At 49.9% G+C, this 53,358-nt stretch carries 48 protein-coding genes and 2 pseudogenes; 30 read left to right on the top strand and 20 right to left on the bottom strand.

Translation table 11 applies throughout. The features are described from left to right. Positions 1-1,113: 1,113 nt before the first annotated feature. Positions 1,114-2,490 carry a trigger factor gene (tig, locus tag HQ50_RS10235; RefSeq protein WP_039430287.1) on the top strand — a complete coding sequence of 459 codons (1,377 nt, stop codon included), beginning with the start codon at positions 1,114-1,116 and terminating at the stop codon, positions 2,488-2,490. Between the two features lie 152 nt (positions 2,491-2,642). Here the strand turns inward: tig and HQ50_RS10230 are convergent, their stop codons facing one another. Beyond that, positions 2,643-3,227 carry a DUF3109 family protein gene (locus tag HQ50_RS10230; protein WP_039430277.1) on the bottom strand — a complete coding sequence of 195 codons (585 nt, stop codon included), beginning with the start codon at positions 3,225-3,227 and terminating at the stop codon, positions 2,643-2,645. 249 nt (positions 3,228-3,476) lie between these two features. Here HQ50_RS10230 and queC point away from each other — a divergent pair, with 249 nt between their 5' ends. The 3 genes from queC to HQ50_RS10215 are packed head-to-tail and all read left to right on the top strand — an operon-like array spanning position 3,477 to position 5,809. Beyond that, positions 3,477-4,139 carry a 7-cyano-7-deazaguanine synthase QueC gene (queC, locus tag HQ50_RS10225; RefSeq protein WP_039421454.1) on the top strand — a complete coding sequence of 221 codons (663 nt, stop codon included), beginning with the start codon at positions 3,477-3,479 and terminating at the stop codon, positions 4,137-4,139. 34 nt (positions 4,140-4,173) lie between these two features. Beyond that, positions 4,174-4,668: a metallophosphoesterase gene (locus HQ50_RS10220; RefSeq protein WP_039430274.1), complete on the top strand. Its 495-nt coding sequence runs from the start codon at positions 4,174-4,176 to the stop codon at positions 4,666-4,668. A 10-nt stretch (positions 4,669-4,678) separates the two neighbouring features. Then, positions 4,679-5,809 (top strand): CapA family protein, encoded by a 1,131-nt coding sequence (locus HQ50_RS10215; RefSeq protein ID WP_039430272.1) that lies wholly within the window; start codon positions 4,679-4,681, stop codon positions 5,807-5,809. A 50-nt stretch (positions 5,810-5,859) separates the two neighbouring features. Here the strand turns inward: HQ50_RS10215 and HQ50_RS10210 are convergent, their stop codons facing one another. The 7 genes from HQ50_RS10210 to HQ50_RS10180 all read right to left on the bottom strand — a co-directional run bounded on the left by HQ50_RS10210 (position 5,860) and on the right by HQ50_RS10180 (position 11,183). After that, positions 5,860-6,570 carry a precorrin-2 C(20)-methyltransferase gene (locus HQ50_RS10210; protein ID WP_039430269.1) on the bottom strand — a complete coding sequence of 237 codons (711 nt, stop codon included), beginning with the start codon at positions 6,568-6,570 and terminating at the stop codon, positions 5,860-5,862. Positions 6,571-6,687: 117 nt separating this feature from the next. Then, complete coding sequence (gene kbl, locus HQ50_RS10205) at positions 6,688-7,878, bottom strand: glycine C-acetyltransferase (RefSeq protein ID WP_039430266.1); 1,191 nt, start codon at positions 7,876-7,878, stop codon at positions 6,688-6,690. Positions 7,879-7,960: 82 nt separating this feature from the next. Next, the gene (locus tag HQ50_RS10200) at positions 7,961-8,386 is read right to left on the bottom strand and encodes a DUF5606 domain-containing protein (RefSeq protein WP_039421448.1); all 426 of its coding nucleotides are present in this window, start codon (positions 8,384-8,386) and stop codon (positions 7,961-7,963) included. 107 nt (positions 8,387-8,493) lie between these two features. Then, on the bottom strand, positions 8,494-9,102 hold the full coding sequence (gene coaE / locus HQ50_RS10195; protein ID WP_039430264.1) for a dephospho-CoA kinase: 609 nt from the start codon (positions 9,100-9,102) through the stop codon (positions 8,494-8,496). Between the two features lie 6 nt (positions 9,103-9,108). Further along, positions 9,109-10,116 carry a CdaR family protein gene (locus HQ50_RS10190; RefSeq protein WP_018965413.1) on the bottom strand — a complete coding sequence of 336 codons (1,008 nt, stop codon included), beginning with the start codon at positions 10,114-10,116 and terminating at the stop codon, positions 9,109-9,111. A 133-nt stretch (positions 10,117-10,249) separates the two neighbouring features. Then, the gene (gene yajC / locus HQ50_RS10185; RefSeq protein WP_018965414.1) at positions 10,250-10,588 is read right to left on the bottom strand and encodes a preprotein translocase subunit YajC; all 339 of its coding nucleotides are present in this window, start codon (positions 10,586-10,588) and stop codon (positions 10,250-10,252) included. Positions 10,589-10,670: 82 nt separating this feature from the next. After that, positions 10,671-11,183 carry a methylated-DNA--[protein]-cysteine S-methyltransferase gene (locus tag HQ50_RS10180; RefSeq protein ID WP_018965415.1) on the bottom strand — a complete coding sequence of 171 codons (513 nt, stop codon included), beginning with the start codon at positions 11,181-11,183 and terminating at the stop codon, positions 10,671-10,673. On the opposite strand from HQ50_RS10180, the gene HQ50_RS12750 reads away from it, so the two are divergent. Then, the gene (locus HQ50_RS12750) at positions 11,147-11,443 is read left to right on the top strand and encodes a DUF1661 domain-containing protein (protein WP_316930681.1); all 297 of its coding nucleotides are present in this window, start codon (positions 11,147-11,149) and stop codon (positions 11,441-11,443) included. The genes HQ50_RS10180 and HQ50_RS12750 overlap by 37 nt on opposite strands. On the opposite strand, the pseudogene HQ50_RS12745 reads toward HQ50_RS12750, so the two are convergent. Beyond that, positions 11,362-11,700 (bottom strand): annotated as a pseudogene (locus HQ50_RS12745) (hypothetical protein); the annotation flags it as partial. The gene HQ50_RS12750 and the pseudogene HQ50_RS12745 overlap by 82 nt on opposite strands. Between HQ50_RS12745 and ruvB the strand changes: the two are divergent. The 4 genes from ruvB to HQ50_RS10160 are packed head-to-tail and all read left to right on the top strand — an operon-like array spanning position 11,681 to position 17,837. After that, complete coding sequence (gene ruvB / locus HQ50_RS10175; protein WP_018965416.1) at positions 11,681-12,712, top strand: Holliday junction branch migration DNA helicase RuvB; 1,032 nt, start codon at positions 11,681-11,683, stop codon at positions 12,710-12,712. The pseudogene HQ50_RS12745 and the gene ruvB overlap by 20 nt on opposite strands. 22 nt (positions 12,713-12,734) lie before the next feature. Further along, positions 12,735-14,240, top strand: a complete 1,506-nt coding sequence (locus tag HQ50_RS10170; protein ID WP_039430262.1) for a lipopolysaccharide biosynthesis protein — start codon at positions 12,735-12,737, stop codon at positions 14,238-14,240. Positions 14,241-14,261: 21 nt separating this feature from the next. Next, positions 14,262-15,683 (top strand): DUF389 domain-containing protein, encoded by a 1,422-nt coding sequence (locus HQ50_RS10165; protein WP_018965418.1) that lies wholly within the window; start codon positions 14,262-14,264, stop codon positions 15,681-15,683. Between the two features lie 21 nt (positions 15,684-15,704). Beyond that, a complete protein-coding gene (locus HQ50_RS10160) occupies positions 15,705-17,837 on the top strand; it encodes a S46 family peptidase (protein ID WP_039430285.1) in 2,133 nt (710 codons plus the stop codon). 98 nt (positions 17,838-17,935) lie between these two features. Here HQ50_RS10160 and HQ50_RS10155 read toward each other — a convergent pair whose 3' ends face one another. The 5 genes from HQ50_RS10155 to HQ50_RS10135 form a co-directional block, all read right to left on the bottom strand. Next, the gene (locus HQ50_RS10155; RefSeq protein ID WP_039430260.1) at positions 17,936-19,051 is read right to left on the bottom strand and encodes a TlpA disulfide reductase family protein; all 1,116 of its coding nucleotides are present in this window, start codon (positions 19,049-19,051) and stop codon (positions 17,936-17,938) included. Between the two features lie 155 nt (positions 19,052-19,206). Beyond that, entirely contained in the window at positions 19,207-20,541 is a 1,335-nt protein-coding gene (locus HQ50_RS10150; RefSeq protein WP_039419658.1) for an MATE family efflux transporter, read from the bottom strand. Next, entirely contained in the window at positions 20,532-21,035 is a 504-nt protein-coding gene (locus HQ50_RS10145; RefSeq protein WP_018965422.1) for a low molecular weight protein-tyrosine-phosphatase, read from the bottom strand. Before HQ50_RS10145 ends, HQ50_RS10150 begins: the two co-directional genes overlap by 10 nt. Then, positions 21,032-23,251: a cation-translocating P-type ATPase gene (locus tag HQ50_RS10140; protein ID WP_039430258.1), complete on the bottom strand. Its 2,220-nt coding sequence runs from the start codon at positions 23,249-23,251 to the stop codon at positions 21,032-21,034. Before HQ50_RS10140 ends, HQ50_RS10145 begins: the two co-directional genes overlap by 4 nt. Before the next feature lie 33 nt (positions 23,252-23,284). Beyond that, positions 23,285-23,494 (bottom strand): heavy-metal-associated domain-containing protein, encoded by a 210-nt coding sequence (locus HQ50_RS10135; protein WP_026292265.1) that lies wholly within the window; start codon positions 23,492-23,494, stop codon positions 23,285-23,287. Between the two features lie 173 nt (positions 23,495-23,667). Here HQ50_RS10135 and HQ50_RS12740 point away from each other — a divergent pair, with 173 nt between their 5' ends. The 11 genes from HQ50_RS12740 to HQ50_RS10080 all read left to right on the top strand — a co-directional run bounded on the left by HQ50_RS12740 (position 23,668) and on the right by HQ50_RS10080 (position 35,468). Next, positions 23,668-23,850: a DUF1661 domain-containing protein gene (locus HQ50_RS12740; RefSeq protein WP_039443131.1), complete on the top strand. Its 183-nt coding sequence runs from the start codon at positions 23,668-23,670 to the stop codon at positions 23,848-23,850. 429 nt (positions 23,851-24,279) lie between these two features. Further along, the gene (locus tag HQ50_RS10125) at positions 24,280-24,972 is read left to right on the top strand and encodes a fumarate reductase (RefSeq protein ID WP_039419660.1); all 693 of its coding nucleotides are present in this window, start codon (positions 24,280-24,282) and stop codon (positions 24,970-24,972) included. Between the two features lie 30 nt (positions 24,973-25,002). Beyond that, positions 25,003-26,946, top strand: coding sequence for a fumarate reductase/succinate dehydrogenase flavoprotein subunit (locus tag HQ50_RS10120; RefSeq protein ID WP_018965428.1), 1,944 nt, complete (start codon positions 25,003-25,005; stop codon positions 26,944-26,946). A gap of 28 nt (positions 26,947-26,974) precedes the next feature. Then, positions 26,975-27,730, top strand: coding sequence for a succinate dehydrogenase/fumarate reductase iron-sulfur subunit (locus tag HQ50_RS10115; protein ID WP_004584033.1), 756 nt, complete (start codon positions 26,975-26,977; stop codon positions 27,728-27,730). A 234-nt stretch (positions 27,731-27,964) separates the two neighbouring features. Next, a complete protein-coding gene (mce, locus tag HQ50_RS10110; RefSeq protein WP_004584034.1) occupies positions 27,965-28,369 on the top strand; it encodes a methylmalonyl-CoA epimerase in 405 nt (134 codons plus the stop codon). 99 nt (positions 28,370-28,468) lie between these two features. Next, complete coding sequence (locus HQ50_RS10105; RefSeq protein ID WP_039419661.1) at positions 28,469-30,022, top strand: acyl-CoA carboxylase subunit beta; 1,554 nt, start codon at positions 28,469-28,471, stop codon at positions 30,020-30,022. A gap of 35 nt (positions 30,023-30,057) precedes the next feature. Then, entirely contained in the window at positions 30,058-30,999 is a 942-nt protein-coding gene (locus tag HQ50_RS10100; RefSeq protein ID WP_026292267.1) for an OadG family transporter subunit, read from the top strand. Then, positions 30,996-31,232: a hypothetical protein gene (locus HQ50_RS10095; protein WP_018965431.1), complete on the top strand. Its 237-nt coding sequence runs from the start codon at positions 30,996-30,998 to the stop codon at positions 31,230-31,232. The genes HQ50_RS10100 and HQ50_RS10095 overlap by 4 nt, the downstream gene beginning before the upstream one ends. 37 nt (positions 31,233-31,269) lie before the next feature. Further along, positions 31,270-31,704 (top strand): biotin/lipoyl-containing protein, encoded by a 435-nt coding sequence (locus HQ50_RS10090; RefSeq protein ID WP_018965432.1) that lies wholly within the window; start codon positions 31,270-31,272, stop codon positions 31,702-31,704. Positions 31,705-31,708: 4 nt separating this feature from the next. Next, the gene (locus HQ50_RS10085) at positions 31,709-32,860 is read left to right on the top strand and encodes a sodium ion-translocating decarboxylase subunit beta (RefSeq protein WP_018965433.1); all 1,152 of its coding nucleotides are present in this window, start codon (positions 31,709-31,711) and stop codon (positions 32,858-32,860) included. Positions 32,861-33,170: 310 nt separating this feature from the next. Beyond that, entirely contained in the window at positions 33,171-35,468 is a 2,298-nt protein-coding gene (locus tag HQ50_RS10080) for an outer membrane beta-barrel protein (RefSeq protein WP_039430255.1), read from the top strand. Positions 35,469-36,177: 709 nt separating this feature from the next. On the opposite strand, the pseudogene HQ50_RS10075 reads toward HQ50_RS10080, so the two are convergent. Continuing rightward, positions 36,178-36,675: pseudogene (locus HQ50_RS10075) on the bottom strand (transposase); the annotation flags it as partial. Between the two features lie 469 nt (positions 36,676-37,144). Here HQ50_RS10075 and HQ50_RS10070 point away from each other — a divergent pair. From HQ50_RS10070 to HQ50_RS10030, 9 genes are all read left to right on the top strand, one after another. Continuing rightward, positions 37,145-38,566: a tetratricopeptide repeat protein gene (locus HQ50_RS10070; protein WP_039430251.1), complete on the top strand. Its 1,422-nt coding sequence runs from the start codon at positions 37,145-37,147 to the stop codon at positions 38,564-38,566. A gap of 66 nt (positions 38,567-38,632) precedes the next feature. Further along, positions 38,633-39,511, top strand: coding sequence for a nucleoside phosphorylase (locus HQ50_RS10065; RefSeq protein ID WP_018965438.1), 879 nt, complete (start codon positions 38,633-38,635; stop codon positions 39,509-39,511). Positions 39,512-39,628: 117 nt separating this feature from the next. Beyond that, complete coding sequence (gene lysS, locus HQ50_RS10060; RefSeq protein ID WP_039430249.1) at positions 39,629-41,365, top strand: lysine--tRNA ligase; 1,737 nt, start codon at positions 39,629-39,631, stop codon at positions 41,363-41,365. An 85-nt stretch (positions 41,366-41,450) separates the two neighbouring features. After that, a complete protein-coding gene (locus HQ50_RS10055) occupies positions 41,451-42,455 on the top strand; it encodes an NAD(P)H-dependent glycerol-3-phosphate dehydrogenase (protein WP_018965440.1) in 1,005 nt (334 codons plus the stop codon). A 31-nt stretch (positions 42,456-42,486) separates the two neighbouring features. After that, the gene (locus tag HQ50_RS10050; RefSeq protein ID WP_039430246.1) at positions 42,487-43,824 is read left to right on the top strand and encodes a glucose-6-phosphate isomerase; all 1,338 of its coding nucleotides are present in this window, start codon (positions 42,487-42,489) and stop codon (positions 43,822-43,824) included. Positions 43,825-43,843: 19 nt separating this feature from the next. Next, positions 43,844-44,446, top strand: coding sequence for a DUF4290 domain-containing protein (locus tag HQ50_RS10045; protein WP_026292270.1), 603 nt, complete (start codon positions 43,844-43,846; stop codon positions 44,444-44,446). A gap of 33 nt (positions 44,447-44,479) precedes the next feature. Continuing rightward, a complete protein-coding gene (murA, locus tag HQ50_RS10040; protein WP_039419667.1) occupies positions 44,480-45,784 on the top strand; it encodes a UDP-N-acetylglucosamine 1-carboxyvinyltransferase in 1,305 nt (434 codons plus the stop codon). Between the two features lie 6 nt (positions 45,785-45,790). Then, positions 45,791-46,318, top strand: a complete 528-nt coding sequence (gene rimM / locus HQ50_RS10035) for a ribosome maturation factor RimM (protein ID WP_018965444.1) — start codon at positions 45,791-45,793, stop codon at positions 46,316-46,318. Continuing rightward, positions 46,315-47,472: a 1-deoxy-D-xylulose-5-phosphate reductoisomerase gene (locus tag HQ50_RS10030; protein ID WP_039430244.1), complete on the top strand. Its 1,158-nt coding sequence runs from the start codon at positions 46,315-46,317 to the stop codon at positions 47,470-47,472. The genes rimM and HQ50_RS10030 overlap by 4 nt, the downstream gene beginning before the upstream one ends. A gap of 72 nt (positions 47,473-47,544) precedes the next feature. Here the strand turns inward: HQ50_RS10030 and ruvC are convergent, their stop codons facing one another. The 5 genes from ruvC to HQ50_RS12735 all read right to left on the bottom strand — a co-directional run bounded on the left by ruvC (position 47,545) and on the right by HQ50_RS12735 (position 52,515). Further along, on the bottom strand, positions 47,545-48,117 hold the full coding sequence (gene ruvC, locus HQ50_RS10025; RefSeq protein WP_039423861.1) for a crossover junction endodeoxyribonuclease RuvC: 573 nt from the start codon (positions 48,115-48,117) through the stop codon (positions 47,545-47,547). A 7-nt stretch (positions 48,118-48,124) separates the two neighbouring features. Beyond that, a complete protein-coding gene (locus HQ50_RS10020) occupies positions 48,125-48,436 on the bottom strand; it encodes a DUF4286 family protein (RefSeq protein ID WP_018965447.1) in 312 nt (103 codons plus the stop codon). 232 nt (positions 48,437-48,668) lie between these two features. After that, positions 48,669-49,979, bottom strand: a complete 1,311-nt coding sequence (locus HQ50_RS10015) for a pyridoxal phosphate-dependent aminotransferase (RefSeq protein WP_039419670.1) — start codon at positions 49,977-49,979, stop codon at positions 48,669-48,671. A 42-nt stretch (positions 49,980-50,021) separates the two neighbouring features. Then, complete coding sequence (locus tag HQ50_RS10010) at positions 50,022-52,079, bottom strand: acetate--CoA ligase family protein (protein WP_039423857.1); 2,058 nt, start codon at positions 52,077-52,079, stop codon at positions 50,022-50,024. 250 nt (positions 52,080-52,329) lie between these two features. Further along, positions 52,330-52,515, bottom strand: coding sequence for a DUF1661 domain-containing protein (locus HQ50_RS12735; protein ID WP_200880434.1), 186 nt, complete (start codon positions 52,513-52,515; stop codon positions 52,330-52,332). A 130-nt stretch (positions 52,516-52,645) separates the two neighbouring features. Between HQ50_RS12735 and HQ50_RS11755 the strand changes: the two genes are divergently transcribed. Continuing rightward, the gene (locus tag HQ50_RS11755; RefSeq protein ID WP_039430241.1) at positions 52,646-52,972 is read left to right on the top strand and encodes a hypothetical protein; all 327 of its coding nucleotides are present in this window, start codon (positions 52,646-52,648) and stop codon (positions 52,970-52,972) included. The last annotated feature ends 386 nt before the right edge of the window (positions 52,973-53,358 follow it).

The following is a 53,358-nucleotide window of genomic DNA, read 5'->3' as shown; positions in this document are numbered from 1 at the left end:
CATAAAGGAAGTGGAGGAGTAGGGCTCTCTTTACTAAGGTAACATTTTGTTCCTTAGCTCTGCTTCCTTTTTCTTATATCCTCCAAAACGTTTAGGACAACATTGGCGGTTGCCCTGTCTTATTCCTGATGTTCCAAGTTGTCGCTGTCTTTTTTGCTACCTTTGCAAAGTAACTGAGAGTTCTTCACAGCAATGTGAACAACTATATATACAAATAGCCTGCTCAATTTATAGAACAACTTGACAAATGACCCATAGACATGCATACCGACTTAGCATATACCAGACCTTTGTTAAGGGCAATTTTGCCCCATCTATTCGTGTACTGCGACAACATCGTATCCCATACAAGTGGCCTTTATCATATGAGAAATAGCGTTTAGGGAGATATTTACTCCCTTTCCAAGCATATCAGGCACCCGTCGAATTAGACTCAGTTCGACGGGTGCCTTTGTTTTATAGGCTCTCGAAAAGGCTTTCAGTCGCTTACGATTTATATACAAATCATTTACCATCTGTATATAAATTGAAAACGATTGATATATAAATCGAAAACGATCTGTATATATATCGTAAATGGTTTATATATAGATCGTTGTGCGATGTTCTTGAAAGTGGATTTTGAGCTGACAAAGTTTGTTTTCTCTTCTTTTTGAGATCGAAGTCTGCTTCTTTTTAGAACCTTATTTAGAATCATTCTAAACTCTGCTTCGTTGTTGAAAACTTTTTTGGCGCATGTTTGGGGTGCCGTATCGGCTCCCCGAAATGAGGGAAATAAATCTTTTTCGGAGTAGATGGAGAGAGCATCGATAGGGTTCTATTCACTCTCTGGTCGAGCAGGCTGTCAATGGATCGTAGACTTTGGCCATTGAGTAACGAGCGTTCATCGCTCTATACTTTATGGGCTCTCTTTTCAAGACCGTGTGCCTGATAGGACTGAGGGAGATATTATCTCAATCTTCACGACTGTTTCAGTTGGGGGAGGCATGTGCCGTAGAATATGCAAGTGCTTCATATTTGCGGCTTTCAAAGAATTCGGCTAATTTTGGCGGAAATTTTTACGCGGTTTTTCAAAGCCAAAAAGACAATAACTCCAAGATAATAAAGAAGAAAATGAACGTATCGATCAAGAATACGGATGCCGTCAATGCCATTGCTACCGTAGCAATCGAGAAGGCTGACTATGCCAACGAAGTGGAAAAAGCACTGCGTACCTATCGCCAACGTGCCAATGTCCCTGGGTTCCGCAAGGGAATGGTGCCGATGGGTATGATCAAGAAAATGTACGGCAAGGGTGTCAAAGCAGAGGAGATCAACCGCGTAGTCGGTCGTGAACTCTATCGCTATATAGCTGACAACAAGCTCAATGTACTGGGCGAGCCTATGCCTAATGAGGAATTGCAGAAGGAGTACGACTTCGATACCACTGACGACTTCGAATTCGTATTCGATCTGGCTCTCAGCCCTGTAGTAGACGTAGTGGCAGACAAGAGCGTTCGCGTACCTTATTATACGATCCAACCCACAGAGGAGATGATCGACCAGCAGATCGAATCCATGCGCTCCAGCTACGGACACTCGGTGGAGGCTGATGAAGTGGGTGCCAATGATGTAGTGAAGGGTCGCCTCTGCGAGTTGGAGAACGGACAGCCCAAAGAGGGTGGTATCTGTGTAGAGGAAGCTATGTTGCTCCCGGCCTATATAAAGGACGAAGAAGAGAAGAACAAATTCGTCGGTGCTGCCAAGAACAGCGTTGTCGTATTCAATCCTGCTAAGGCATACAATAACAATGAGTACGAACTCTCTTCTCTCTTGAAGGTGGACAAATCAGCTATCGGAGAGCATACGGGCGACTTTTCTTTTGAGATCAGCAGCATCTCTCGTCATGAAAAGGCAGAGCTGAACGAAGAGTTCTTCAAGCAGGCTTTCGGTGAGGAGACGGATATCAAAAACGAATCGGACTTGCGTGCCAAGGTGACCGAAGGTGTTCGCGAGCAATTTACAGCCGAAAGCGACTACAAATTCCTCTTGGATTTGCGTCGCGTGTTGGAAGCTCAGGTAGGTGAGCTACAGTTCCCCGATGCGTTGCTGAAGCGCTGGCTGAAGCTGTCGCATACGGAGTGGAGTGATGAAGAATTGGAAAAACAATATCCTGCCATGATCAAGGATCTGACCTTCCACGTGATCAAGGAAGATCTGGTCAAGAAGAACAACATCGAGGTTACGCCGCAAGACGTCAGGAACTTCGCCATCATGGTAGCCAAGAATCAGTTTGCCCAGTATGGCATGTCCGCCGTTCCTCAGGATGCTCTCGAACGCTATGCCAATACGATGATGGAGAAGGAAGATACTCGTCGCAATTTCTTCGACCGCGCTACGGAGAACAAGCTCGCTGCCGCACTGAAAGAAAAGCTCGATATCGATGCCAAGACGGTTTCTCCGGACGAATTCAACAAGCTGATGACCGAACAACCGGCTTCGGCTGAGTAATCTCTCTCTATTCGACGTCTTGTCTGTGGTAGGGATTGCTCCTACTGATACACTTCCGAATGAAATAAGGCTGCCATGCAATTACTGCCGGCAGCCTTTCTTTTTTTATCCCCCCTGTGTGGAATTGATTGCCGTTTGGCCTATTGGCAGACCTATCGTTTTAGTGGATTTTGCTCCAATAAAGTGGCTATTTCTTCCATTTCTCTATACCATTCCTCACCGAATGCCCGTATGAGTGGTTCTTTTAGGAATCGGTATAGGGGTGTTCCCGTCTGACGGCCTAAGGCTTCTGCACAACGGCAAATCTCCCAACGGTGGTAATTGACCGCCGTAAAGCCGCTGTAACGGGTCAGACGGACGGGGTATAAATGACAACTGAGCGGCTTCGGAAAGTCGATCTTGCCCGAGCGGTATGCCCGCTCAAAGGCGCAGAGGCAATTGCCGTTTTCGTCGTATGTGGTGAAAACGCAGTCCCGTCCGTTCACAATGCTGGTGACTTCGTCTCCTTCCACATCCAGATAGCTGACGCCCTGCTTATCGATCACTTCGAGGGCTTCGGGCGCAAGCATATCGCGCACGGCATCGAGATGCTTGCGCAGCAAATCGGCCTCTCCTGCTTCAAGGGGGGCACCGCTTTCTCCTTCCACACAGCAAATCCCCTGACAAGTGGCATAATCGCAGACAAAATACTTGTCGAAGAGGTCAGGGCTGACGATCGTTTCTTGGATTTGGAACATCCTTATATGCAATATTTCTAACGGAGCGCAAAACTACTAAAATCCGCTCCAATATCCGGATCTTATCCGATGAAAACATATGAGCACTTTTGTATTTTCAATCGGGCTAATCTCTTCATGTGTCCGATGAACCATTATCTTTGGCTCGACGGAGCCGCTCTTCCCTCCATCAAATGGGGCTTTGCGAGCTGTGAGGTTGCCGTTTCCCGTTTATGTTTAAGTCTTAAGTAAAAGAATCATTTGTTCGGTATGCAGACAGAAAAAGATAGCCTTATCGTCGTTTCCGGTGGGATGGACAGTGTGACGCTGATGTACGAGAAGAGAGCCTCCATCGCTTTGGCTCTCAGCTTTGACTATGGCTCCAAACATAATGCGCGCGAATTGTCGTTTGCTAGGCTACATGCAGAGCGTTTGGGTGTGGAGCATCTGATTGTCCCCCTCGATTTTATCGGGCAGTATTTTCAGAGTGATTTGTTGCTTAGCGGGGGAGATATTCCTGAGGGCAGATACGACGAGGAGAATATGAAGAGTACGGTAGTGCCCTTTCGCAACGGCATTATGCTGGCGGTGGCTGCCGGATTAGCAGAAAGTAGGGGATTGCGGCGAATCTATATCGCCAATCATTTCGGCGATCATGCCATATATCCCGATTGTCGTGCCTCATTTATTCGTCCGATGACCGAAGCTGTTCGGTGCGGTACCTCGGACGGTGTGCTTATAGAAGCTCCGTATACGGATATTACCAAGACCGATATTGCACGGATTGGGGCTTCCCTGGGTATAGACTATGCCGAGACTTGGAGCTGCTATAAGGGCGGTGTTTCTCATTGCGGTGTTTGCGCTACTTGTGTAGAGCGCAGAGAAGCACTGCGCGATGCCGGCATTCCGGATCCGACTGAGTACGAAGGTTGAGTCTGCTTCATTGGGCACGAGTTTATCATAAGCGATGAAAAAAATAGGACTCCTATCCGATACGCATGGCTGCATCGACGAAAAGTATCGAGTACACTTCGCCGATTGCGATGAGATTTGGCATGCCGGTGACATCGGTTCTGTAGCGGTAGCAGAGCATCTATCGGGATTGGCACCGCTCCGTGCTGTCTATGGTAATATAGACGGACAGGACATTCGTTTGCAGTATCCCGAGGTATTACGTTTTCGTGTAGAGGAGGTGGACGTGCTTATGACGCATATCGGAGGGTATCCCGGGCGTTATGAACCTCGCGTCTATCGAATGCTTGTGCAGCAACCGCCCCGCCTTTTCGTCTGCGGGCATAGCCATATCCTCAAAGCCATGTACGATAAGAAGTTGGATATCCTGCATCTCAATCCCGGAGCTGCAGGCAAGTATGGTTTTCATGCTGTTCGCACCCTGATGCGCTTTGTAATCGACGGGCGGGATATAAGGGATTTGCAGGTAATAGAACTGGCTAATCGATAAAACAATCAATATGAAATATTTCATTCCCAAGGTTTGCATTTCCTTCTCCTTACTGTTAGGCAGTTGTATATCCTCGTCATGTCGTGGCGGAGCAACCCCGTCTTCAAGTGGTACGGGATTAGTTCCGGATCGGATCGATACGCTGGAGATTAAGTTGCTCTTTGCCGGAGATATCATGACACACGGCCCTCAGATAGAAAGCGCAAAGCGCGAAGGGGGAAGTGTGTACGATTTTTCTTCCTCTTTCGATAGCTTGTTTTCCATGATAAAGGGAGCCGATCTTGCTATTGGGAATTTGGAGACCACTTTTGCTGGTGCACCCTATAGCGGATACCCTACTTTCTCTTCGCCTGACGCTATGGGGGAGGCTCTTAGAAATGTCGGTTTCGATGTGCTGACTACTGCCAACAATCATACTGCCGATAAGGGGAAAAAGGGCATTGTACGTACTCTCGATATGCTGGATAGTCTGGGTATAGCCCATACCGGCAGCTATCGGGATATGGCTGCTCGCGATAGGATGAATCCCCTTATCGTCGAAGCTAAAGGAGTACGCATAGCTATTCTGGCCTATACCTACGGTACGAATGGAATGCCTGTGCCCGCTCCTACTTGGGTGGATCCTATCGATACGGTTATGATGAAGAAGGATTTGCAGCGGGCGGACTCCTTAGGGGCGGACTACCGTATCGTGCAGATTCATTGGGGAGTCGAATACAGAAAGGAGCCCGATAGCGAGCAACTGGAACTTGCACGCAAACTTCATCGCTACGGTGCCGATGCCATCATCGGAAGCCATCCGCATGTGGTGCAGCGATCCGAGTGGTTGAAAACCGACACCAAGACCTCTTTCGTGATCTATTCGATGGGCAATTTTATAAGCAATCAGAGAAAGCCTGCTGCCACCAGAGGCGGTATGTTGTTATCGCTTACCCTGCGTAAGGTGGGCGATCTGATTACCACGCATCCCGACTACCAATACGTTTTTGTCAATAAGCGCACTCCGCAGGGTAAGAGAGTTTATCGCTTGTTGCCTGTGGATCCTTTTTCTACAGATACTCTGCCTGCTCTTCCTCCGGAGGAGCAACAGGACTATAAGGAATTCGCCAGATATTACCGAACGATACCTCTCGTTCAGTAAGAATCAGGATAGGGGAAAAAGAGGAAAAGATGATTATTGGAAGAGCACTTCTATGGCTTCGGTTTGAGCCGCAGCATGGAGAAATAGGGGAAGCGACGAGGTAATATGTCTTCTTCGATGCAGGATGAGATAAATTCCTTGTCGGTCCCTACGTACTCGAAATAGATGGCAGCTACATTTTCCTTGGACAAGAACTCTTTCACTACGCTCTCGCATCTCGATAGTTTCATGATCAGGACTGTGCGTCCCTGAGCCATAGCCTCGCACAGTTTTTCCGGCGTGGCATTTCCCGGTATTATCTGTAGCTCCTCGTCCTGTCGGGTGATGCTCTGTCCTGCAACGGCACCCGCAGCGATGAAGGCCGGTACTCCTGCGATGAATACAAAAGGACACCCCTCACGAAGAAGCACATCGGAGATATAGTGCGTAGAGGAATAAAAGCCTGCATCACCTTCGGCCGCTACCGCAACCGACAGACCTTCGTCGTAATGGGCTTTGCATCGTGAAGCCACTTCTTCATATACCGCTAATGCTTTTGTCCTGTCCATACTCATAGGAAGAGAGTAGGGTCGGAATTTGGTCGTATCTATACCATTTGCCAACATGATCTCTTCTGCTTTCGATACGGTCTTGCCCGATGGTGAGACGGTGGTAGGGTAGTAGATGAGGTCGCATTTTTGCAGAGCTTTGTATGCCGCGAGCGTTATCAGATCGGGATCGCCGGGACCGAGAGATACGAATCGGACAGGATAGCGTTCCATATCTATTGCGATAAGGGGGGGGATTTTTGTTTTTCTTACTGATGGATAAGGGGCTGCACTTGAGGATCATACCTCCGAGTGCAGCCCCTTCATTATCGGTATATCGGATGTCTGTCGTTATTTAATAACGCCTAATTCGCGACCAACTTTGATGAAGGCGTTGATAGCCTTGTCCAGATGTTGGCGTTCGTGGCCGGCAGACAGCTGTACTCGGATGCGAGCCTGTCCTTTGGGAACGACGGGGTAGTAGAATCCCGTAACGTAGATACCCTCTTCGAGCAAACGAGCCGCATAGTCCTGAGACAGTTTGGCATCGTACAGCATGACAGCACAGATGGCACTTTGGGTCGGCTTGATGTCGAAACCGGCTGCCAGCATTCTGTCGCGGAAGTCGTTCACGTTCTCCATCAGCTTGGTATGGAGGTCATTGCTCTCTTTCAGTATCTTGAAGACTTCAAGACCGGCACCTACCACACTGGGAGGAATAGAGTTGCTGAAGAGATAGGGACGTGAACGCTGACGCAGCATCGCGATGATTTCTTTCGGGCCGGTCGTAAAGCCACCGATGGCACCGCCGAAAGCCTTACCCAGAGTCCCGGTATGGATGTCGATACGTCCGTAGCAGTCGAACTGTTCTGCCACGCCACGTCCGGTAGCACCCACTACGCCGGCAGAGTGGCATTCGTCCACCATCACCATGGCATCGTATTTCTCTGCCAAATCGCATATCTTATCCATGGGAGCCACATTGCCATCCATGGAGAATACGCCATCCGTTACGATGATGCGATGGCGTTGGGCTTGTGCTTCTTTCAGGACGCGCTCGAGGTCTTCCATGTTGGCATTCTCGTAGCGGTAACGCTTGGCTTTGCAGAGTCGAACGCCGTCGATGATGGAGGCATGGTTGAGAGCATCGCTGATGATGGCATCTTCTTCTCCGAAGAGCGGTTCGAATACGCCGCCATTGGCATCGAAGCATGCTGCATAGAGAATGGTATCTTCGGTGTGGAAGTATTCGGCAATGGCTTTTTCCAATTCTTTGTGGATGTCCTGCGTCCCGCATATGAAGCGTACGGAACTCATCCCGAATCCACGCTCATCCATCGCATCCTTGGCGGCTTGTATCAGCCGAGGGTGATCGGACAGACCGAGATAGTTGTTGGCACAAAAGTTCAATACCTCTTGCCCTTCGTTTACGCGGATGTCAGCACGTTGGGGGGTGATGATGATCCGTTCTTTCTTGTACAGCCCGGCTTCTTCGATACTCTTGAGTTCGGCAGCCAAGTAGTCTTTCATTCCTTTGTACATAGCACTGGAGTTTTTTAGGTGTTTTTGGTTTGTTGTATCAGTATCGGTCTTTAACGATGCAGAGGCCGAAGTATGCTATTCTTTATTCCGTCGTCTCTTCTTCCGCCGGTTTCTCTTCCGATAGGAAAGTGGTAAAACCGTTGTCCACCAGGAGGTTGTACCAAGAGATAATCTTGCGTATATCGCTCGGATATACTCTATCGACGTCGTATTCGGGCAGTACCTCCCCGAAGAAAGCACGTAGCGAGTCGTTGTCCTTCGTGAGAGTGGGAGCATCGAGCTGTTTGCCTTCGTACTTCCGGTATATCGCTTCCATAACCTCCGGTAGAGGGACATCGTCTTCGATGGTGTAAATGGAAATATCGCCAAGGGAGACTACTCGGTCCGATGGGTATGTGGGGGTTCTACGTTTCGTGTCGAGGGCTTCGACTATGAGCGTATTCTTTCCGCGCGATACGAGACGAAACAATCCGGATTTGCCGGATATGGAAAGGATGGGTTGCAACATATTTTTCTGTTATTGATATTGTATTTCTGTTATTGACTGTTTGCAAAAGTAAGTATTTCGTTCCTGTCCGAGGGGCAGGAGAGCAGGGAAGCACCTGCCTTATTCCCCTAAAGCCGATCGGGCGGATTCGGTCTTTTTGTTCGGACTGTCTCTATAATTCTGACGACTTGAGGGATGAGCAGATGGGGTGGCGCATTAAACACCGTGTGGTCAGCTCCGGCCTTGGCCAATGACTGCTCTCTTCCTTGGCTGAGCATACGCTGCCTCACGGTCTCTGCCGGTGAACCGTCGCGAGTCATCGCTCGCTCTTGCCTTATCTTTTCGGGAGCATCGACCCGAATCACCGTATCGCACAGAGAGTCGAATCCCGAGCTGAAAAGAATGGCACTCTCGACGGCGCAGAGATCCGACTCGCACTCCGAACGCCACTGGCAGAAGTCTTTTTTGACTTCCGGATGTATGATGCCGTTTACCCGTTCGAGGAGGTCGCCGGAGGAGAAGATGGCCGCAGCCAACCTGTCTCGCCTGAGCATGCCGTTCTCGTACAGATCGCTGCCTATGAGGTCGGTCAGTGCCTGTCGGATGACGGGGCTGTGATCATTGAGCCATTTGGCTCTGCTGTCAGAGTCGTATACGGGGATACCGAGGGTATGCAGGATACGACTGACGACAGACTTCCCGCTTCCTATTCCGCCGGTGATCCCAATGGTAATCATTACTGCTTACTGAATGCGTTCGATGATGAATTGGACGTGCGAAGGCGTGATCTTATAGTGCTTGAGCCAGTCCGGTTTCATGATCAGCTCCACGGGCAGAGAAGAATCGCTCCGGAGCGAATCCGGAGAGGACGGATAGAAAACGGCTGTTTGCAGATCAGCTTCCGATACTTCTTTGTAGCGCGATGTGGGGAGTGTGAGCAGTATCGACACTTTGCCGGGCAGAGGACGAAGAAGGAAGCCATCGGGTACGTTCTTCGTGATGATGGGAAGCTCGAAGGTCTGTTCCGTCAGCTGCTCTACACGCACTTGCATCCTGATATTTGTCGGATCGATAACGATGTCGTCGATCGGGTCGATCGCTATATCCCCGGAGAAATCGTTCTCCAGTCCGTCGATAGAAAACTCCTCCGTATTCACGGATCCGATGCCCGCCAACGCTTCCGCACTTCCATATACGGTCACTTCGCTCGGAGAGAGGACGGGATCGAAGGCGTAGAATCCTTCTTTGGGGACGGTCTGTCCGTTTATGACTACGGGTACGGTTTTCTTTTTGCGAGTGTAGAATGTCGCTTTGATGTCTTCGGGCGAGATGGCTGCAATGGTCGTGGAGGTTTCCAGTTGTTTTTGGAGCAGTTCGACCAGATCCCGTTTGTTCAGTCGCATGCTCTTTTTCTTGTGTAGCTGCGCTTTGGATGGGGAGATATTGATCGGAGAGAAACCCTCCAGCTTATAGGTCAGAAGCACGATACCCTGATCTTTCAGCATAATATTCAAGCGGTCGGGCAGCCTGCCTGAAACTCCTATGTCCGGCGGCAGCTCGGAATAGGAGATGGGAATAGAAAACGAAGCCGTGTAAACGTCCTGCAAGCTCTGCATGAACCAAAAAACGGCAGAGAGAACCACAAAAGCGAAAAAGACAAGGACATTCCTCCCACGGCGTGAACGGGGAGCGGATGCCTTGTCTATACTTTTCCCCTTTTTCCGATCGGCATTGAGGAGATTGAGCTTCATTCCCTTTAGCGGATTTGGTGGAGAACGATGAGGAACTGAAAGAAGGGGTAGGTGCCTTATGCCAAGTGTTACCGGACGTAGTACCCGTCTCCGTCTCTGTCAGTTCCTCCGATAGATTGCCCTTGTGCAGCTCTTAGTCTTTCTTGTTGGCCATGTCTGTTTCCGCTTCGCGAGCAGATACATATACAGACCCTTTATCGATGCGGATGTTCACTCCATTGGCTATTTCGACCAAGAAATCCTTTTCGCGAACCTCGCGTATGGTACCGTGTATACCGCCTGCGGTGATTATTTTGTCTCCTTTAGCGAGGGCTTCACGCTGACGCTGAAGCTCTTTCTGACGTTTTTGTTGAGGTCTGATCATGAAGAAGTAAAAGATTACTACCATGAGCACGAGCACCAGAATCATCTGGCTTGAGCCTCCGAACAGGCCTCCGGTTTGGGGTGCGGCCTGAAGAAAGATGAAATCCATATTCTACTTTGTTTTTATATAACTGGTTTTATGCTTGCAAATATACTCAAATATAAATAGCCCTCGAGAGGCTTTCGTGGCTTTAGACCAGCAGACTCATTTCATGACGAAGCAGGAATTCTTTTTTGTCCAATCCCCCACCGTAACCTGTCAGGGTATTGTCGCTCCCTATTACCCGATGGCACGGCACGAGGATGGATATGGGATTGGCTCCGTTGGCACGGGCTACAGCCCTCACGGCTTTGGGGTTTCCTATTCGTCGTGCAAGAGTGGCGTATGAGATCGTGGTGCCGTAGGGAATGTTCAGCAGCTCGCCCCATACCGTTTGCTGAAACTCCGTCCCTGCCATAAGCAGAGGGACGTCGAAGGTCTCTCTCGCGTGGGAGAAGTATTCGTCCAGTTGGGCGATCGTCTCTTTCAAGACGGGCGACAGTGCGATCTCGTATGAGGAACACAGCCTTTTTTGCAGGCCCTTGTCGATAAGCTCCCTGCGCTCCTTATGTGCCCAGTCGCACATGCAAAGCTGTTGTCCGTAGGAGCCGAGGATGAGATCGCCGCATGGCGATTGGTAGTGCTGAATGCGGATTGTTTCCATACTGTATTTTGTCGTTGGGGGAGGTGTCGAAGATGAAAAATGGCTGTGAGGCTCATTTGCCCTTTTGCCCCCCGTTTCCTGCCAAAGGTACGAAAAGAATAAAGGGTGTGACGTGTGGCCGGAATGAATTCTCGATCCGAAAAATGCTCGATTGTGGTTCGTGTTTTGCTGAAAATACGCGCGTAAATTTTTTCGTTTTGGCGCGAGACGTAAAAAATTTACGAACCAAAACGAAAAAGTTTACGCGCCACGTTTTTTGACCCGAAGAACGACAATTTTTTGGGACGTAAAAGACTCCGGAGATAGCCCATGCCTTTCGGAGCCTTAACATTCCCGACAGGGCAAAAACAGCGTACTTGCATGGAAGAAGCGGTCTGCCGTGCGGTATCGTGTGGCACGTTTGGCGAAAGCTCTTTCTCGAGCATCGTTTTTTTCGCAGGCTTTTGACTATAGTAATTAAGGAACAACGGGCTCTATTGCTTACCTTTGCAGGACGAATGACAGAAGAATTTGACATTAGACAGGAGCGTTACCGCGGCAACGACGGCGAACGGGAAGTCGAAAACAAGCTACGCCCCCTGACGTTCGATAGCTTTAGCGGTCAGGACAAGGTGGTGGAAAATCTGAGCATCTTCGTCGCTGCAGCTCGTTTGCGCGGCGAGGCCTTGGATCATACGCTGCTGCATGGCCCTCCGGGTCTGGGTAAGACCACGCTGTCGAATATCATAGCCAATGAGCTTGGCGTGGGGCTTAAGATCACTTCCGGTCCCGTCCTCGACAAGCCGGGTGATCTGGCCGGACTCCTCACCTCGTTGGAATCCAACGATGTACTCTTCATAGACGAAATACACCGGCTGAGTCCTGTGGTGGAAGAATACCTCTACTCGGCCATGGAGGACTACCGTATAGATATAATGCTGGACAAGGGACCCAGCGCGCGCTCCATTCAGATCAATCTCTCCCCCTTCACCCTTGTGGGAGCCACTACGCGCAGCGGTTTGCTGACGGCACCCCTTCGTGCCCGTTTCGGGATCAATCTCCATCTGGAGTACTACGATATGCATACGATTACCGGTATCGTGGAGCGGAGTGCACGCATTCTGGAGGTGTCCTGTTCGCACGATGCAGCCATCGAGATAGCCGGACGAAGTCGTGGCACGCCTCGTATAGCCAATGCCTTGCTGCGGCGTGTGAGGGACTTCGCACAGGTCAAGGGATCCGGTGCCATAGACAAACCGATAGCCTGCTATGCTCTCGAAGCCCTGAATATCGACCGTTACGGGCTGGACAATGTGGATCACAAGCTCCTCGCCACCATCATAGACAAGTTTGCCGGCGGCCCTGTCGGATTGAGTACCATTGCCACGGCTTTGGGGGAAGACCCCGGTACGATAGAGGAGGTCTATGAGCCATTCCTGATCAAGGAGGGATTCCTCAAGCGGACACCTCGAGGAAGAGAAGTGACGGAGCTGGCTTATACGCACTTGGGGCGTAACCCCCATCCGCACCGGCCATCGCTATTCGACTGATTACATCCTAACCTGCTGATATATGGCATCCGGAATACGAGGTTTGATGAAAGATACGGCCGTTTACGGCCTGAGTACCATCCTGGTACGTCTGCTCAACTGGTTGATGACCATCGTCTATGTACGTGCTCTACCGGGTACGGCCGACTTCGGCAATATGACCAATCTCTACGCTTGGACGGCACTGGCCATGATCGTCCTGACTTATGGGATGGAGACGGGTTTCTTCCGCTTCATCAATAAGGCCGAACGTCCGAACGAAGTCTATTCCACCACGTTGTGGTCTTTGGGGGCTACATCCACCTTCTTCCTTTGTGCAGGTCTGCTTTTTCTCCGACCGCTCAGTGGGAGTATGGGCTATGCCGATCATCCGGAGTACGTGGGGCTGTTGCTCGCTATCGTGGCGATGGATGCTTTCATGGCCATTCCATTGGCCTATCTCCGCTATGCGAACCGGCCGTGGCGATTTATGTTCGTTCGGCTGACATTCATCCTGCTGACCATCGTCCTTACGATCTTCCTCCTCTTCCTGTGTCCGCGTATCTATGCCGTGCATCCGGAGTGGATCGATAGCTTCTACCGCCCTAACTACGAATTGGGGTACGTGTTCGTCATCAACTTCATTTGTAACCTCGTGCAGATGGCCATGCTATTCCCCCATTGGCGGCATGCAGGCCGTGCATTTCGTCCGGATATTCTGCGCAAGATGCTGGCCTATTCTTTTCCGATTCTGTTGTTGGGTTTGGCCGGCAGTTTCAACAATCAGGCCGATAAGATTCTCTTCCCCATGCTTTTCGACGATCCGGCAGAAGGGAAAGCACAGCTCGGTATCTATGGCGCCTGCTATAAGCTGGCCATCATCATGGTGATGTTCACCCAGGCCTTTCGCTATGCTTACGATCCTTTCGTCTTCGCCAAGACCAAAAGTGGCGAGGAAGAGGGAAAGGAGGCCTATGCTACGGCGATGAAGTACTTCGTTATCTTCGTTTGTTTCATCTATCTGGGGGTGATGGCCTATATGGACATCCTCAAGCACCTCGTCAGTCCGCCTTACTACGCAGGGCTCAAGGTCGTTCCGCTTGTGATGCTCGGGCAGTTGATGTTCGGCATTTACTTCAATCTCTCGCTTTGGTACAAGGTCACAGATCGGACGATATGGGGTGCGATCTTTTCTCTGATCGGCTGTGTCACTACAGTGCTGATCATCGTCTTCGGTGCGCGTACCTACGGCTTTATGGCTTGTGCATGGGCTTCGGTGATCAGCAATGGTCTGATCATGCTGCTTTCTTATTTTACGGGGAGGCACTATTTCCCCGTTCCCTATCGTCTCGGAAATGCTTCGTTCTATGCCGCTCTGACGGCTTTGCTCGTGGGTGGAACATATTGTGTGGCCTATCTGTTTCCGCAGTATACAACCCTTCGATTGGGTGTCAATACTTTGTTTGTCTTATTATTCGTCGTCATAGCTTTCAGGAAAGATCTGAGTGGGATAGCAGTCCCCATACTCAATAGAATACGAAAAAGATAACCCCCTAATCTATATTTACTTATGGACAATAATCCCGGTACTACTCCTACCCCGACTCCAACTCCTACTCCGACACCGTCGGATATCAAACGGAACTTTGTGGAGTATATCAAGTCGATCCTCGATCTCCGGCAAGAGAAAGAGAACGACTATCAGACGATCGATCTCATCAAGGCGGATGTCGATTTCCGTGGGACGAAGCTCTGGATTCTTATCTTCGCCATCTTCATCGCTTCTCTCGGGCTTAACGTCAATTCGACCGCCGTTATCATCGGTGCCATGTTGATCTCCCCGCTTATGGGCCCTATCATCGGATTCGGCTTGGGTCTGGGGATTTTGGATTTCGAACTTGTCAAGCGTTCACTCCGCAACCTGGGACTGGCCACGCTTTTCAGTATTCTCACGGCTACACTGTTTTTCTTTATCTCTCCTGTCGGACAGGAGCAGAGCGAACTTTTGGCACGTACACAGCCTACTCTGTACGATGTGCTGATCGCGTTCTTCGGCGGTGCTGCGGGGATTGTCGCCGGCAGTACCAAAAGCAAGGGCAATGTAATACCCGGTGTAGCCATTGCAACGGCCCTTATGCCTCCTCTCTGTACTGCTGGTTTCGGCCTTGGTACGGGTCAGTTCGCATACTTCTTCGGGGCTTTCTATCTCTTCATCATCAATTCCGTATTTATCGCTCTGGCTACCTTTCTTGCGGTACGTTTGCTCAAGTTTCCGCGCAAAGTATTCCTCAATAAGCAGCGAGAGCAAAAGGTTCGCCGCATTATCACGATCATTGCCATTTGTACCATTGCTCCGAGTATCTACCTGAGTATACAGCTCTTCAGCAACAACTTGCTCAAAGAGAATGCACACAAATACGTGCGCGAGGTGATCGGCAGTATCCCCAATACGCAGGTCATACGCGACCAGCTACTGGAAGAGAACGACCAGAAACATATTGAAGTGGTATTGATCGGCGCTACGGTCTCTCCTGCTCAGATAGACAGTGCCAAGACGAAACTCACCGCATACGGGTTGTCCGGCGTGGGGCTGAATATCAAGCAAGGCTTCGGCTACGAACAGGAGGAGACGGACGTGAACGAACTCAAGAACGTCCTGCTGAAAGACCTCTATGACAATAGCGAGAAGATCATTCGAAACCAGCAGCGACAGATCGATTCGCTCCGAAATGTATTAAACTTCTACAACCGTTTCTCCTCAATGGAGAGTGAGATAGCTCAGGAGCTGCAAGTGATTTTCCCCTCTATCAACTCGGCCATGTTGGTTCCTTCGGCCGGAGTGGCACAGGGTAGGGACTCCGTATTGCTTGTCGTGGTGCGTCCGAAAGACCGAATAAGCCAGTCGGAAATAAACAAGCTGAGTACATGGATGGCTACGCGTACCAAGACCAAGAAGGTACGACTTATCATAGATAATAATAATCATAGGTAACAACCATAAACAGTAATGCAAATGAAATTAAAAAGTATTCTTCTCGGAGCAGCCCTGCTGTTGGGTGCTTCAGGGGTAGCCAAGGCTGACAAAGGCATGTGGCTCCTCAACGAACTCAATCAGGAGAATTTGGATCGGATGCGTGAGCTCGGCTTTACGCTTCCGTTGGATTCGCTCTACAGTTTCGACAAGCCATCCATTGCCAATGCCGTGGTTATCTTCGGTGGCGGATGTACCGGTATTACAGTGTCCGATCAGGGTCTGATCTTCACCAATCACCACTGCGGATATGGAGCTATCCAGAGCCAGAGTACGGTGGATCATGATTATCTGCGCGATGGTTTTGTTTCTCGCACGATGGGTGAGGAGCTTCCGATTCCGGGTCTTTCCGTGAAGTATCTGCGCAAGATCGTGAAGGTAACGGACAAGGTAGAAGGACAGCTCAAGGGTATCACCGACGAGATGGAGCGTCTGCGCAAGGCTCAGGAGGTATGCCAAGAGTTCGCCAAAAATGAAAATGCAGGTAAGAACCAACTTTGCATCGTAGAGCCTTTCTACTCCAACAACGAATACTTCCTCATCGTCTACGATGTATTCAAGGACGTCCGTATGGTATTTGCTCCTCCCAGCTCCGTAGGTAAGTTCGGAGGCGATACGGACAATTGGATGTGGCCGCGTCACACGGGCGACTTCAGCGTATTCCGCGTATATGCCGGTGCCGACAACGGTCCGGCCGAATACAGCAAGGACAACAAACCCTATAAACCCGTTTACTTCGCTGCCGTATCTATGCAGGGTTACAAAGCCAATGACTATGCCATGACCATCGGCTTCCCGGGCAGTACGGATCGTTACCTCACTTCTTGGGGGGTAGAGGATCGTATCGAGAATGAGAACAATCCCCGTATCGAAGTTCGCGGTATCAAGCAAGGTATCTGGAAGGAAGCCATGAGTGCAGATCAGGCTACTCGTATCAAATATGCCAGCAAGTATGCTCAGAGTGCTAACTACTGGAAGAACTCTATCGGTATGAACCGCGGTCTCGCTCGTCTCGACGTGATAGGTCGCAAGCGTGCCGAGGAGAGAGCATTTGCCGACTGGATTAGGAAGAATGGCAAGAGTGCAGTCTATGGCGATGTGCTGCCTTCTCTCGAAAAGGCTTATAAAGAAGGGGCCAAAGCCAACCGCGAGATGACGTATCTGCGCGAGACGCTCTTCGGTGGTGCCGAAGTGGTTCGTCTGGCACAGTTTGTCAGTGCATTGGCTTCCAATCCCGATGCTCATGCCGGCATTCTCAAATCGCTCGACGGTATGTACAAGGACTATCTGCCCTCACTCGATCGCAAGGTGCTGCCAGCCATGCTCGACATCGTACGCCAGCGCATCCCTGCCGACAAGCTCCCCGACATATTCAAGAATGTGATCGACAAGAAATTCAAGGGCGATACAAAGAAGTATGCGGACTTCATCTTTGAAAAGAGTATAGTTCCTTATAGCGACAAGTTCCACGCCATGCTCAAATCCATGGACAAGGAAAAGTTTGCCAAGGCTATCGAGAAAGACCCTGCCGTAGAACTTTCCAAGAGTGTGGTCGCAGCTGCTCGTGCCATTCAGACCGATGCAATGGCCAATACCTATGCCATTGAGAAGGGCAAGCGTCTTTTCTTCGCCGGTTTGCGTGAGATGTACCCCGGACGCGCCTTGCCGAGCGATGCCAATTTCACCATGCGTATGAGCTACGGCTCCGTCAAAGGATATGAGCCGCAGGACGGTGCTTGGTACAACTACTATACGACCGGTAAGGGCGTATTGGAAAAGCAGGATCCTAAGAGCGACGAATTTGCCGTACAGGAGAATATCCTCGATCTCTTCCGCACCAAGAACTATGGCCGCTATGCCGAGAACGGTCAGCTCCATATCGCTTTCCTCTCGAACAACGACATCACGGGCGGTAACTCCGGTAGCCCCGTATTCGATAAGAACGGTCGTCTGATCGGTCTTGCTTTCGATGGCAACTGGGAGGCTATGAGTGGTGACATCGAGTTCGAACCCGATCTGCAGCGTACGATCAGCGTAGACATCCGTTACGTCCTCTTCATGATCGACAAATGGGGTCAGTGTCCCCGTCTCATCCAAGAGCTGAAGCTGATCTAATCCGATCCATCCTATACAACAAAAAGGGCTGTGCCATTCGGCACAGCCCTTTTTGTTTGTTTTTGATTCCTCGAATAGAGGGAAGATAGGAGTTTCGCTTATTTGAGGATTTCGGAGAGCTTGTTCGTCAGCTCTTCGCCGTGGAGGTTTCGAGCGATGATGGTACCGTCATTGTCGATCAGCAGGGTAAAGGGGATGGAATGGATGCCGTATTGCATGGCTGCCACGCTTGCCCAGCCTTTGAGGTCGGACATTTGCGGCCACGTGATGCCGAGTCTTGCGATGGCTTTCTTCCATGCTTCCGGATTTTCATCGAGCGAAACCCCTACGATCTCAAGTTTTCCCTTGTAGTCGGCATAGACCTTGATCAGATCGGGCATAGCTTGGCGGCAAGGGCCGCACCAGCTGGCCCAGAAATCGACGAGGACAATCTTACCCTTGCCCACGTAGTCGGATAGCTTGACAGTTTTGCCTTCGGGAGTCTGCATCGCGAAGTCGGTGAAAAGGGTGTTTATATCCGTTTTCTCTTGGGATTCCATTTGCTTTTGCATACCCATCAGAACCGGGTCGTTGAGGTATTTTGAGGGGATTTGTCGGAACAATGCCTGATTTTCGGCCAGGCTGTTCTCGAAGTATTGTTCTTTGAAGAGGAAGATGCCTACAGGATTGGCGATGTTTTTCTTCACGGCCTCTTTCAGTGTAATGGCGTATTCCCTTTCAGCCTGATCCATTCTCGTCTCGGCTTCTTCTTCGGTGAGAGTGGAGTCCCTATCTATTTCGTTCATTTTGTGCAGCAATTCGGCCACTTTGCTTCGTATCTCCTGATAGATGTCGTTGGTCGGGGTACCGGTGACGGATTCGCTTTCGTTCTCCATTTTTACCTCTATGCGTCCGTTTTCGAGGAAGAAGGGGATGCTGAATGCTTCGGAGGCGGTCACACAGGAAAGATAGCGGGAGACGATAGAGTCCTGTCTGCCTTCGAAGGTAAACGTGCCATTGCGGATAATGGCAGAATCGAGGCGAATGACTTCCATGTTTTCGATAGATTCGAGGAATACGGTATCGCCCTCGGCGGCATACTCCACGGTGCCGACGATCTTGTATCCGGATTTTCCTTTGTCGGAGCATGAGGCGGATAGCAGAGTGATAGCCGTAGCCGCTATTGCTATATAAGTCAGCTTCATCGTAGCTGCGAGAAGATTTGTTCGTTTCATTGGTTGGATTTGTTTTTGGATTTCACATTGATGGCAAAGTTATTGTTTTGGGCTAAAGCGCGGTATGCGACCGAAAGAGCTGCTGCCGATCCGAGGATCAGATTTTTCCCTCTCCTGCTTGATTCGGGAAAGTTAGGCACAAGCCGGTCTCGGTGTCAGCACCTTTGCAGACGATTCGCGGCGAAAAAATGCCTGCGGTACCATACCGTCTGCATCAGGCTGCGCGTGAGGAGATAGAGGACGAAGGCGAGCCAAAGGGCTGTCTCGCCCAAGGCTACACGAAGGAGGAAGAAAGTGGCGAAGAAAACAACGAAAGCAGCTGTCATGGCTCTGCGCATGGCTTTTGATGCGGTGGCTCCCACGAATACTCCATCCCAGAGGAAAGCCGCAAAAGAGACGATCGGTACCACTCCTGCCCAGATGGCAAAGCGGCGAGCATGCTCTATCACTTCCTGCTTATCGCTCAATACTGATAACAAAGCGGTCGGGAATAGGAGATAGAGCAAGGTGGCCACGAGGGAGACGACCGTCCCGATTCGAAAAAGGCGATGGATCATCAGACGCAATTCGTCCGCTCGGCGTGCACCTATGTATCGCCCCGTAAGTGCTTCGCCGGCATAGGCAAATCCGTCCATAAAGTAGGAGAAGAGTGTGAAGAGCTGCATCAGCAAGGCATTTGCCGCCACAGTGATCTCCCCCATAGCAGAGGAGGCAGAGGTGAAAAAGAGGGTCACCGTACCGAGCAAGGCAGTGCGAACAAAGAGGTCGCCTCCGGTGCGCAGATAAGCTCCGTATCCCGAAGTATCTGTCAGACTGCTTGCTCGGAAAAAGCGCAGTACGCGTCGGTAGCGAAAAAAGGCAATGCCGGAGAGCAACGCCAGACCGACATATTGGGCAGCGATCGTTCCGGCGGCAAGCCCTCCCACTCCCATGTCGAGTCCTCGTACGAAGAAAATACTCAGACCGATATTGACCATATTGGAAACGATGGCTACGACCATCGGAACGCGTGTGTCCTGCATCCCCACATACCAGCCGTTGAAGACGTAGACAAGCAAAGCCGCAGGTGCTCCCCACAGAGCGATGCGGATATACTCGCGTGCCTCTCGTCCGATGGTCTCCTGACCCGAAGCCAGCAGATGCCCGAAGCGTTCTATCAGAGGAGCTGCTATGAGAAGAAGCAGGGCTGCGACAACAGCCATCGCCGCGCCACGTGCCAGATAGCGTGTGATGGCTCGTACATCGCTACGCCCGAAAGCCTGTGCCGTGAATCCCGTAGTCCCCATACGGAGGAAGGCGAAGAGCCAAAAGACGAAATTGACCACCCCCGAAGCCACCGCCACCGCCCCGATAGAGCCGGCCGTGTCCATACGACCGGCCAGCCCTACATCCACGATGGAGAGGAGCGGTACGGTAATGTTGGAGATGATATTCGGAATAGCCAAGCGCAGGATACGCCTGTCCATCTCACGCCCCGTGGTCAGTCGCATGCGGATTGGGAGGAGTTGTCACGAGGTTCGGTCAGATAGGAAAACAGTCCGGCCGTGCACTCTTCCAGGATGTCCAGCACCAGCTCGAAGCCGGATGCTCCTCCATAGTACGGATCGGGGACGTGGTCGTGAATACCGCTACTGCTGAAATCCGTCATCAGACGGATCTTGGCTGCAGCCTCTTCGGTCGGAGCCAGCTCTTGCAACCGTTCGCGATTGGCAAAATCCATGCCGATGATATAATCGAATCGTTCGAAGTCCTCATACTCCACCGGTCGGGAGAGCGAAGTCAGATCGTAGCCCCGACGGGCAGCGTGTGCACGCATTCGGACGTCGGCCTTCTCGCCCTGATGGTAGTTGCTCAGTCCGGCCGAATCGATATGGAAGCGGTCGGCGTGCCCTCGCTCCTCTACATACGAGCGAAAGACAGCCTCGGCAGACGGCGAGCGACAGATGTTGCCGAGGCATACGAATAGGATTTTATGTTGCTTCATAAGCGGATTATCGGAGCAAAGGTTAGTCGCTTGGTACGCAGTCGCAAGCTGTTGGTCACCACCGAAATAGAGCTGAAAGCCATGGCAGCCCCGGCAATGGCAGGGTTCAGGAGGAACCCGTTCACGGGGAAGAGCAGACCTGCGGCTATCGGGATGGCAATCAGATTGTAGCACATAGCCCAAAAGAGATTCTCTTTGACTGTACGTCTCGTGGCGCGCGACAGTTCCAAAGCAGCAGGCAGCAGGCGCAGATCGGAGCGCATCAGCGTGATTCCTGCCACTTCCATGGCTATATGGCTGCCATCGCCCATGGCTACGCTGACGTCCGCCGTACTGAGAGCCTCGGAGTCGTTCACGCCGTCGCCCACCATAGCTACATGGTGCCCCTTGTCCTTGAGCATTCGTATATAGTCGGCCTTGTCGGAGGGCATCATACCGCCACGATAATGCTGCAAACCCAGTTTGCGAGCCAATGCTTCCGCCGCTTCGGGGCGGTCGCCCGTCAGCATAATGGTGCGAATGCCATGTCGATGAAGCTGTGCGAGCACTTCGGCTGCCTGAGGTTGCAGTTCGTCCGTCACACAGAAGCGTCCCAATAATCTTTCGGCACGTGAGAAATAGAGGACGGCTGCATCCTCCGGCAGAGCGGCTATATCCGTCGGTATCTGTGCGCCAAGCTTCTCGATGAAAGCCTGATTGCCTACTCTGTAGACCTCTCCTTCGAAAGTAAATTCGATCCCACGCCCGGGGAAATTCTGCACTTCCGACAGCTCTTCCGTCTTGCCATCCTCTGCAAAGGCTCGGCAAATGGCAGCCGCGAGTGGATGCGTGCTGAGGATTTCGGCAGAGTAGAGCAGCCGGCGTACTTTCGGCACATCGGTATCCGATACGAACCAATCGATGCCGGTCAGTTCCGGCTTGCCTATGGTGAGCGTACCTGTCTTATCCAAGACCACGGCATCGATGGTAGCGAAACGCTCCAGTGCTTCGGCGTTACGTACGAGGATACCATTTCGTGCCGAGCGTCCGATCCCTACGACCAGAGCCGTAGGCGTAGCCAGACCGAGTGCGCACGGGCAGGCGATCACCAGCACTGATATGGCACAGAGGAGTCCGTACACCGAAGCATCGGCAGCTCCCGTCAGTTGCCATATAATATAGGTAAGGATGGATAGCCCGATGACTATGGGAACGAATATGCCGGCGATACGGTCGGCCAGTCGCTGGATAGGTGCTTTGCTGGCCTGTGCCTCGCGGACCGTGCGGATGATGCGTCCGAGTACGGTGTCGCTGCCTACATGGGTAGCCTGTACGGTGAGGACACCGGAGCCGTTGATCGTGCCGGAGAAAACCATAGAGCCGGCTTCCTTCTCTCGCGGTAAGGGTTCGCCACTGATCATGCTCTCCTGCACGGAGCTACAGCCTTCGGTCACGATACCGTCCACGGGTATCTGCTCGCCCGGACGTACGCGAACCAAGTCGCCTCCGATGAGCCCAGCAATGGGCATCACGGTCTCGCGCCCGTTACGCACGACCAATGCCTCCGCCGGCTGCAGTCGCATCAGTTCGCGAATGGCTTGCCCCGTGCTTCGGCCGGCACGCTTTTCCATGAGTTTGCCCAGTAGGACAAATGCGATGATCATGGCCGAGGCATCGAAGTAGAGGTGCAGCTTCATCCCGGCCGGCCCTTCACGGAAAAACAGCAGGACTACCAGACTATAGAAAAAGGAGATAGTGGTACTCAACGACACCAGCGTATCCATCGAGAATACGCCATGGCGCAGCTGCTTGAGTGCCGATCGGTGGAAAGCCCTTCCTGCCCATGCGTATCCGGGCAAGGCTACGAGCATCATCAGGTAGGGCATCATCTGGAAATGCGGCATTAGCATCAGAACCATCAGCAGGATGGCGGACGACCAGGCTATGATCGTATCGCGCTTCATCCGTCTCAGTTCTGCTGCTTCCATGGCATCGCGCCGGCACAGTTGCTCCGCCTCCGAATCCTCCACTATCAGGTCGAATCCTATGCTGCGGATAGCTCTGCGCAGATCCTCTGCCGAAGCCAACCTTTCGTCCACCGATACGGAGAGTATATTCTCGGCGAGTTGGACGTTCGCATCGCTAATGCCTTCTACCTTGGAGGCAGCCTGTTCTACGCTATGCGCACAGCCTGCACACCGCATTCCCACTACGGGAAAACGTTTTTGCTCCTTCATATCACGGACTATCGGTTATCGGGAACGGGCTTGTCAGAGCTTACACTCGAATCCGGCGAGGCGTACAGCCTCCATTATTGCCTCCGGTGAGGCTGTCTCCGGAGTATAATCCACTGTAAGACTATGGGAATCCAGAGATGCGAATGCCGTTTGTACGCCTTGTACACCGAGAGCCGCTTTCTCTACACTTGCAGCACAACCGCCACACATCATGCCTTCTACGGAAAAGGTCGTTGTTTTCATCTTGACGAGTAGTTTTTTCTTAAGATCCTTTGTTTTTGACTATGGCTTGTACGCAGTTGATCTGCGGCAAGCCCTTGTTCGGACTGTTGTGGGGTATGCATACCGGACTCCTGCATCGTCCCCGACTGTAGTCTCTGTCTACTATATACAAGTGAAACAAAATCAGTAGTCGAATGGTTCGCCGGACTGCGGATAGTGGCCGAGATGAAAAATGCGAAGCGGTGCGGAAAAAAACTTGTTTCATGTCCCTAAAAATGCCGAGCGTAAAATTTTTCGTTTTGGCGCGAGAAAAGAAAAAAAGTCGAACCAAAACGAAAAAAATCTCGCGCGTAAATTTCGGTTTTGCGGCGCGATAATCGGAGGAATTGCGGTTCCGAAATTGCTGTGGCTGGTTTCAGCCGTGACGGGACTTCTCTCCTTTTTTATTTCCGTAGGAGACGAAGAGGATAAATGGCTTGTAATGGTGCCTTTCCTTTTTGCCTCCGAACAGCCAATATGGACGGATGGCGATCTGCCTTACAAGTATATGTGTTTGAGTGGTTTATGTGGGAGATAGAGGCATGTCGGGATCGGTGGTATCCCAAACAATAGGGATGAAGAGAGACGATATGGAGGGGCTTTTTCCCTATATGTCGTGATTGTGTATTTTTTTCCGTTATCTTTGTGCACGAAGGTCGGAATACCTCTTCACAAGGCGGAATACAGAGTCGGTTTCGCCTATTGGTTGAATGGATCTTAGAAGAAAAAGAAAGAATCAACTAAATAACTAAAACAGTAAAAAACTTATGTGGTTACTTAAATCCTCGATTGGCCGTAAAGTGGTGATGAGTGTCACCGGACTGGCGCTGATCCTGTTTTTGACGTTTCACATGTCCATGAACCTTGTGGCTCTCTTCTCAGCAGAGGCTTACAACATGATATGTGAGTTTCTCGGCGCCAACTGGTATGCTCTGGTCGCCTCTATCGGCTTGGCGGTACTGATGCTTCTGCACATCGTGTATGCCTTTATCCTCAATGCGCAGAACCTTCGTGCTCGAGGTCGCGATCGCTATGCTGTTACGGGCAGACCCAAAGGTGTGGAGTGGAGCTCGCAGAATATGCTGGTGCTCGGTATCATCGTCCTGTTGGGTATCGGACTGCACATGTTCAACTTTTGGGCTAAGATGCAGCTGGCAGAAATCTGCCATATGGATGTAGCCCGATTCGGTATCGAAGGCTTCGACCATCCTGCCAAGGGAACGGAGCTGATCCGCTACACATTCAGCCAACCGATCTACGTGGTGCTCTATGCCGTATGGCTGGTTGCCTTGTGGTTCCACCTGACACATGGATTCTGGAGTGCGCTGCAGACCTTGGGATGGAACAATACCATCTGGATGAATCGTGTCAAGTGCATCTCTAATGTAGTTTCTACCGTATTGGTAGGCGGTTTCGCTTTGGTCCTGATAGTATTTGCTTGTCAGGCATTCATCGGTTGATAGTACACCCTAATTCAAAGTATTCTCACTATGGCTACAATAAATTCCAAAATACCCACCGGCCCACTGAAAGACAAGTGGACCAACTATAAGGATCATCAGAAGCTGGTGAACCCCGCCAACAAACGTCGTCTGGATATTATCGTGGTCGGTACCGGTCTGGCCGGTGCTTCGGCTGCTGCTTCTTTCGGCGAGATGGGCTTCAATGTGCTCAACTTCTGCATACAGGATTCTCCCCGTCGTGCACACTCCATCGCCGCTCAGGGAGGTATCAATGCCGCCAAGAACTATCAGAACGACGGCGACTCCGTCTATCGACTCTTCTATGATACGATCAAGGGGGGCGACTATCGTGCCCGCGAGGCCAACGTATATCGTCTGGCCGAAGTGTCCAATGCCATTATAGACCAGTGCGTGGCTCAGGGTGTACCCTTTGCTCGCGAATACGGTGGTCTGCTGGACAACCGTTCTTTCGGTGGTGCGCAGGTATCTCGTACTTTCTATGCTCGTGGTCAGACGGGACAGCAGCTACTCCTTGGAGCCTATTCGGCTCTCTCCCGTCAGGTCGGTTTGGGTAAGGTAAAGCTTTACACTCGCTACGAGATGCTCGACGTGGTGCTTATCGACGGTCGTGCTCGTGGTATTCTGGCTCGCAATTTGGTGACGGGTAAGATCGAACGCTTTGCTGCACATGCCGTGGTAATTGCCACGGGCGGTTATGGCAATGCCTTCTTCCTTTCTACCAATGCAATGGCATCTAACGGCTCTGCCGCATGGCAGTGCTACAAGAAGGGTGCTTTCTTCGCCAATCCATGTATGGCTCAGATCCATCCCACTTGTATTCCCGTGCACGGGGACTACCAGTCCAAGCTGACGCTCATGTCCGAGTCGCTCCGTAATGACGGTCGTATCTGGGTGCCTAAAGACATAGAGGATGCCAGACGTCTTCAGCGTGGCGAGATCAAAGGGAAAGACATTCCCGAAGAGAAGCGCGACTACTATCTGGAGCGTCGCTATCCGGCCTTTGGCAACCTCGTTCCCCGTGACGTGGCCAGCCGTGCTGCCAAAGAACGATGCGATGCCGGCTATGGTGTGAACAATACGGGCCTTGCCGTATTCCTTGACTTCGGCGATGCCATCAAACGTTTGGGACGCGACGTGGTGGAGCAGAAGTATGGCAACCTCTTCCAGATGTATGAGAAGATTGCAGATGAGAATCCGTACGAAACGCCGATGATGATCTATCCGGCTATTCACTATACAATGGGTGGTCTCTGGGTGGATTACGAGCTGATGACCACGATCCCGGGCCTGTTCGCCATCGGAGAAGCCAACTTCTCCGATCACGGTGCCAACCGACTCGGTGCTTCCGCTCTCATGCAGGGGCTGGCTGACGGTTACTTCGTTATCCCTTATACGATGCAGAACTATCTGGCCGATCAGATTCAGGTGCCGCGCTTCAGCACGGATCGTCCCGAATTCGAAGCTGCCGAGAAAGAGTTGCAAGATCGCATAACGCGTATCATGAACGTCAAGGGCAATAAGTCTGTGGACGACCTTCACAAGGAGCTGGGCCACATCATGTGGGACAATGTGGGAATGGGACGAGACAAAGCCGGATTGGAAAAGGCCATCGTGAAGCTGGCCGAGCTGAAGAAAGAGTTCTGGAGCAATGTCTATGTGCCGGGTGAAGCCAATGACCTCAACGTAGAACTGGAGAAAGCCCTCCGACTGGCGGACTTCATCGAGATAGGTACGCTGATGGCGCACGATGCCATGGATCGCGAAGAAAGTTGTGGCGGTCATTTCCGTATCGAGCACCAGACGGAAGAGGGTGAAGCCAAACGTGACGATGAGAACTTCGCTTACGTTTCCTGCTGGGAATATCAGGGAGAAGACAAGGATCCGATCATGTACAAGGAAGAACTGGTATATGAAGAGACTGTCCGTGCACAACGTAACTACAAGAGCTAATTAGTCCACCGCTAAATACAGAATCAAAATGGATAAGAATATCAATATATCGGTTAAGGTTTGGCGTCAGAAGGGACCGAAGGAAAAAGGACACTTCGAGACGTATCAATTGCAAAACATTTCGCAAAGTGCCTCTTTCCTCGAAATGATGGATATCCTGAACGAGCAGTTGATCAAGGAGCATAAAGCTCCGGTGGTGTTCGACCACGACTGTCGCGAAGGTATTTGCGGTATGTGCTCGCTCTACATCAACGGTCATCCCCACGGGCCGGACGATAGCATCACTACTTGTCAGCTGCACATGCGTCGTTTCGATGATGGCGATACGATCACGATAGAGCCTTGGCGTTCGGCCGGCTTCCCTGTGATCCGAGACCTGATGGTGGATCGCTCGGCTTATGACAAGATCATTCAGTCCGGCGGATTCGTTTCCGTCAATACGGGTGGTATCCCCGATGCCAACGCCATCCCCATTTCCAAGAAGAATGCGGATGAGGCTATGGATGCAGCGGCTTGTATCGGCTGTGGAGCTTGTGCGGCAGCATGCAAGAACGGCTCGGCTATGCTCTTCGTATCAGCCAAGGTGAGTCAGTTGGCTCTTCTTCCGCAGGGACGTATTGAGGCTGCTCGTCGCGCCAAAGCTATGGTGGCTAAGATGGATGAACTCGGATTCGGGAACTGTACGAACACACGTGCATGCGAAATGGAATGCCCGAAGAACGTATCGATTAGCCACATCGCTCGTCTGAACAGGGAGTACATCGTCGCTAAGAATCGCGATTGATCGCTCCTCCTGATTTTATAAAACGAGGTCGTGCAAGGGTATAAATCCCGAGCACGACCTTTCTTTTTTCGGAGCATGCCATAATATGCAATTATATCATGTGTATTTGCTTGTATTATATGGTCAATAGTTAATCAGTCAATCAAGAATAATTTCTACATTTGCGAAAATGCTTTTGCATTAGGACCTTCGAACAATGATAGAAGAGTCAACACAATAATAAAGTAGAGAGCAATGAATCTATCTCACATCGAACATCTCGGTATTGCGGTCAAAAGTATCGAAGAAGCCCTCCCATACTACGAAAATGTATTGGGACTCAAGTGTTACAGCATTGAGGAAGTACCCGACCAAAAGGTGCGTACTGCATTTATGATGGTAGGGCAGACCAAGCTGGAATTGTTGGAGCCGACCTCTGACGAAAGCCCTATTGCCAAATTCATAGAAAAGCGTGGAGAAGGTATCCATCACATTGCTTTTTGTGTGGAGGATGCCAACGAAGCATTGGCCGATGCCGCTTCTAAAGGCATTAAGCTGATCGACGAAAAAGCTCGCAAAGGAGCAGAGGGCTTGAATATCGGTTTCTTGCACCCGAAGAGCACCATGGGTGTGCTGACCGAAGTATGTGATCATAAATAACAGTAACGACCCTACGGGCGGACCGGACAGTGGCGACTGCTTTCCGGCAAGTGTGCCTGTATGTCATCAAATAGCAAACCTAACTATTTAGAAAAGAATATGAGTTTTCAACTGGAAAGAGTAAAAGAGCTGATCCAATTGCGTGAAAAAGCTCGCCTTGGTGGGGGAGAAAAAAGAATTGAAGCCCAGCACCAAAAAGGTAAATACACCGCTCGTGAACGTATAGCAATGCTGTTGGACGAGGGTAGCTTCGAAGAATTGGATATGTTCGTCAAGCACCGTTGTACCAACTTCGGAATAGACAAGACACAATTCCTCGGCGATGGTGTCGTAGTCGGTAGCGGTACGATCGACGGCCGTTTGGTATATGTTTTCGCACAGGACTTCACCGTATTCGGTGGTGCTCTCTCGGAAATGCTTGCTTCCAAAATCTGTAAGGTGATGGAGCTGGCTATGCGTATGGGTGCTCCTGTGATCGGTCTGAACGATTCGGGCGGTGCACGTATTCAGGAAGGTGTGAATGCTCTTAAAGGATATGGCGAGATCTTCGAAAACAATATCCTTGCTTCCGGTGTGATTCCTCAGATTTCCGCCATTTTCGGCCCATGCGCCGGCGGTGCCGTGTATTCTCCGGCTCTGACTGACTTTACCATCATGTCGCGTGGTACGAGTTATATGTTCCTCACCGGCCCGAAGGTTGTAAAGACTGTAACGGGAGAGGATGTAACGCAGGAACAGCTCGGAGGAGCAGACGTACACGCATCTAAGAGTGGTGTGGCTCACTTTGCCGTTAATAGTGAAGAAGATGGTCTTCGCCTGATTCGCCACCTCTTGAGTTTCTTGCCCCAAAACAATCTGGAGGAGGCTCCCTATGTGGAGTGTGATGATCCCATCGATCGTTTGGAAGACTCATTGAATCATATCATCCCCGACGAGGCTAACCGTCCTTACGATATGTACGAAGTGATCGGATCTATCGTAGACCACGGCGAATTCCTTGAAGTACATCGTGATTATGCCAAGAATATTATTGTTGGTTTTGCTCGCTTCAATGGCCAGAGCGTAGGTATCGTAGCCAACCAACCACAGGTGATGGCCGGCTGTCTGGACTCCAATGCATCACGCAAGGCTGCTCGTTTCGTCCGCTTCTGCGATGCTTTCAATATTCCTTTGGTTACTCTGGTGGATGTGCCGGGATTCTTGCCGGGTACAGGTCAGGAGTACAATGGTGTGATTACGCACGGAGCCAAGTTGCTCTATGCTTACGGTGAGGCTACTGTGCCCAAGGTAACGGTTACGTTGCGCAAGGCATACGGCGGTGCCTACATTGTGATGAGTTCTAAGCACCTGCGTAGTGACATCAACTATGCATGGCCTTCTGCCGAGATTGCAGTGATGGGTCCGAGCGGAGCTGTGGAAGTAATTTTTGCCAAAGAGGTAGCAGCAGCCGAGAATCCGCAGCAAGCAGCTTTGGAAAAGGAAGAAGAATATCGTCAGGCTTTCGCCAATCCGTACAACGCAGCCTCTTATGGCTATATGGACGATGTAATCGAGCCTCGCAATACTCGTTTCCGCATTATTCGTGCTCTTGAACAGCTTCGTACAAAAAAGCAAACTATTCCGGCTAAGAAACACGACAATGTGCCTCTTTAATATCCTTGGTACAAGAGGAGCTTAGTGCATCGATCATGAATATTAGCAGGTTTAGCCATATCCTTCTGACTTTGTTTGTCATAGCCTCCGGACAGCTCTTTGCCCAGCAGGCATCACAGCTTCGTTTGAATGAAGTGATGCCCCTCAATGTGCAAAACTATCAGGACAGCTATGGCAATCATAAGCCGTGGATTGAAATATACAATTCTTCGGCTGCTACGGTGGACATCAAAGGTTGTTATTTGACCGATGATCTATCCAAGCTGAAGAAGTATATGATCCCCAAAGGGGATGTTATGACTGCGATAAAACCGCATCAGCATCTACTCTTTTGGGCAGATAACGATCCTGACAAAGGAACTTTCCATCTGAACTTCACCCTTGATCCCGAAGTCTCCACCCTCATTGCGTTGGTGGATGCTGACGGACGAACGATCATCGACAGCATCCGTATTCCTGCCGGCATCCCTGTGGATAGAAGCTACGGGCGTTTGGTTGATGGGGTAGGAGCGATGGGGGATACTTCTGCTTGGGATATATTGCCAAAGGTTACACCAAGCACTAACAACGTAACTCTGGATTCGAACAGCAAAATAGATCGCCTGAAGGAATCTGATCCTCAGGGCGGTATTATGACGCTGACAGCTATGTTGGTTGTCTTCTCCGGTCTGTTGGTGCTTTCCTTTGTCTTTTGGTTCATCGGTTCTCTCTCGATTCGGATATCCAATCGTAGAGCTATCGAGGCCGGTGCAGGCCTGCGCATGCGTTCGGCTACTCGCACTGGTATTAGCGGTGAGGTTACTGCTGCTATCTGTATGGCTCTGAGCGAATCGCAGAATGACGTTCATGATGTTGAGAATACCGTATTGACTATCCGACGGGTGGAGCGTAAGTATTCACCATGGAGTTCTAAGATTTACGGACTAAGGTCTCCTATTGAAAGGCATATGTTCACAAGTAAACACGATAGACAATGAAAGAAAAAGATAAGAAAGCAGCTCCCGCTAAAAAAGCAAAAGCTGCTGCCCCCAAGACAGGGAAGGCAAAGCGGGGAGCTATCACGGACGGCATCTATGCTGCTATCTCGATGGCTCTCTATCAGGAGACCTATGAGGCTCATGATGCTGAACCTATGAGACTCACCATCAAGCGTCATCGTCATTCTGCTTGGAGCTTGAAGACGCTTATGCTTCGTCAACTTCCTAAATAATCTCATTCAATCACGACATTAAAAACATGACAAAACAATGAAAGAGTATAAATATAAAATCAACGGTAACGAATACAGCGTTGTTATCAATAGTATCGAAGATGGATTGGCAGACATCGAAGTTAACGGTACTCCCTATAAGGTGGAAATACTTACCGAGAAGAAAAAAGCATCGAAGCCTGCTATCAAACGTCCGACCGTAACGGCTGCATCTGTAGCTGCTGCGCCCGTTGTGCCTGCCGCTTCAACCGGAGGACAGGGCACAGGCGTTAAGTCTCCGCTGCCCGGTGTCATCCTCGATGTTTGTGTTCAGGTCGGAGACGAAGTCAAGATCGGTCAGAAAGTGGCCGTTCTCGAAGCCATGAAGATGGAAAACAATATCAATGCGGATCGCGATGGTAAGATCGTTGCTGTGAAAGTAAACAAAGGCGACTCCATCCTTGAGGGTTCTGATATCGTTATAATCGGTTAATGATATGACCGGATTCGGGAGCTTCTTAGCAAACAATATCGAGGTATTCCTTTCTTACACAGGCTTCGCCAATGCCACGCCCGGCCACTTGGTGATGATTCTGGTCGGATTGCTTTTCATCTTTTTGGCAATCCGGTATGAGTTTGAGCCTATGCTGCTCATTCCCATTGGCTTTGGGATTCTCATTGGCAACATCCCCTTCAAAGATGCCGGTCTGCAGATCGGCATTTACGAAGAAGGATCGGTGCTGAATATCCTCTATCAAGGGGTGACTAAGGGATGGTACCCACCGCTTATATTTTTGGGCATCGGAGCGATGACCGATTTCTCTGCTCTTATCGCTAATCCGAAGCTGATGCTGATCGGTGCGGCAGCGCAGTTCGGTATCTTCGGTGCCTACATATTGGCTTTGTATCTTGGGTTCGAACCCAATCAGGCCGGTGCTATCGGTATTATCGGAGGGGCAGATGGACCTACGGCTATCTTCCTTTCTTCCAAGTTGGCACCGAATCTGCTGGGTGCCATCGCAGTCTCTGCATACTCGTATATGGCCTTGGTGCCGATCATCCAGCCTCCTATCATGCGTCTTCTGACCACGAAGAAGGAGCGTATGATTCGGATGAAACCACCGCGTGCCGTATCTACTACGGAGAAGCAGATATTTCCGATCGTGGGGCTGCTGCTTACTACCTTCCTTGTACCTTCAGGTTTGCCATTGCTGGGAATGCTGTTCTTCGGTAATCTGTTGAAAGAAAGCGGTGTTACTCGGCGTTTGGCTGAGACGGCACGTGGGCCGTTGATCGATGTTATTACCATTCTTTTGGGCGTTACGGTCGGAGCCTCTACGCAGGCGACCCAATTCCTGACCTGGAACTCAATCAAGATTTTCATCTTGGGTGCTTTCTCTTTCATCATTGCCACGATGGCCGGTGTTTTGTTCGTGAAGATTCTCAACCTCTTCTTGCGAGACAAGCTCAATCCGTTGATCGGCAATGCGGGAGTTTCGGCTGTTCCTGACTCGGCACGTATTTCGCAGGTCGAAGGGCTAAAAGCCGATCCGACGAACTACCTGCTGATGCACGCTATGGGACCCAATGTGGCCGGTGTGATCGGCTCAGCAGTTGCTGCCGGTATCCTTCTCGGATTCCTCGCCTAAGCAAGTTTCTATAATCTCAATAAGCCGCCCATTGAACAGCCTTTTCTGTTCGGTGGGCGGTTTTTCTTTTGCTTCCGGCAAGAAAAAAAGTTGCGCTAATGATACGACAGCTATTTCTATGAGGACAATGACAGAAGGAAATAACTCTTCAAAAACTTCACTCTTATTGCTGCTATTGGGCTTATTCTAGCTTGAAGTCTGTATTTTTGGAGTAAGAAAATGCCGTAATTTCCTCTTGCCGCATTTTATGGTAGTCGTATTTTCTGTAAAACTAATTCACCTGCCGAACAAAATGTATTCTAAGCGAATAATGCCGACGAGAGCAATCCTATTCTCTCTTTTGCTGACATTGCTCCCTCTATCTCTGTATTCGCAGGTAAGAGGCGTGATTTTGGATGCCAAGACCCGTATTTCGATCCAAAGCGCAAGCGTAAGAGCTTATAATAAAGACTCTGCGATGATCGATGGGGTTATAAGCGATGAGGACGGGCGATTCGTCATTAAAGCTAAGCATGTGATCAGGCTGCATATCAGCTACGTGGGCTACGAAGATCGTGTGCTGGAGAATCCTGATGGCCTTACGGGAGATATGGGCGAAGTCCTGATGAACGAGGCTGTCATGAACTTGGAGACCGTTTCCGTCACTGTCGCTTTGAGGCGTACGGGAGCCACGAAAGAGACCATCATGATAACCGACTCACTGAGAAAAGGTGCGATAAGCAGTGCCCGACTCTTGGATAAAATCCCCGGCATACGTACCGATTGGATTACCGAAGCGGTCAAAATCGGTCATGAAGGCAACGTACCGGTCGTCGTTAACGGTCAGGAAGTGGAGCCTCAATATGCCATGAGCATCAATCCCAAACGGATCAAGAAGGTAGAGATTATCCGTTATCCGACAGGGAAATATGCCGATTATCCCGTTATTGTCAATCTGGAGTTGTTCGAGGACTATGTCGGCTGGGACATAGCACCACGCCTTACGGCTATGTCCTCGCTTAGGCATAAGTATACCAATCGGGAGAACGTTGCCGTCAATGTCACTTGGTCTATGAATCGGTGGAACGTGTACGGCTCAGCGGAATATGGTCACAGACATCTATACGATGTATCCGCATTTGAAAAGCGATACGGAGATCTCTACGCAGAGCAGACAGCGGATATCGACCTCTATGATCCCAATATGCGCAGTCGGCGGCACAGCGGAATGATCAATATGGGTGTTGATTATCGGCTTGCTCCTCTTCATATCGTATCGCTCCAAACAAGAGTGGATTTGGATAAGTACAAAGAGCAAGACGATCATCTCCTATTCACGGGCATCCCTGGAACTCCATCACAGAAGTTTCGACTGTCGGGAAATAGCTACGAAGCACAGAGCAGTGCCGTCAGGGCTTCCTACGAGGGGACAATATCCGCAAAAATGAATCTGACGGCCGATTTGCTGTACAACCATTATCATGTCGATGAAGAACGGATTTACCGATTGGGAGAGGATTATTTGTCCGAAAAAGCCTACCGAGGTCGTAAGGATTATTTCGCACAGAGTATAAATATGGCATACGGGGTCTCTTCCAAATGGAAACTCCTCTTGGACAATACATTTACTTGGCGTCGCTATGTCAATCGGGAAAAGACTGCACACGATTTCTCTTTCCAATCCGAAGACTTGCGCAACAGGTTCAATGCCGGTTTCGAGTACAGCTCCGGCAGGAGATTCGAACTATCGGCAGGCAGCAGCTTGCTGACTATCAGAAACAGTGAAAGGGGAGAAAACCGTACTGTCTCATCCTTTATCCCTTATCTGAAGCTCTATTGGCAACCGATCGACTTCATCGGTCTGAGGCTGAACTATTTCAACTCGGTCGATTACCCCACTTTGGACCAACTCTCCACCGCTCAGTGGCAGGTGGACCCATACATGATCCACCAAGGCAATCCCGATTTGAAGGCCAGGATTATGCACTATGCCGAAGCCCGGCTACAGCTCGGCAGGCTGTTCAAACTGACTTATATGCACAAAATATCGGACGACGATATAACCCTCTTCTATGAGCGTATGCCCGATGGTCTCTTCGTCGAGACGCTGACCAACAGCAAATACCGGCATGCTTATTTCAGCATCGAGGGCGATTATACTTTGGCCGAGGGCCTGAACCTGACGGCTCTTGCCAATTACCAATGGTACACCCGTTACAAGACACCCGACGACAAGCGATACGGCTATACCTATACTTTCGATACCCAGCTCGTCTACGCCCTGCCGAAAGCCAAGATAAATCTCGTGTCGAACTACTACCTCCGTTATGATTGGCTCCCACTGTTGCAGGGGAGAGAATACTTCCAGGAAGAGCTGCTTGGTTGTGGGGTGAACAGGATGTTTTTCGACAATAAGTGCTCCGCCACACTCATGTTCGGATTGCCGACGAATCTGATATCGAAGAGGACATTCAGGGAAATAGACATAGAGGGCTACCGATCGGTTACCTACGGCGATGGGCGGATGAATTCCTTCATCGTCTCGCTGAATATCCGCTATAGCCTCGGCAATGGAAAAGCACGAAGATATTCGAGCGAAACCCAAATAGAACAGGAAAAACAGAAGTGAAAAATGCCTCCACCTCTGCTCCGATGTAGGCAGAAGAGTGTAGAATTTCAGGGATAAAAGCAACTAAGATAATCGGTATTGTGACCGAAAAATAGGTGTCAAAAAAGATTTCAACAGCGAAGACGAGTTTAGAATCATTCCAAATAAGCCGGCTCTAAGAAGTCTGATTATGATGCAAAAGAGATGGAAATACACCTTTTTCAGATCGAAATACCTTTCTCGTTATATCGAATAACGATCTATATATAAACCATTTTCCAGTTATATATAAATCGTTTCTCATTTATATATAAATCGTTTTCAATATATATAGAAATCGAAAATGATTTGTATATAAATCGCAGCCCCCAAAACGCCATATCGTAAGCTGATAAAACAGAGGCACCCACCTGATTCTCTCATAAATCGGGTGGGTGCCTTATATGTTATAGAAGCTATCGAATGCCTATTCTTGCTTATTCCTCATGGAATAAAATCTCCTCTGTCCTCATGTCGGGGTAGTATATACTTGTATAAGCCGGACGTAATCCGCCTAATGACGGTATAGAAAGAGAGAAGTCAGCGTGCATCATATCTGTTGCTATTAAGTAGTTAGTAAACGTTCGTAAAGCTGTTCTGTTCGATAGACAAGCTCTCCCTGATATACTGCCATCTAAACTGCCGAGAGCACCTTATCGCTCTACAAAAGTAGCAAAAAATCCCAGCAGGGTGAGATTTTGCGCTGGGGTTTATATGGCGTCTCCACAAGGCTTGCATCGGCAAGTACCCCTTCCCTTACCGAAATGTGATGGAGGGAAAGTTGCTTATTAAACTGCACCAATAGTTTGTCCATCAGGCCCGGCTCGGTCAGTGCCGAACGAAATCGACTGATGGTGCTGTGGTCGGGAGAAACCTCTTCCATTTTCAACCCCAAGAATCGGGAAAAAGTGATTGAATCATTGATACGCTCCTGCAGAGCACAATCACTGAGGTTATACCATATCTCCAGGAGCAACATCTTGAATAAGAGAATCACATCATAGGCAGGAGCATCGATGGCATTTTGTCGCTTCGTGTATTTCTTGTTGATCAGCGTCCGAATCGGACGCCAATCAATAAGCCTGTCAATCTGATTGAGGAAGTCGTTTTGTGCTTTGCGATAACGCTTTGAAAGGAGTGCGTCTGCAAATGTTACATGCTCATCGGTGTTCTTGGATTGGTATGCCATGGGAAGGATATTATACTGTTTTTAATACTCAAATATAATAAATAACTTCCTATTACACAATGAATTAATAAACAAAATACAGACTAATTGCCGTGCAAAGGTCTCGATCCGGAACAGTTGAAAGGAATTGAAAGATATTTTCCATAAATCATTGCAGCCAAAATGTTAGTTAAGTCGCTTGAAATCAGATATAAATATACAAAATGCAAGCTACATGAACAAAGAAAAACATCATTGATTTTCAGGTGTTTGAATATTCTTTCAAGGATATTCGATAAATCCAAATGCGATAACCCTGGGCCTGGGAACGATCGGATTCTGCATGTGGGCAATAAACACTATCTTTGTATAGTATCGTGTTGCAACGTCGATAGTGGTCGGCATGCGTGCTCGGCAATCTTTTGTCTCATGAAGGATATCCTTTTGCATTGCAAATGAAACGATAGCAAAGATTCTTTAAGTACAATAAATGATGTGTCGTTCCATAATTCTCTCTCTCTTTGCTTTGATTTCCATTATCGGAGGCAAGCAGCTCTCCGCCCAAAGCGTTTCGGAACTTCGTCTCCTGATCGATAGCGGACGTTATGACAAGGCTTTGCCCATAGCCCAACAGTTGGTGGCCAAAAATCCCAAGCATGCCGATAATAACTATATGCTGGGACTCCTCCTGTACAAGGCAGAACGCTACGAGGAAGCTATTGCTCCCCTTCGTGTGGCCGTAAGCCGGCGGAGCGATGCCTATGAGATGTTGGCGGATGCTTATGCCAAGGAGTATTTCTTCTCCGAAGCTCTTGCTGCACTGGAAAAACAGAAGGCTGCTCTTGTGAAGAAAAAACAGGAAACAGTCTCCGTAGATGCCCGAATAGACCGTATGCGACGAGCTGTGCGCTTGCTGGACAGAGCCGAATGGGTGGAGGTGATAGACAGCGTACGGACGAATAAAGCCGATCTTCTGTCGGCCTACAATCTCATAGCCGATAACGGTCGGCTCGAATGGATGAAAGGAAACCGAGGGGAGGCGACTTCCTTTGTCAATGGACGTGGCGACCATGCCATCATGACGGAGAAAGGAGAGGATGGAGTTTACAGTCTGCATGAAGCCCACCGGATCGGTGGCAAATGGGGCAATGCGATACCCCTCGAAAAACTCAATTCCCGATTCAATGAAAACTTCCCTTCGTTACGGGCGGATGGTTTTACCCTTCTTTTTGCCAGTGATCGACCCGATGGAATAGGCGGATATGATCTGTATATGACCCGTCGCGATTTGGAAGATGGCGTTTTTCTGGAGCCTACTTTGCTCGGTATGCCTTTCAATTCCCCTTACAACGATTATCTGCTGGTGTACGATGAATTGCGTGGGATCGGCTTCTTTGCCAGTGACCGTTTTTGTCCCGCGGATGTTGTCACTGTCTATACCTTCGTTGTCAATGAAGAGGGACGTCCTGTGGCTACCGACGATATGGCCGTCAAAAGGGCGTACGCCTCCCTCAAGAGCATAAAAGCAACGCAAGACCCTGAGCGAGACTACAGTCGTCTGATCGCATCGGCTCGGGACAGCCGCACCGATGCAGAGAAGAAGGCTTCCGAACGACAGATTTATCTCCCTATGCAGGGGATGCGTATCTATACACGTTGGAGCGACTTCCGAAGCAGCGAAGCCAAGTCGCTCTATCAGGATGCGATGGCTCGGAAAAGAAAATTGGAACAGGCGGCCACCCGTCTGGAAGAGTTGCGACTCCTGTATGGAAGAGCATCGGCTTCGGAGCGAAACGGCATGAAGCAGGAGATTCTTCGTCTCGAAAATGCCATTCCTCCGCTGGAAGAGGAAATCGGCCGAATGGAAAAGGAAGTCAGAAACATAGAGTTGCAAGCCGGACATAGCTTTTAGGCCAACCACGCCGGTCTTTTCGAGAGTGATCTTACGTGTCTCACCTCTTAAAACATTAACGAACTTATGGAAACTAAAAGAACGATTCCCCCCTCCGAGCTGATCATCAATGCGGACGGTTCGGTCTTTCATCTGCATATTCGCCCCGAACAATTGGCCGATAAGGTCATATTGGTAGGTGATCCTGCTCGTGTGGATACGGTCGCCTCTCGTTTCGATCGTATCGAATGCAATGTGTCCAGTAGGGAGTTCCACACCGTCACGGGGTGGTATGGCGACAAGCGTATCACGGTGCAGAGCCACGGCATCGGCTCTGATAATATAGATATAGTCTTGAATGAGCTGGATGCTCTGGCCAATATAGACTTCGATACCCGTCAGGTGAAGGATCGGCTGCGCAAACTCACACTCGTAAGGGTGGGGACTTCGGGCGGATTGCAGGACAATACGCCCATAGGATCTTATGTGGCTGCGGAGCGAAGCATCGGCTTCGATGGAGTCATGTATTTCTATAGCGATACGGAGAAGATACGGGATGCAGCTTTCGAAGCAGCACTTCAGGACCAACTGGAGTGGAAAATCGAAGGGCTGAAACCCTACGTGATACCGGCTGACAAGATGCTGACGGATCGAATATGTGGAGAGGACATCCTGCGAGGCGTGACTATTGCAGCCAATGGCTTCTACGGACCGCAGGGGCGTCGCCTGCGCTTACCTCTCAAAGACGAGGATCTGAATAGGAAGATACAGGCTTTCGACTTCAATGGCAGCCGTATTACGAACTATGAAATGGAAAGCTCCTCTTTGGCCGGTCTGGCTGCCCTGATGGGGCACGAGGCCGTCACCGTCTGTTGTATCATCGCAGGTAGGAAATCCGAAAAGATGAATACCTCCTATCAGGGAAGTATAGAGGGCCTTATCGATTTGGTTCTGGAACGTATCTGATAGAAATAAGTTACCTTTGTGAACCAAGGTTTTTCCCCCTCGGACGAATGGCTCCGATCGTTTCGGTATGCAGAGCAGGCGAGTTGCTGCAGGGGGAATATAAATTAGAAGTTTTGCATGAACATACTCGAACTTTCGGAACAAGAAGTCGTACGCCGTAACAGCTTAGAGCAACTGCGTAATTTTGGGATCGATCCATATCCTGCAGCGGAATATACCGTCAATGCCTATTCTGCCGAGATCAAAAGGAATTTCAATGACGATGAGAATGCCGCCAAACGTCAGGTAAGCATTGCCGGACGTATTATGAGCCGCCGTATCATGGGGAAAGCTACATTCATGGAGCTGCAAGATGCGGAGGGACGTATCCAGATCTATATTACTCGGGACGATATTTGTCCGGGTGAGGACAAGGAGTTCTACAATACGGTGGTCAAGAAGTGTACGGATATAGGTGATTTCATCGGAGTGAAAGGGTATGTATTCCGCACTCAGATGGGAGAAATATCGGTGCATGTGCAGGAGATGACTTTCTTGTCGAAAGCTATCCGCCCTCTTCCTGTGGTAAAAGAAAAAGATGGGGAGGTCTTCGATGGCTTCACGGATCCGGAGCAACGCTATCGTCAGCGATACGTAGATTTGGTCGTCAATAGTCATGTCAAAGACATTTTCCTCAAGCGTACGATGGTATTCAATTCGATGCGCAGCTTCTTCAACGAGCGCGGATACATCGAAGTGGATACACCCGTACTCCAGTCGATCCCGGGAGGTGCAGCTGCACGTCCTTTTATCACGCATCATAATGCTCTGGACATTCCGCTCTATCTGAGAATCGCCAACGAGTTGTATCTGAAGCGTCTGATCGTGGGCGGTTTCGATGGTGTGTATGAATTCAGTCGCAACTTCCGAAATGAGGGGATGGACCGCACGCATAATCCTGAATTCACGGCCATGGAGATCTATGTGGCCTATAAGGATTACAACTGGATGATGAACTTTACGGAGCAGATGCTCGAACGCATCTGTATGGATGTGCTGGGTACTACTCAGGTGAAGGTGGGTGAGAAATTGATCGACTTCAAGGCTCCCTACAAGCGAGTGACCATGATCGAAGCCATCCATGAGCATACGGGTATCGACATCAGCGGAATGAACGAGGCCGAGTTGCGTCAGGTATGCGACAAGCTGGGCGTAGAGCACAACGAGACGATGGGCAAAGGCAAGCTCATCGATGAGATCTTCGGCGAGAAGTGCGAGAAGAACTATATCCAGCCTACTTTCATCACAGACTATCCGAAGGAAATGTCGCCTCTGACAAAGGAACACCGCACCAATCCGGAGCTGACGGAGCGATTCGAGCTGATGGTCAATGGCAAGGAGTTGGCCAACGCCTACTCGGAGCTGAACGACCCGATTGACCAGCGAGAACGTTTCGAAGAACAACTCAAACTATCCGAGAAAGGCGATGACGAGGCCATGTATATCGACAACGATTTCATCCGTGCCCTTGAATACGGTATGCCGCCGACCAGCGGTATGGGTATCGGTATGGACCGTTTGGTCATGCTATTGACAGGGCAGGAGAGTATTCAGGAGGTACTCCTTTTCCCACAGATGAAGCCTGAGAAGGTGGCTCCACGGGATACGAAAGAGAAGTTCGCCCTTTGTGGCGTTCCCGAAGAGTGGGTACCTGTATTGCATAAAGCCGGCTATCTTACCGTACAGTCGATGCGAGAGGATAAACCGGGCAAGGTGATGCAGCAGCTGATGGACATCAATAAGAAATATAAGTTGGGGCTTGCCGGTTTGAATCTGGAAACCGTTTCGGCTTGGCAGGAAGCCCCGTATGAGTAACGATTGTACAAGGATAGCGGTGCGAATAGGAAGGCTCTTGCTCTTCCGTGCGGCTATTCTTTTTTATCCGGATAATTAAAGTATCATGGGGGGAATCGGGAGAATAGGAATATTGGGTAGTGGCAGTTGGGCTACGGCTCTGGCCAAAATCATATTGACCTCTCAACCATCCATCAATTGGTTTATGCGCCGCGAGGAGCAGGCGCAGGGCATTAAGCGTACGGGGCGCAATCCGAACTATCTGCGCGATGCCGTATTCGATCCTCGGAAAATCTCATTTTTTACCGATTCGGATCTTAACAGTTTTTTTAGAGCCAGCGATGTGGTGGTTCTTGTCACTCCCTCGCCTTTCATCAAATCCTATCTGAAGCGCGTTCGATCGTCCAGCATGCGCGACAAGCTGATTATCAATGCTATCAAGGGGATCGTACCGGATGAGAATGTCTTGGTATCGGAATATCTGCACGATTTCTGCGATGTCCCCAACGAACTGATAGGTGTAGTCTCCGGCCCTTGCCATGCAGAGGAGGTGGCCAGAGAGCGCAGATCATATCTGACGGTAGGCTGCTTCGACATAAATAAGGCAAAAGCCATGGCAAACGTACTACGCAACGATTATGTGAGCTGTACGACCAGTCAGGATGTAGTAGGCATCGAATATGCCTCGGTACTGAAGAATGTCTATGCCATTGCCGCCGGAATATGCAACGGTCTGCAGTATGGCGACAACTTTCAGTCTGTCCTGATGTCGAATGCCATTGCTGAAATGAATAGTTTCGTCAATACCGTCCACCTCTTGGAAAGAGAGATCACGGATTCGGTATATTTGGGCGACCTCCTTGTGACAGCTTATTCGAACTACAGTCGCAATCGTACTTTCGGCAACATGATAGGAAAGGGATACAGTGTCAAATCCGCTCAGATGGAGATGGAGATGATAGCAGAGGGCTACTATGGGGCCAAGTGTGTAAGGGAGGTAAACAAACGCTATCAGGTCAATATGCCGATCATGGATACGGTGTACGAGGTATTGTACGAGAAGCGAGATGCTGCCGAGGCCATTACTGCTCTGACGGCACATTTCAAATAATTTCGTTGCACATTAAATACCGAATATGCTAATGGAAAGAATCCGATTCGATCTGTCTAAAACAGGTTTTTCTGTTACGCCTTATGCAGAAGAAGCTGAGATGTTCAATGCCATGTTGGATAAGGGTACCGGCCGCGGAAATGATTTCCTCGGTTGGGTTCATTTACCATCTTCCATCACGGAAGAGGAGTTGAATGCGGTAGAGACTGCAGCTGCTATCCTCAGAGAACGTTGCGACTATGTAGTAAACGTGGGTATCGGGGGCAGTTACCTCGGAGCAAGGGCTGTGATCGAAGCATTGCAAAACAGTTTTGAAGCATATCGCTCGGACAGGGAGAACCCTGTGGTGCTCTATGCCGGTAATAATATCGGTGAAGATTATCTTTCTGGGTTGCTGCATTTCCTACGTGATAAGAGATTCGGTATCATTTATATTTCCAAAAGTGGAACGACTACCGAACCGGCTATTGCTTTTCGTCTGTTGAAAGGTTTGCTGGAGTTCCAGGTTGGATCCCAAGATGCTCGGGAGAGGATCGTGGCCGTTACCGATTCGACCAAAGGAGCACTGAGGCGTATGGCTGATGAAGAGGGCTATCGCTCTTTCGCTATACCCGACAATGTGGGAGGACGTTTCTCCGTTCTTACTCCTGTGGGATTGCTCCCCGTGGCTGTAGCCGGCTTCGATATCCGTCGATTGGTACAAGGTGCAGCCGATATGGAAGCCATGACGGCTTCAGACATTCCTTTTTCGGATAATCCGGCTTTACAATACGCAGCAGCTCGCAATGCTTTGTATGCCGAAGGAAAGAAGATAGAGATATTGGCCAATTTCCATCCCAAAATGCACTATATCGGAGAGTGGTGGAAGCAGCTTTTCGGTGAGAGCGAGGGCAAAGAGGGTAGGGGGATCTTCACGGCAACTGTGGATCTGACTACCGACCTCCATTCCATGGGACAATGGATGCAGGAGGGCGAACGTACGATATTCGAGACAGTGATTTCCGTGGAAAATCAAGATACATGCTTGATGATCCCTTCCGACTCGGCGGATTTGGACGGACTTAACTTTTTGGCCGGAAAGCGTATAGACGAAGTAAATAAGATGGCTGAATTGGGTACCCGACTGGCTCATGTGGACGGGGGAGTCCCTAATATACGCATCGTTTTGCCGCGATTAGATGCTTATTACATAGGGCAGTTGTTCTATTTCTTCGAAAAAGCTGTAGGCGTCAGTGGCTATATGCTGGGGGTGAATCCTTTCGATCAGCCGGGGGTCGAAGGTTATAAGAACAATATGTTTGCTCTACTGAACAAGCCTGGCTATGAAATAGAATCGGCGGCTATGGCAAAGCGGCTGAAAGAGTGTTAGGAATTACAAACATCAGAGGATGAATTATAATAGTAAAATGGAACCATTGGCTATTCCGGAATATGGACGGAATATCCAAAACATGGTAAACTATTGCATGACGATCGACGATCGTGACGAACGGAATCGCTGTGCACAGACGATCATTACAATTATGGGAAACATGTTTCCTGAACGGCGGGAAAACGGTGAGACCAAACATATTCTTTGGGATCATCTAGCCATCATGTCCGGATTCAAGTTGGATATCGATTATCCGATGGAAATCATCAGTCCGGAAATGCTCGAACGGAGGCCCAAAGCCGTAAGCTACTCAGCCAACGACATCGTATATCGGCACTACGGCCATCTCATACAGGAAATGATCCTCAAGGCTTGTGCCATGGAGCAGGGAGAAGAGCGTCATGCACTGGAGTTGCTCATCGCCAACCAGATGAAGCGTTCGTATCTGACGTGGAACAAAGATACGGTGGATGACTACAAGATATTCAAGGATTTGTACGAACTTTCCGAAGGACGCATAGAGCTGACGGAGGAGAATTGTCGTCTGACAATACCGAATGCTTCGGATCGGAAGGACAATAACAACGCCAAACGGAACAAGGTATTCCGGCGGAAATAAATTATACGGACAACTTAAAAACGCATTATCGCTATGGCTTCTTACGTAATAGAAGGGGGCAACAGTCTCAAGGGTGAGATTCTTGTCCAGGGTGCAAAAAACGAAGCTTTGCAGATCATCTCAGCTACGCTATTGACCGATCAGGAGATTGTGGTGCGTAACATCCCCGATATATTGGATGTGAACAACCTGATCGACCTGCTTCGAAACATGGGGGTCAAGGTAAAAAGACCCACCCGTGATACCTGTATTTTCCAGGCCGATAATGTGAATCTCGACTATATCAAAAGCGAGCAGTTTCTTGAGAAAAGCCGTGCTCTCCGCGGTTCGGTGCTGCTCGTGGGGCCACTGATTGGTCGCTTCGGTTACGCTATTTTTCCAAAACCGGGAGGCGATAAGATCGGCCGCCGCAGGTTAGATACTCATCTTGTAGGTATTCAGGCGTTAGGTGCCACATGTGACTACCATTCCGATATGCAGGCCTATGAATTGACTGCAAGCCGGCTTGCCGGTACATATATGCTGCTGGACGAAGCTTCTGTGACGGGTACTGCCAATATCCTAATGGCTGCTGTCCTTGCTGATGGTATTACCACTATTTATAATGCTGCCTGTGAGCCGTATCTGCAGCAACTTTGCAAGATGCTGCTTAGTATGGGGGCGCATATCGAGGGTGTCGGCTCCAATCTGCTTCGTATCGAAGGAGTACAGAGCTTGCATGGCTGTGAGCATAAGATGCTGCCCGATATGATCGAAGTGGGTAGCTTCATCGGAATGGCTGCCATGACGGCTTCCGAGCTTTTGATCAAGGATGTCAGCGTGCCTGATCTGGGTATCATTCCTGCATCATTCCGCCGCTTGGGAATTGCAGTGGAGCAACGAGGCGATGATCTGTTTATTCCTCGGCAGGAACATTATGAGATAGAGACGTTTATGGACGGATCCATCATGACCATTGCAGATGCTCCTTGGCCGGGTCTTACTCCGGACTTGCTCAGTGTCTTTCTCGTGGTGGCAACTCAGGCGAAAGGCAGTGTGCTGATTCACCAGAAGATGTTTGAAAGCCGTCTCTTCTTTGTTGATAAGCTAATCGATATGGGAGCACAGATTATCCTTTGCGACCCTCATCGTGCTACGATCATCGGTTTGGACAAACGTGTTCCCTTGCGAGCTGCAACTATGGTCTCGCCCGATATTCGTGCCGGTATAGCCCTCCTTATTGCAGCCATGAGTGCAGAAGGAACAAGTATCATCCACAACGTAGAACAGATCGATAGGGGTTACCAATCCATAGATACTCGCCTCAATGCTATCGGCGCACGTATCTCTCGCCTTTGATGCTGTATGATCGATTTGGATTCATTGGAGCATATTGGTGTGTTGGGTAAGTCGCATGGTGTTCAGGGAGAGTGCAATGCTCGTCTGACAGCCGATTTGAGTACGCTCTTTGAGGAAGAAGAGCGGTTGTTTCTCTTTTTCGAGCTGGATGCACTGCCGGTTCCGTTCCGTCTTATCGGCTACCGTGAGAAAACCGATGATATTACTTTGCTCCGCTTTGCCGGTATTGAAAGCAAGGAGGAGATAGAGCGATATACCGGTGTGTCTCTCTTTATGGAACGGCGATATTTTGACACCGATTCTATCGAATTTACCTGGGAGCATTTTATCGGCTTTACGGTATTCGACCGAGAAGGTCGTTCGGTGGGGATGATCGATGATGTGGACGAGAGTACATTCAATGTCCTTTTGTCTATAACGACACCCGAAGGCAAAGAAATCCTTTTACCCGTAGCTGAGGATTTGGTAGAAGAGATGGATGTGCCAAATCGGAAACTAACGATGATTATTCCCGACGGGCTACTGGATTTATGAAAAAAAATATAGCCATTCTTGGTTCGACCGGATCCATCGGTACGCAGACGCTCGATATTATCCGTCTGAATCCGGATCTCTTCGATGTCTATCTCCTCACGGCAAACAATAATGTAGACCTTCTGATCCGACAGGCACGCGAATTCCGGCCGGAAATAGTCGTAATAGCCAATGACCAAAAATACCATCTCGTACAAGAGGCTTTAGCCGACTTGCCTATCAAAGTATGGTGTGGAGCGGAAGCTATTGCCGATGCTGTGACAGCTCCGGACATCGATATGGTTGTGACGGGTATGGTGGGTTATTCGGGGCTGTTGCCTACGATCAAGGCCATCGAAGCCCGGAAGATGATAGCACTTGCAAACAAAGAAACTCTCGTTGTGGCAGGCGAACTCATCATGCGACTGGCCCAGGAGAATCAGGTGCCTATCCTTCCCGTGGATTCGGAGCATTCGGCTATTTTCCAAACACTTTTAGGCGAGAGACAGCGGCCGGAGAAGATCCTTCTGACAGCTTCGGGAGGTCCTTTTTTGCACCTGACGGCGGAGGAATTGCAGCATGTCACCCGTGAACAGGCTCTCCGCCATCCTAATTGGAACATGGGGGCAAAGGTGACCATCGACTCTGCTTCGCTCATGAACAAGGGATTTGAGATGATCGAAGCCAAATGGCTCTTCGAGATGCAGCCCGATGAGATCGAAATACTCGTACATCCACAAAGCATAATACACTCCATGGTGCAGTTTCGCGATGGCTCGGTCAAGGCTCAACTCGGTATTCCCGATATGCGCTTGCCTATCAGTTATGCCCTTGGCATTACGCACCGCATCCCGAACGATTATCCACGGGTGGATTTCACAGCTGTACCCCTGACCTTCGAACGCCCTGATCTCGAACGATTCCCCAACCTCTCTTACGCTTTCGACGCGATTCGTTTGGGTGGGAATGCTCCTTGTGCGCTCAATGCTGCCAATGAGATTGCCGTGGCTGCTTTCCTGCGCGATGAGATTTCTTTTACGGATATGAGTCGTCTGTTGTATGAAGTGATGGAAAAGCACGAATTGTATCGAGAAGTATCTTTGCCCACTTTCATCGAGACGGACAGTAGCACACGCCGAGTCGCCCAGTCCCTTCTGCCCAAATTTCGCCGGTAGGCGTTTCCTCTACCGGAAATTCAAATTCTTTTGCTGTTGAAAGAGTGTGTTGAGAAGAAAGACACACTCCGATTACCGGCGTACCTTATCCGGATTCTGATTGACGAAGTCTTTCCAATTCTTGACTGCCGATCCGCCCGAACGAGTCATAGGCCCCGACGTCTGAAAGAAGTGGCAGACGGCAGCTGCCAGTCCGTCCGTGGCATCCATTTCCGGTAACATCTGTTCGTCAGGTATTCGTAAATAGCGTTGGAGCATGCCGGCTACCTGCTCTTTGCTCGCATTGCCATTACCCGTAATTGCTTGCTTGATGCGCATAGGAGCATATTCCGTAATGGGAATGTCGCGAGCCAAGGCTGCTGCCATAGCGACACCCTGAGCCCGCCCTAACTTGAGCATACTCTGTACATTCTTCCCGAAGAAAGGTGCTTCGATAGCCATTTCATCCGGCAGGAACTCATCGATCAGGCCTGTAATCCTGTCGAATATGCGTTTCAGGCGGATATAGTGATTGTCGAATTTCTCCAGACGTATTACCCCCATAGCCATGAGTCGGGGAGTATTTCCCACGACGTGAAGCATCCCGTAGCCCATCAGTATTGTGCCGGGGTCTACTCCCATGATAATGCGTTCCTTCGGACTCATCTTTTACCTACAATTCTATTCTCCTCATCGTGGTGGCAAAGCCCATGACCCTGTTGCCGAACTTTTGGATGAGGGTAGCTATATGTTTCGCTCCCGTACCACACCAATATACGTCTATATCAGTCGGTTGGTCGGCGAGGAAATGGAGTGCTAGTGATACGCCTTCTTCTTCCTGTGCTTCCTTTTCAATGCGGTGTAGGGCAGGGGAGTGCATAGATCCGTCGGCGATGACCGATGGGATGAAAGTCGAGCGAAGATAGTCGATCAATGACTCCTCTACGGCAGCCTCCGTTACCCATGTTATATTGTACAAAATCATTCTGTGTATTCCTTTCAGAGATAACGCAAAGTTATGAAAAACCGCAATGAGCACTTTTCCTCCAAATATATCGGAGCTTGTACACTTTTTGAGGACAGTATCCCTGTTTCTCTGTCAGCGGAGAAGCTCACCGCACAGTCTCTCTCAAAACATACAATTTGCCCGACTCTCCGAAAAGGGAGAGTCGGGCAATTTTATGAAAGGACGGAAGGTAATAGTGTCCTAAATGCCTTTATCCTTCAGCATTGAGCATTTGGAGTCGCTTCTCCAGGTCAGGGAATTGGCTTTCGGGTAGGAGCGACGTACAGATACGCATAGCTTCGTTGCGCTTGCTGCCTGTCGTTTTTAGCGTGATGGCACACATGCCATAGCGTACAAACTTCTCGATCAGCTTGCTGCTATCCATACCCTTATAACCGACCGTGAAGTAGAACCCATCTGCCAGCGGTTCATCGCCGTCCTTGTCATAGACGATATTGAAGCCGTTGTCAAGGAACATTTTCTTCATGATCTGAGCCTTCCGGCCATATTCGATTACAGAGTCGCGGAAGTTATATTCTCCATCGTTGCAGGCTTTGAGCATGGCTGCCATACCCCATTGAGCAGAGTGAGTGGCTCCCGAAGACAGAGCATACAGAGCCGATGACGACAATGCCTCGCCGAACCGCAGACGGCCGAACGATTCTTCCAAATCCGGATATTCACGCTCGTAGAGCTTGCCCGATATCATGAGTACTCCGATGCGCTGACCGGCATAGCTGAATGCTTTGGAACTGGAGAGAGCCAGTATATAATTGTCCGTGTAGTTGGCTACCGAAGGCTGATAGAGCGGCTCGCCCGGACGGGAATAGTCCTTACGGAAGTCCATGCCGAAGTATGCCAAGTCTTCTATGACGATGACATCGTATTTGGTCGCCAGCTCACCGATGATGCGCAGCTCTTCGTCCGTCATGCACTGCCAAGTGGGATTGTTCGGGTTGGAGTAGATGATGGAGCAGAACTGTCCCGTCTGCAGGTAGCTTTCGAGCTTCTCACGCAACTTTTCTCCACGATATTCGAAGAGGTCGAAGCTCTCGAACTTCTGACCGAGGATGCGACACTGCAGCTTGTTCAGATTGAACCCGGGGTCGATAAAGAGCGTACCGTATTCGCGGTTTTTGTACGTGCGATTGGCCACAAGGAAAGATACGAAGCAACCCTGCATCGAGCCTACCGTAGGCACGCAGGCACGTGCCGGTATGTCGATATTGACAAAGAGTTTTGCAAAGCGCGATGCCTCCTGCTTGAGCTCGGGCAGACCATCCAGGTTGGGATAAATGGATGCCACACCTTCGCGTAGCTTTTGTATCTCCGTTTCTATGCCTATCTGAGGTGCAGGCAGTCCGGGTACACCCATTTCCATTCGGCAGAATTTGGCGCCGGTAGCCTTTTCCAGATTGGTCACCAAAGCGACCAGGTCTCGGATCGAAGCCATGCCGAGGTCTTTGATGTGCAGTTCGTCTTGCTTTTCACGAATCAGTTTTTCATCGATTGGAAAATTCATCTCTTGGTATTTTTTACTGTGTTCTTGAAATTCTTTTATCTCTTACTTCGCATCGCTCAGACGAACTACCACGTCTACGGCCGAGAGTCTTTCTCCACGTCCCATCAGTGGATTGATGTCCATCTCCTCAATCTCGGGTACTGCAGCCAGCAAACGGGAGATTTTGCAGAGCGTATCGGCGATTACTTCGTCGTTGATACCCTGTTTACCACGAATACCGCGAATGATCGGATAGGACTTGAGCGAACGGATCATTTCCAGAGCTTCGTTTTTGCTGAGAGGAGCCAAAGCACAACGAATATCTTTCATCACTTCCACGAATATACCACCGAGACCGCAGGTAATCAGATGGCCGAATTCGCCCTCTTTCTTCACTCCGATGAAGACTTCCACGCCGCTCTCCATCTGTGACACCTGTACCCCCTCGGCACCCTTGATTTGCATCAGCTTGCCGAAGCTCTCTTTTACGCCTTCTTCGGTCGAAACGTTCAGGATTACACCTCCGGCATCGGATTTGTGTGCCAGTCCCATTACCTTCATAGCCAGTGGGAAACCGATGCTACGTGCTGCGTCCAGAGCTTCTGCCTCTGTTGTCACCAGACGCTCTTGGGGGCGAGTGATACCGGTCAAATCCAACAGCCGGAGCATATCGCCGGTTCCGAGCATACCGCTTTTGCCGGCGAGCAGATGGCGGATTTCCGCTGCTTTGGGAAGTTCGCTCTCTTCAGTCATTTCGGGCGTGGGTGTTTGGTAGACTTTGCAGATGGCACGTGCCAAAGCCACTTCCTCTTCAAAGAGGATGCCTCCCTGAGCAATGAAACGCTCCATTCCTTCCTTCGCGTTGATCACGGAAGGCAATACGGCATAGATCGGCTTCTTGCATTTTTTCTGCTCTTCGCGTATTACATCGTAAGCATCGCTCACATCGAATAGTCCGGGACTACCGAAGATCACGACCATACCGTCTATCGTGTCCAGATCCTTCTCGCAAGTATCGATCACTTTCGACAACTGCTCTGCCGTTCCCGTAGCGAGAATGTCGATCGGGTTGGCCACGGAAGAACCGTCGAACAGCTCCGATAGCAATGTGCGAGTTTTCTCTTCGGGAATGGGGGGGACGGACATACCTCCATTGGAGAGAGCATCCGTCAGCATAACGGCCGGACCGCCTGCATGTGTGATCACTGCCATATTCTTGCCCGTGAGTACCGGATGTTGGAGTACGGCACCCACCGTAGCCAGCTCTTCACGGCTGTAGCAGCGTACTACACCGGCTTTGCGGAAGAGGGCATCCACAGCCACGTCGGAGTTGAGCATGGCACCTGTGTGTGAAGCGGCGGCACGTCCCCCGTCCGAAGACGTTCCTGATTTGATGGCAGCAATGCGACAGCCTTTCTGCACCAACGATCTGGCATGTTTCAGGAAGCGTTTCGGCTTGGAGATGGTCTCTATATATAGGAGCAGCGTATGAGATGAAGTGGCAGCATCGAATGTCTCGTCCAGATGTTCGAGTACATCTTCCACACCCGTTTGAGCAGCGTTGCCGACCGAATATACCGATGAGAAAGAAAGCCCCTTACTCAAAGCCGATTCCATGATAAATACGGCAGTTGCCCCCGAACCGGAGATAAAGTCGCATCCCTTAGGAGTAAGTACCGGCACCGGAGTGGTAAATACCGATTGGTGCAGCGGATTCATTACGCCAACGCAGTTGGGGCCGATCAGGGTAGCTCCGGCTTCATTGGCCAGTTCGGCCATTTGTCGCTCGAGAGCCTTGCCTTCCGCACCCATTTCGGAGAATCCTGCAGAGAATACGATGATTCCTTTGGTTCCTTTTTCTTTCACCAGCACCTCGATCGTAGGTGGGCAGAAACGTGCAGGGATAGCCAAAATAGCCAAATCTACTTGGGGCAGATCTTTCACGTCGGGCACACATTCCACTCCCTGTACGTTAGATACTTTCGGGTTTACACCCAATACACGACCCTGAAATGAGCCGTTCAGAATGTTTTGTAATACTTTTCCACCGGGTTTTGTCACATCTTGCGACGCACCGATCACCGCAATAGTACGCGGTTCGATTAGTTGAGGAGTTATCATTATGTAATGCTTTAAGAAATCAGGCTTGAACCCTTTTCTACATAGAAGAAGAGGCGGATGTTACGGTCTTACGAATCCCCCTCCTTTTGTGGGCTCACAATATTACATCCTTTTTCCTACACAGCGAAATAATTCTGCTGTTAAAAACAAGTGTTAATGCACAAAAAATCCGCTTCACACCGCTCTTATGCCCCTAATCTCATGCCACACCATTCAGGCACTGCCGTCTTTGCTATTTCGATCGAATCACTCATTTGTAAAAGACGAACCACAATCCAGTTTGTTGCGGTTCGTAAATTTTGAATTTCTGGAGTGGGAAAGTTTTCGTTTTGGTTCCACTTTTTTTCTTTTCCCGCGCCAAAACGAAAAAGTTCTCAGGCCATGTTTTTTCGAGTCGCCTGACACGAATTTTGCAGACGAGAAAATTTCGCCGCACATCACTCCGTACCTCAGCATCATCTCTATCGGTCCTATTTTTTTATTTGTAGAAAAATTTTTTTCTCTTCTCATTCTGTTTCTTTTGCGCTCTTTTTTGTTTCTCTTACGCGCGCGAACCATTTATATATATGCCTGTATTTTCGGTTTTTCTCATGGGCGATGTCTTTCCTTTTCCGCATGTTTTGTGGATATTTTTGAGGAAAAAACTCTTTGAAAGATTTGGTTGTAAAGAAAAAAGGAGTACTTTTGTGACCGCAAAAGCGATCCATGACCGATTTGCCGAGGATGAAGGGGTTTTTCCGACAAGCGGGTCGGGGGGCTCTTTAACGGGAAGGATGGCAAAACGCCTCCTTTATTCAAAGTCAGGCGAAAAAACGCCGATTGATTTTGCTGATTCGGAAAAAGGTTTTACTTTTGCACCCACTGTCCGCCGCTTGATCGGCTCCGTGCCGTGATGGGGGATATGGGATAAAAAGACAGCGANTTTTGCTGATTCGGAAAAAGGTTTTACTTTTGCACCCACTGTCCGCCGCTTGATCGGCTCCGTGCCGTGATGGGGGATATGGGATAAAAAGACAGCGATCATTGACATTGTTCATACGAAGAACAAAAGTGTAGTACAAGAAAAAGAGGCGAGAGAGAAGGGCTTCGTTCATTCTTTTGCATCTGCTTTTAATATTTAAAGAGCAGGCTGAAAACGAAGGGGATATGATGAATCTTACTCTCGACTTCTTAAGGAAATCTACTCTGTCAAAGAGAAAGAAAAGACCGAGAGGGAAAAAGAAACCGAGGTGTACTACCTGATAAATCGAATTATCGTCAAGGATAATTTTTTCAGTCT

Origin of the sequence: Porphyromonas sp. COT-052 OH4946, assembly GCF_000765965.1 — a bacterium.
GTDB lineage: Bacteria > Bacteroidota > Bacteroidia > Bacteroidales > Porphyromonadaceae > Porphyromonas > Porphyromonas gulae.
Note: the sequence above shows the minus strand (reverse complement) of the source record. Positions and strands in the feature narration are given on the sequence as shown.

Bases quoted from the DNA above. Each gene is read 5' to 3' on its own strand.
- HQ50_RS10220 (WP_039430274.1), top strand. From the start codon at position 4,174: ATGAAAAAAATAGGACTCCTATCCGATACGCATGGCTGCATCGACGAA.
- HQ50_RS11755 (WP_039430241.1), top strand. From the start codon at position 52,646: ATGCCTGTATTTTCGGTTTTTCTCATGGGCGATGTCTTTCCTTTTCCG.
- HQ50_RS10120 (WP_018965428.1), top strand. From the start codon at position 25,003: ATGGCTACAATAAATTCCAAAATACCCACCGGCCCACTGAAAGACAAG.
- HQ50_RS10100 (WP_026292267.1), top strand. From the start codon at position 30,058: ATGAATATTAGCAGGTTTAGCCATATCCTTCTGACTTTGTTTGTCATA.
- HQ50_RS10030 (WP_039430244.1), top strand. From the start codon at position 46,315: ATGAAAAAAAATATAGCCATTCTTGGTTCGACCGGATCCATCGGTACG.
- HQ50_RS10125 (WP_039419660.1), top strand. From the start codon at position 24,280: ATGTGGTTACTTAAATCCTCGATTGGCCGTAAAGTGGTGATGAGTGTC.
- yajC (WP_018965414.1), bottom strand. From the start codon at position 10,588: ATGGATTTCATCTTTCTTCAGGCCGCACCCCAAACCGGAGGCCTGTTC.
- HQ50_RS12740 (WP_039443131.1), top strand. From the start codon at position 23,668: ATGGTTCGCCGGACTGCGGATAGTGGCCGAGATGAAAAATGCGAAGCG.
- HQ50_RS10010 (WP_039423857.1), bottom strand. From the start codon at position 52,079: ATGATAACTCCTCAACTAATCGAACCGCGTACTATTGCGGTGATCGGT.
- HQ50_RS10215 (WP_039430272.1), top strand. From the start codon at position 4,679: ATGAAATATTTCATTCCCAAGGTTTGCATTTCCTTCTCCTTACTGTTA.
- mce (WP_004584034.1), top strand. From the start codon at position 27,965: ATGAATCTATCTCACATCGAACATCTCGGTATTGCGGTCAAAAGTATC.
- HQ50_RS10230 (WP_039430277.1), bottom strand. From the start codon at position 3,227: ATGTTCCAAATCCAAGAAACGATCGTCAGCCCTGACCTCTTCGACAAG.
- HQ50_RS10160 (WP_039430285.1), top strand. From the start codon at position 15,705: ATGAAATTAAAAAGTATTCTTCTCGGAGCAGCCCTGCTGTTGGGTGCT.
- HQ50_RS10105 (WP_039419661.1), top strand. From the start codon at position 28,469: ATGAGTTTTCAACTGGAAAGAGTAAAAGAGCTGATCCAATTGCGTGAA.
- HQ50_RS12750 (WP_316930681.1), top strand. From the start codon at position 11,147: ATGGCGATTGGTAGTGCTGAATGCGGATTGTTTCCATACTGTATTTTG.
- HQ50_RS10095 (WP_018965431.1), top strand. From the start codon at position 30,996: ATGAAAGAAAAAGATAAGAAAGCAGCTCCCGCTAAAAAAGCAAAAGCT.
- HQ50_RS10020 (WP_018965447.1), bottom strand. From the start codon at position 48,436: ATGATTTTGTACAATATAACATGGGTAACGGAGGCTGCCGTAGAGGAG.
- HQ50_RS10135 (WP_026292265.1), bottom strand. From the start codon at position 23,494: ATGAAAACAACGACCTTTTCCGTAGAAGGCATGATGTGTGGCGGTTGT.
- kbl (WP_039430266.1), bottom strand. From the start codon at position 7,878: ATGTACAAAGGAATGAAAGACTACTTGGCTGCCGAACTCAAGAGTATC.
- coaE (WP_039430264.1), bottom strand. From the start codon at position 9,102: ATGATTACCATTGGGATCACCGGCGGAATAGGAAGCGGGAAGTCTGTC.
- murA (WP_039419667.1), top strand. From the start codon at position 44,480: ATGGCTTCTTACGTAATAGAAGGGGGCAACAGTCTCAAGGGTGAGATT.
- HQ50_RS10055 (WP_018965440.1), top strand. From the start codon at position 41,451: ATGGGGGGAATCGGGAGAATAGGAATATTGGGTAGTGGCAGTTGGGCT.
- HQ50_RS10115 (WP_004584033.1), top strand. From the start codon at position 26,975: ATGGATAAGAATATCAATATATCGGTTAAGGTTTGGCGTCAGAAGGGA.
- lysS (WP_039430249.1), top strand. From the start codon at position 39,629: ATGAACATACTCGAACTTTCGGAACAAGAAGTCGTACGCCGTAACAGC.
- HQ50_RS10065 (WP_018965438.1), top strand. From the start codon at position 38,633: ATGGAAACTAAAAGAACGATTCCCCCCTCCGAGCTGATCATCAATGCG.
- HQ50_RS10180 (WP_018965415.1), bottom strand. From the start codon at position 11,183: ATGGAAACAATCCGCATTCAGCACTACCAATCGCCATGCGGCGATCTC.
- HQ50_RS10210 (WP_039430269.1), bottom strand. From the start codon at position 6,570: ATGGAACGCTATCCTGTCCGATTCGTATCTCTCGGTCCCGGCGATCCC.
- HQ50_RS10165 (WP_018965418.1), top strand. From the start codon at position 14,262: ATGGACAATAATCCCGGTACTACTCCTACCCCGACTCCAACTCCTACT.
- HQ50_RS10085 (WP_018965433.1), top strand. From the start codon at position 31,709: ATGACCGGATTCGGGAGCTTCTTAGCAAACAATATCGAGGTATTCCTT.
- tig (WP_039430287.1), top strand. From the start codon at position 1,114: ATGAACGTATCGATCAAGAATACGGATGCCGTCAATGCCATTGCTACC.
- ruvC (WP_039423861.1), bottom strand. From the start codon at position 48,117: ATGAGTCCGAAGGAACGCATTATCATGGGAGTAGACCCCGGCACAATA.
- queC (WP_039421454.1), top strand. From the start codon at position 3,477: ATGCAGACAGAAAAAGATAGCCTTATCGTCGTTTCCGGTGGGATGGAC.
- HQ50_RS10050 (WP_039430246.1), top strand. From the start codon at position 42,487: ATGGAAAGAATCCGATTCGATCTGTCTAAAACAGGTTTTTCTGTTACG.
- rimM (WP_018965444.1), top strand. From the start codon at position 45,791: ATGATCGATTTGGATTCATTGGAGCATATTGGTGTGTTGGGTAAGTCG.
- HQ50_RS10015 (WP_039419670.1), bottom strand. From the start codon at position 49,979: ATGAATTTTCCAATCGATGAAAAACTGATTCGTGAAAAGCAAGACGAA.
- HQ50_RS10145 (WP_018965422.1), bottom strand. From the start codon at position 21,035: ATGAAGCAACATAAAATCCTATTCGTATGCCTCGGCAACATCTGTCGC.
- HQ50_RS10045 (WP_026292270.1), top strand. From the start codon at position 43,844: ATGAATTATAATAGTAAAATGGAACCATTGGCTATTCCGGAATATGGA.
- ruvB (WP_018965416.1), top strand. From the start codon at position 11,681: ATGACAGAAGAATTTGACATTAGACAGGAGCGTTACCGCGGCAACGAC.
- HQ50_RS10200 (WP_039421448.1), bottom strand. From the start codon at position 8,386: ATGTTGCAACCCATCCTTTCCATATCCGGCAAATCCGGATTGTTTCGT.
- HQ50_RS10080 (WP_039430255.1), top strand. From the start codon at position 33,171: ATGCCGACGAGAGCAATCCTATTCTCTCTTTTGCTGACATTGCTCCCT.
- HQ50_RS10140 (WP_039430258.1), bottom strand. From the start codon at position 23,251: ATGAAGGAGCAAAAACGTTTTCCCGTAGTGGGAATGCGGTGTGCAGGC.
- HQ50_RS10155 (WP_039430260.1), bottom strand. From the start codon at position 19,051: ATGAAACGAACAAATCTTCTCGCAGCTACGATGAAGCTGACTTATATA.
- HQ50_RS10170 (WP_039430262.1), top strand. From the start codon at position 12,735: ATGGCATCCGGAATACGAGGTTTGATGAAAGATACGGCCGTTTACGGC.
- HQ50_RS10150 (WP_039419658.1), bottom strand. From the start codon at position 20,541: ATGCGACTGACCACGGGGCGTGAGATGGACAGGCGTATCCTGCGCTTG.
- HQ50_RS10070 (WP_039430251.1), top strand. From the start codon at position 37,145: ATGATGTGTCGTTCCATAATTCTCTCTCTCTTTGCTTTGATTTCCATT.
- HQ50_RS10090 (WP_018965432.1), top strand. From the start codon at position 31,270: ATGAAAGAGTATAAATATAAAATCAACGGTAACGAATACAGCGTTGTT.
- HQ50_RS10190 (WP_018965413.1), bottom strand. From the start codon at position 10,116: ATGAAGCTCAATCTCCTCAATGCCGATCGGAAAAAGGGGAAAAGTATA.